We start from the raw sequence: 57,671 nt of genomic DNA, 5'->3' as shown, positions 1-57,671 counted from the left end.
CCGCAGCCATACACAATGCAGAAACTGGCATAATAAACATCCCAATTGTCATGGATAGAAGTGCAGTGCGTTTTGCCATAATCTGAGTAATTAAGCCAACGGATAAAACCACTATCAATGGGTTTACGTTAGCATACCATGATGGAGATGCTCCTTCACCTGCCATACGCAACACGTATTTAGGCATGGTTGCATACAATTGATGCTGCACCATCCAGAATCCTGTAACAATAAGAATTAATGCTACCAAACGACCATTCGCAATTACTCTTGTTAATGCTTGCCAAATTTCGTTTAATGATTTTCCTTCACCCTCAGTTTTAGAACTTTTAAAGAAGAAGAATACTGCAAAAACAGCGATTAAAGTCATTGCTGCCGAGAAGAAGTTTAGATTTACCAATCCTTCGTTCCCCATGGCTTCACGCAATGGTTTTACAATGGTTTTTCCCGAGAATGAACCGATATTTACCATCATATAAAAAATAGAAAATCCCCTTGCACGATTCGATTCTGTTGTTTCTTTAGCAACAGTTCCTGTAATTACTGACTTAATAAACGATCCTCCAACCATTATCACAATAACAATTGGTACAATCATCCATTTCCAACCTGTTTTCTCCAATCCAGTAAATTTGGTTACCTCGGTATACTCAACCAAACCAGCAGCTTCCAACATGGTTGGTAAAATTGCTAAACCTGCATAACCAATACTTAGTAATGTGAAAGCCAACAACAAGGCTTTTCTAAAACCCATTTTATCTGCTAAGGCGCCACTAAATGTTGGTAGTAGATACAAACCTGCTGAAAACAGACCTGAAATCATTGCTGCTTCAATATCAGTAAAGCCTAATATTCTTGAAAGGTATATTGTTATTACAATGAAAACTCCATAGTATGCTGCTCTTTCCAAAAGCTCAACAGAGTTGGCCACCCAAAAGGCTCTTGAGAACTTTTCTTTTCCCGTACTCACTTGTTCTGCACTCATTTTATTCTTTGTTTAGTTTATTTAAGGTATCGTTGTCCGCAATTTTGGTGGTAAAAATAGATTGCCACGTTGAATTTCACAAGTAGGGATTCTCCTATTTTTTCTCACACCACACCTGTATATCCTGATAAATTTCAAACCAATAGTGATACAAAAAAGATGCCGCAATCAATGGATCAAACTAATCCAATAATTGCGGCATTAACCTAACTTAAAAATAAAATATTTTGCTCTGCTAATCGTTTATTTTTGCCATAGTTTCATTGTTGCTTCAACATCTATCGCCTCTGCTAAAATAGATATTGGATGCTGAACTTTGCTAGAAGTTGACATTTCTATTTGCCATTTACAAGTTTCACAATCTGTGGCTACAAAATCAACCTTAGAGTTTTCTATCTGATCGAATAAAGGTTTACCAACTTCTTGAGAGGTTTGATAATTTTCTTTCTTAAATCCATAAGTTCCTGCAATTCCGCAACATTGCGATTCAAGATTAACCAATTCAACACCTGGTATCATTCTAAGAAGCGAAGTTGAATAAATAGACCAGCCTAATTTTTCCATATGACAAGGGGTGTGATACGCTATTCTCTTTTTGTAGTCCTTCTTGAACACTAACTTTAGCTTTCCTTCATCAATTAAACGAAATAAGAAACGGGTTGCCAATTCACTCTCATCCCTTATTTCTTCATTTTTAACACCCAATAAATGAGGATATTCATCGCGAATGGTAAATATACAAGTTGAAGATGTTGAAATTACTGGCATCTTTTTATCTACAATTGATTTTTTAAATGCCTCAACATTGTGTTTGGCTTGTTTGGTTGCCTGTTTAATTAATCCATTAGAAATTAATGCAACACCACAACATTTTTCCTTTTCCAAAAGGTGCACACCATAACCCGCAGCATTCATTAACTTAATCAAGTCTTTACCTTGCTGAGGAAAATTATAATTCACATAACAGCCGTGGAAATAACTAACGTGCTTTTTGAAACCCTGCTGTTTCTTTTCAGCATATCTGCGATACCAAGTTTCAAAACGCAAACCTGTATACTTTGGAAACATACGATGATGATCGATCTTTAGCACACTATCCATTACTTTACGGACTGGCTTAAGCGCAACTGCAGTATTCACAATTGGGGCAAATGTACTTGCATGGTTCCTACAATATCGGTATTCGCAAGAATCATATCGCGAAGCTTTGGCTTGCTTTTACTATACTTTATGCGAGCAGATTGGATTATATCGCCAATTTTAACTCCCGATGGACAGGCAACTTCGCAACGCTTACAATTTAAACACAACTTCAAGGCCTCATCATAAAACACAGGATCTTTTAATCGCATTCGTTCGCCATCTGGGCCAGATTGCTTTGGGCCTGGATAATCAGGATTTACTTCCAACACCGGACAATAAACGGTACAGATTGTACATTTGACACATTGCTCAAAGTTATTCTCACTAACGTTATATGGTTCAAATATTTCCTTTTTCATTGTCCTGCTATTTTAAAATTTGTTCAGCCGCATGAAGAGATGTAAGTAAACTTATACCTGCTCCACTTCCTTCTTTAAGAGGATTTGCTCCTCCCAACACTGAACCTGCCACATATAAATTTTCTACAGGTTCACCATTCATCAACGCTCTAAAATTCTGATCGGTTTTTACACCATAATGCATAAATGCCTGATCGTTAAATATCTTTTCATCAAACCATTTTTCACGATTGCTGTCGCCATCGATATCTAAACCAAAAATTGGTTCATATAATTTATCGTGAGTTGCCACAATTCCTTTGCTATAAAAACTTCCGCTTGCCAAAATGAATTGGTCTGCCTCAAATTTTATATCTCCATGATTAATGGTTCTGATTTCCAACAATCTGCCATTTTCAAAAACTCCCCCTTCAACATTGTCTCCCAACAAGTATGTTCCTCCTAATTCCTGAAATCTTTCACGCAATGTAATCTGTGTGCGAATACCAGGAACTGACGGAGGTATGGCTGGTAACAAAAGAACTGGCTTTTCAATTTTCTCTTTTAGCTTATCTGCAATTGTCTTATTAAACAATCCAAATACAGCAGGAAGAATCACTACATCAAATCCATCACTTAGAACATTTGCTTTTTTGGCAAATTCATCAATGGCATTTTCCTTATCAAATTCTTTGGCAATATTGGTTGAACGCATTTCGCTAGGATTTCTACGAATTGCTTCAAACTGTTTCATCGAAACATTCTTGATTTGCGCATGAACATCGAACTTTTTTAACCCATCTTTAATGAACAAAGTGTGAAAATCAAGAAATCCGCTAAAGTTTAGGATTACTGCTTTTTTCCAAGGAAAACTGTCCTTATGATCGAAACAGGTAAAATCACTTAGGGTCAACCAAGTTGGTTTCATTATACCCATTGGCGTTAAGGTAAAATGATTTCTATCGGCTTGACCAGTAAAATTTAGACCTGCACGTACCAACAAATGCAAAGCATCATTTGTTAATCGTTCTATTTTATCCAAACCTACCCTTTTATAAGGATGAGTCTCAGATAAGGTTTTCATGCTTTCCAAAGGATTTGCAACCTCTTCACCATTTACCTTACCCAATAGATCGAAGGAACCCGAAAAGAAATGAATTGCACTTTGACCAGATGAAACAATCGCACATTTTTTTCCCTGCTCCGCCAATTTAATTCCACATGTGAGTCCGCTTAACCCACCACCTATTATAATGTTATCGAATTTCATACTCTTGCTTAATTGTTTTCTGGTTTCAATCCATATATCCCTTCGTAAATCCAAGATGTAAATTGAATTTCATTAATCGTTTCACCCCAAGCAATTGGCGACATTCCTTTCCATCTCTCCTGAAGAAAGTTGGCCAAATCATCTTTTGCTTTTCCTGGTTCTTCCATCGATTCACAAAGCAAACCAGCTGCACGACAAGCACACAACTCGCCTTGACAAGTTCCCATTCCAACACGAGTTCTACGGCGCAAATCGATCAGGTTATTTACATGCAATTCATTAATCGCATACTTTACTTCACCAATTGAAACTCCTTCGCATTCACAAACCATTGAATCTTCATTTTCATCACCTTTTGCAATTTTATGAGCCAATGATCCATGTCTATCCTTTGCTGATTTTTGAGTTATACCACTTCCTGAATAAACTTTCTGACTTACATTATTTAAGGTTTCATCGCTTTTTTCAGATCCAGGTAATGGAATGTTGGCCGTTTCACATTTTTTATCGAAATCTAATTTTTTACAGATTAAATCTGTTGCTTCTTCAGCCATCAATCGATAGGTCATCAACTTACCACCTGTAATTGTGATAAATCCTTCCAAACCATCTCGTTCCTTGTGATCCAACAATACAATTCCACGACTAATGCTTCGTCCACTTGGATCATTATCGGCTGCCACCAATGGGCGAACTCCTGCATAAGCACGAAGAATACGAGTCGTTGCCAAGGATGGTGAAAGCTTTACTCCTTCTCTTATCAGCACATCCACATCATCCTTTGAAACATACATATTGTCTATCTCTTCAATTGGAATTCGCTCCGAAGTAGTTCCAATCAAACAAATGGTATCTCCAGGAACAAGTATATCTGCATTGGCAGGTTTTCTACACCTGTTCAAAACCATTTTGTTTACACGATGACCAAAAATCAGAAGAGAACCTTTTGCAGGAAACATATTGATGTTTACTCCTGCAAACTTGGCAATATTATGTCCCCATATACCAGCTGCATTGCAAACAATTTTCCCGTAATATTTTACTTTCTCCTTTTTCGCATGATCGAATAATTCTACACCATTTACACGATCTTGATCTTTAAGTATATCAATAACTTCATGTTGAGTTAAAATATCTGCACCATGCAGTTTGGCATCCAATGCATTTGACATGGTCAAACGAAAAGGATCAACAGACCCATCAGGTACTTTTACAGCTCCAATTAAGTTCGGATTTGCCGATGGTTCCATGCGAAGTGCTAATTTGGGATCAATAATTTCCGTTGAAATCCCAGCACTTGTACAAGCATCTACAAATTGAGATTGAAATGCAATGTCATCTTCTGGTAGAGTAAGAAATAGTCCATTGTTCTCTTCGATGCAATGGTTTGCAATTTTTCGGAGAATCATGTTTTCCTCAATGCACTCAGCAGCCGATTCATGATCGGTTACTGCATATCTGGCTCCACTATGTAATAAACCATGATTTCTTCCTGTTGCACCAGTTGCAAAATCATGACGTTCTACTAGCAATACACTTAATCCTCTCATCGCACAATCCCGCGCTGTCCCTGCACCTGTTGCTCCCCCTCCGATGATTATTACATCATATTCCTTGGATCTATTCTTATTCATGATGAGTCTTCTTATTTCAATATCTTTTTATTCAGCTTAACGAAGATTTTAATAAATCTTAGAATACAAAGATATACATCATACATAGCATTGCAAAGTATGTCTTTAAAAAATATATTTTGCATTATCTATTCTTTAGCTTAAGAATGTATTCTTTGATTGAATTATCATATCTAAAACACTTACCAAATTAAACACTAAAAACCGCTATAATGTCAACATTTACAACGCATCCAAACTTTGCTATCATATCGAATTTTGAGAAAGTAAATTGGAATAAAAACAGATTAGGTAGATTGCATCTAAATAAAAAAATTAAACATTTTCAGACAAAATCAATATAAAAAATAAGCCAAATCATTAAAATGATTTGGCTATTTACTATGACACAGGCATTAAATCTGACAAAAATACCTGCCAACATTCACTTTGTAAAAAGTAATTTTATATAGGTGTTAATAGTTACAATTTTTAATTCTCATTCAATAACCAATGTCTTCCATTTTCAGGAGTAGAAAATACCTTTAACTGATAACGATCACAAGAATTGCATTGAACACGAATCATTCCAAATGCTGTATCAAGAGGGTTTCTTCTAATCAAAGCATGCCGAACCATTAATTGTTGTCCCAATTCAGATTCTATAATCGATCCCAAACTTTCAGCATCATCAATATCATATAGTAGTTCCGCCGAACTTGCATCTTCTAAAATTCTAACACAATTGGGTGTAGTTATTCCCTTTAAAAGGTTTAAACAATACTCCTTCATCTGAGCAAATTGTATCTTGCCAGTCAACACCACATCCAATAAATCACTTTCTGGTCTGTATTCTACATTTATCATGACAATCTCTCCCTCTTTTTCACTTCTACCTTATAGACAATTAATTGAGGAAATCGGGTGAAAGAAAAGCAAAAAAAAAAGAGCCATTTGTAAAAAATGACTCTTTCTGTTTAAATTTTCTTATCAATTTTTAATTCACTGATACACACTTAACAATTCCCTTTTCAGCTGAAGCAAGATAAAGATTATCCTTACCATCAACGATCATTGGAATGTATGAACATCCTTTCACCAATTCTTCGATACCCGCAATTTGTTTTGCTCCTTCTTTGCTATAGATTTTGATACGAGTTGGATCTTTTTCTACAGTAACGATAGCACCATTAGATAAACTTGTTACACTAACAGGATTACAACAACCGTGGAAATCATTCACTGTTTTTCCTCTTTGTCCAAACGAAAGAATTTTCTTTCCTGTAAAATCAAAACCTTGAACACGGAATGCTCCAAGATTAGCAACCAAGATCTCTTTTTTAGCATTTACGTTAAAATCCAGAATTCCACAACATGGACGCATATCTTTCATTACAGCTCCAGCTGCTCCTGTTTCCTTATTAAACATTGCCAATTTAGCGTTTCTGTAGTCTGCAACAACCAAATTGTTATCAACAACTCTTGCTCCAGTAGCAGTAATTACATCATTAAGCATGTATTTTTTCATTTCTTTTCCATTTCCATCAAGAACTACACACTCAACTGCTTTAGGCATCATCCTTTTTATTTTTCTACCTCTAACTTTTTTCTCTACTTCTTCCTGAATGCTACATAACAAATAAATGTTATCATCTCCATCAACAGCTAAAGCCGAAGCCTGACCGCTTAAATTGGCTTTAAACTCCTTAGCAACTTCTCCCTTGGCATTAATTACCTGAACTGTTCCATCTTTCTTTAAAGCACATAGATTTCCATTCTTAAATGCTCCCAGGTAAATAATATCTTTTAATTCCTTACCTGCATATTTTGTATCAACTTTGTAAGAAACATTCTTTACATTGGCCATTAACTCATCAATGGTAACGTCTTGCTCACTTTTTTTAGCCATTTCTGCAAGGGTACTCACAATCGTAGGATTCTTCTGAAGTTGAGTATCCATTGCAGCAACCATTTTCTGAGCTTCCTTATAATTCTTACCAGAAAGTTCTCTTACTACAAGGCTAGCAGCATGAGCAGAGGCTGGATATTCCTTAATGAACTTCTCATTTAAGGCTTCCATTTCTTTTTGCTGAGGCTCTAATTTCTTCATTAATTCATCAGCTTGCTCTTTAGTGTTACCAGGCTTATAAAGCTGAGCCATAATATCCTTGTATTTTTCACGGATCAGGTTGCTTTCCTTCTGATAAATTGCATAAGTATCATGCTCTTTACTACCTGTAACTTTCATGTTAGCAAAATCCTTAACATCGGCAGTAACGGTAATTGGAGCATTTTCCACATAGATTTGTGCATAATTATTTGTTTCTGCAATTGCAAAGTAACACAAGGTTGGAATTGGGTAATCTCCTTTGATTTCAAACTTACCTTCTTTGATAATGGCAGTATCTTTTTGCATTCCCCCCTCAGTATAATGTGCAAGTTCCAGTTTTGTACCATCGGTAACACCAACAATAGTTCCAGATAAAGTCATTCCTGATTTTTCTTCTTTTGCGTTATTACATGCAAAAACACCCAGCATAGCAGCCAGGACAACTAGTAGGTTTAATTTAAATTTCATCCGTTTAGAGTTTCGTTTTTTTGTCGGATGTAAGCCACAAGATCAAAATAATCATTGTTGTATGTATTTAATAATTATTTTAATCATGCTCGTTTCATCAGATCAGTTTATAAATTTGTTTTTTTGATTGGGTAAAGTGGTTTGACTTCCTATAAAGAATTGTCAAACCACACATTAAGTTGTTAAATATAATCAATAAATTATTGACTAATTACATTTTTTCGATTTCTTCTTTTAATGCCATTACACGCTTGTCGTTCTTACCACCTTTTTCTGCATTTTTAGAAATAAATGCATTGATGTTTTCCAATGCTTTCTCTTTGTTATTTGATTTCTTATACAAACTTGCCAAGCAATAGTAACCTGCTAACATTTCACTATCCTCTTTCAGGTAATCTTCTACTGCTGTAATTGCTTTTCCATAAAGACCAGAACCTTCAAATGCAGGATCCATAGCAATTCGGTAAGTGGTATTAATTAAAATACCAGATCCCATTCTCTTGTCTGTTTTCAAGCTTTCCTTCGCCGAGGAGATCTTTTTGTTAAACCATGTATCATACTCTTTGTGCGCCAAATAGTAGGTAGAATACCAATTGTCTTCCATCATTTTTTGTTGAGGAGTTGTGAAGTCTTTCTTAGTTGCTTCAATTGCAGATTTTAATTCTTCAATTGTTCCTGTTGTAGCAATACCTGATACATATTTGTTCACTGCAGCTCCAACAACACCATCATAATCTTCCTGACCAATTCCCTCAATAGCAATAAGTTTGTCGTGATTTGCAATAATGTATTTGTAAGCTTCACTTCCAAATTCCAATGCCTCCGAATAGCCAATTACAGTAAAGGCATCAACATTAGCTAGTTTTTCTTTCGGACAATTTGTAATAAAATCTTTCCCAACAGCTCGCATCTCATCTTGCTTGTAAGCCGAATACAAGGCCTTTATATACTGTGCAACAAATTTAGGTTCACGATTGCCTTTAGCATATTTTTTCTCTAATGCTCCAATTTGTCTTGAAGGATCACCTGCAATCTTTGCCTCTTCGATTAAACCAGCAGCATCTGATCCACCAACTTTGGTATGCAGAACTTTACCATTTGCATCCATAAACAAAAGAGTTGGGTATGCTTTTACTCCATATTTCTTTTGAAGTTCAATACCTTCTCCTTTTTCCATGTCCATTTTAACATTTACAAAATGTGCATTAAAATAATCTCCTACCTCTTTCTGAGGAAAAATATTCTTTGCCAACATTTTACATGGACCACACCAAGTTGTGTAACAATCCATGAAAACCATTTTGTTTTCTTTCTTTGCTTTTGCCAAAGCTTCAGCAAAAGTTCCGTGCTCGAATTCAATTCCTTGAGCAAAAATGCTACTGGTCATAAATACAGCTAGCATTACTCCTAATAACTTCTTCATTTTGAGTTAATTTTTGTGGTAATTACCAATATTAATTTTCAATTTATACTCTTAGGACATGCCAAAAGGTAAAACGTGTGAATGGAGGATTGAATTTTTAACCTTAATTAACGTTCTGTAATCAGAATCGTTTAATCAACGGCATAAAAAATGCCAGCAGTTTTCACTGCCAGCATTCAGTCCCAAATCATAAAACAAATCCGATTTTACTCACCAAATATATTCTGAAACATTTTATCCATTGCTTCATCACTATCACCATCAGCGCCAAATCGACCGATGATTTTACCTTCCGGATCAATTAAAATTTTTGTAGGTAAGGTATGAATTGCGTACAAGTCACCAATATCATTTCCCGTTTCTTTGGTTCCGCTTAAAATATGACGCCAGATTCCAATTTGATCTTTTTTAACCGCTTTGTGCCAAGCTGGAATATTATGGTCATCGCTGGCAACACCAATAAATTCAACTCCTTTTCGATGATATTTATTATACAGTGAAATCAGATGTGGATTTCCTTTACGGCATGGACCACACCAAGATGCCCAAAAATCAAGCAACACATACTGACCTTTGAATTCTTCCAAACCAATCTCCTTGTCATTGATATCCAGCTTGCGAAAACCTGCAGCCATATTGCCAGGCGTACCAGATAGATTTTTTTCAATTTCTGATTTGATCTCTTTTCCCAAAATGCTATTCTTAATCTCATCAGAAAACAAATCATATTTTGCTTGGGCTTCTTCAGGTTTCATATGCGACATTGACCATATTAAAATGTTGGCTGTTACAAATGAATTCTGATGATCCTCCATATATTTCCGATTCACCGCATTCATTCTCGATGAAAATGGCTTTAATGCATCGTAAGCCAATTGAGCTTTGCTTTTAAGCACCAATAATTCCTCTTCGGGCAATTTCGCTTCATTCCTTTTATATAGGCCATGTTTGCTTCATTATAATCCAATGCATAAGGTTTCTGTTCTTCTCGAATGGGCTGCAACAAAGCTTCATAAACCTGCCTTTCCAACTCTATTTTCCCTCCTTCAATTTCAACCGGTAATGTTTTTCCTCCCCATTGGTCTGCTCTTGCTTTTTTCATATCACCTTTCACAGTGATTTGAGCATTTTCCATCCATAGTGAAAAACTTGCATTGCCCGGGGTAATCATAACATTCAATTCCTGAGGATAGTCCATTTTCCCTTTCAATTCAAATTCCCCCTTCTTAATGATGGCTGTCTCGAAGGTTACAGATTTTTTTTGTCCCCTGTCGTAATAACTCAAAACAATTTTCCCATCAGCTATTCCCTTTATTTCTCCTGAGAGCACATAACCATCATGTTTTTCTGCTCCACAGCTCATCATCACTGAGGTTATTAGTATTATTAGAATTGATCTCATTGTCATTTAATTAAAATCCAAAAATCTCTTTCAACTTTTTATCTAGCTCATCACCATGTAGTAATTTGGCAATAATGACTCCCTCTCTATCGATCAATACGGTTGATGGCAAATAATCCATCCCATATTCACTAATTACCCTTGCAGGACTATAATTCACAGGAAACTCATCCGCCACATTTACCCATGGAAGCTCATCATCTTTGATTGCCTTTTTCCAGGCTTTGTGGTTGCTGTCATTGGTTACTCCTAAAATCTCAAACCCTTTCTTTTGGTATTTCTGATACAATTCCTTCATGTGAAGGAAAGAGGCACGACAAGGCTTACACCAGGAAGCCCAAAAGTCAACTAATACTACCTTACCTTTCAGATCAGAAAGGCTGATCTCTTTTCCTTCAGGTGTTTTCAAGGTAAAATCCGGAGCAACTTTTCCAGGTTGTATTCTCTCTTTGGCTTTTACATCCTCCATAATATCAAGGACATTCCTGTTCTTTTGGAAAGACTCAGGAAGTTGTGCATAAAGCTCCTTTATTTGCTCAATAGAAGCTATACTTTTCAAAAAAGGAAATACTTGAGTCACAAAATACTTGTCCTTGTTTTTCTGAACAAGTTCCAATTGGGCGGTTTTCACCTCCTCTTCTAAATGAGGAGCAAGTCGACTAAGCTCTTCATTTAATTCCACGTACTCATCATGATCTTTGGCACGCTTAAGTTTTTCTGCCACATTTCTGCAGTTTGCATATTTCTCCTGTTTCAGTAGTTCACTCTTCATGTCATGAAACTGATTGACCAGCTCTTGGTTTTGAGCTCCTTTTAATGAAACTTTCTGAATATACCCTCTGTGGTCATCTTTACGATCTGCTTCCAAATTAAGGTTTCCATTTTCAAGAATTACGCCTAGGCTAATCTTAGCATCTAACAACTGCAGGATATAAGTCCCAACTTTCAAAGAGGGTTTTTCAATGGTAAATCTACCATCCACAACATTTACTGTATCAATTCCCTGAACAGATCCAACACCTCTGTCATAGGTTCCCAAAACAATCTTGTCGTTCTTTACTCCTTTGATGTGTCCATGCAATACGAACTGATTTTTTTCGCCACAAGAAAACAATGTAGTAACAAGTACTAATGCAACCAATATTCTCATTATATAGTATTTTAAGGTACAGATGTACCGATTAATTTTAATTCGATTAAGAGTGTATCATTCCGGCTCATGCATTAAGGCATGAAGAGAGTTGTTATTAAAAATGTGCGAGGATGGGTATTTTGTTGATAAGTATAACTACCAACTAAAAGAGTTAAAATTGCGCACGGTAATATACCGTACGCAAATAAAATATTAATAGGTATTTTGCTCAATCACTCCATTACTAGAGATAACTTCACTTTCAGGAATAGGGGCAGCATATCTTCTGTCATTCTTTTCCAAAGTATAAGTTTTAATCGGCTGATCATCCAAAATATTCAAATCACTATATGGATAGAAAGTTTTTGAAACAACTACATCATCACCAGAATAGTCATTGTTATTCAACCTTCTTAGATCATACCATCTAATAACAATAGGCATTTCTCTTCTTCTTTCATCCAATATTTTACCGATTGCTTCATCTTGAGAACTAGCTACCAAGTTAACGTCACCAGTAGGGTCAATTCTTTTTTCCCTTAAAACATTAACCGTATTTATAGCTTCCTGCCATTGTCCTTGACGAGCCTGACATTCCGCTTTAATCAATAACATTTCTGGGACATTTGTTCCTCCATAAGTGGAATATGTATCATGCATGAAAGCTGGATAATCATATGTAGAACCTACCTTGTAGGAATAATGCTCTACATAGAAATATTTCCATCGCAAATCTTTATCCTTACTACCATCCTTGTCATATACATCCATCAAAGATTGGCTTGGAAATCTCCATGTGGTTGCACCTCCAAAACCTGAACCTACTGTAGAATTAAAATATTCCTCACTCCAAGAATTTGGATCCCAATTTTGATAAGTAGCAGGATAATTCAATTCATAATCCACTACTACACCGTCGATTGTAATACTTCTTGGTTCAGGAGAGTTCCACGAATATCCAAAACTGTTCAAGTCCTTTATGTTTTCAATCCCATAACCACTCAAAGCCTCCTCTGCATATTCCAACGCTTTGGCATAGTCGTGTTTTACCAAATAGAACCTTGCTGCAAAGGCATTCACTGCAGGAGTCGTTACTCGACTAGGACTATTAAAACCAATCGCATCTGTTAAAGCCACATCTAATTTTAAAGCATCCGTTACATCTTGCTCAATCATCTCAAACACCTCTCCAATGGTAGCTCTTTTTACAGACTCATCAAAAGCTGTTGATTTTTTTAAAGGAACACCAGGTTCATTTAAATTGGCACTACTATAAGGCAAGGCATATAAATTAACCAATGAGAAATAATTATATGCTCTTTTAAATTTAGCCTGAGCTTCCAACCTAGACTTTTCAGAGTCCGTTGCATCTGCATTCGGTAGTATATTTAAGACCATATTCGATCTAAAAATATTCTGATATCTGTATAACCAGAAATAATCTTTGTAATTAACTGCAGAAACTTGTCTTTCCCAGGTAGCAGCATGAATATCCTGTATAGGATACAAGGTTTTCATTCCCTTATAAAGGTTCACATTTGGCTCTACATCATCTGATGAAAACATTAAGTAATGAGAAATCTCATCTTCTCGGTAAGCTCCTGCTAAAATTAATTCTAAATCTTCAACAGTTTCAGGCACAACACCTTGTGATTTAGATGGTCTTTCTTCCAAAAAATCATCACAACCAGTCATCGCAAAAGATGAAATAAGAAGTGATCCCAGTATAATATTTTTAAATAGCTTCATAATTCAACTTTGTTTTAGAAATTAAACTTACATCCGAACGTATAGCTTACCCCAGGTTTAATTGATCCTTTAGGGTAAACAGGATCCTGGTTGTATTTATTAAATGTGATAACCCCAACATTATTGGCCTGTGCATAAAGGCTTAATCCTTTTAAACCTATTTTATTCAACATCTTTTTAGGCATATTATAAGTAAGGTTTATTTCCTCAATTCTAATGTTATCAGCATTTACAGTTAAATAATCCAAAATTCCAACATAATACCCATATCTTCTATAATTAGATGAACCTTCTGCAGGTACTGGTACAATCTCATTTGGATCTCCATTTATAACTTCTTTATAAAACTCATTGATATTTCCCTTTCCAGCACTCATACTAGGATAATTAAATGAGGTTCTTCTGAAAATGTGTCCAAAATACCCAGTCATAATAAAAGACAAATCAAAATCATGAATCTTGAAATGGTTAGTGAATCCCATTGTTACTGGTGGGTTATATGTTCCTTCATTCGTAACAAAATCTTTATTCACAAAAGATGTTGGTCCATAGCCTGAAAAGTCAACATACTTTTTTCCATCTCTTGAAACAATTGATGGTCTCATATCAGGATTTTCTGCAGTACCAAAATTATGCATTCCTCCATATTTCATTCCCCACACTGTGTGGGCATTATATCCTTCTACAAATTCCCAACCAGAACCATTTCCGTACATTCTGTAATTAAGCGTCGCATCATCTTTGTACAATGAGGTTATCTTGTTCTTATTGTAGGCAAAGTTTAAGTTACCTGTCCATATTATTTGATTGCCTTTGATTGGCAATTTAGTTCCAACACTAATCTCAATACCACGGTTATACATCTCTACCGCATTAATAGATTGAGAATCGTCACCATTAACAGCTGGAATAGAAACCATAGAAATTAGATCCTCTCCTTTCTTGTTGTAGACATCAATTTTCCCAAACAGTCTTCCTCTAAATAAGCTAAAGTCAAAGCCTAAATCGAAAGTTCCTGTCTTTTCCCAACTTAAAGATGGATTTCCATAGTTTGAGATAATACCCATTGCAGTCCCTGTGTATGAGTTATACCCCCAGTACGAAATTAACGGATCAACTGATGTTTCTTTGTTTACATTACCATTAAAACCATAAGTTGCACGAAGTGTCAAACGATCAACAAAATCTAAATCTTTCATAAAATCTTCTTTACTCAATTGCCAACCTGCTCCGATTGACCAGAATGGAGAATAACGCGACTTTGGATCTGAAGAAATTAAATTTGAAGCATCTGTTCTGTAACTTCCAGAAAGGGTATACTTATCATTGTAGGTATAGGCTAAATTCCCATAAACTGAAAAATACTTGTCAATACCATCACTAATACGATTCTCTGCAAATGGCATATCTCTTAGTGTTTGCCCTAGCATATCCTTCAATGGATTCATTGGATCCGAAGAACCATGAGGCCATGAAGTATATGTCAATCTCTTTTCGTTGAAACCATATTTTCTGCCATAAGTTGTCCCATCAATTGTTCTTTTGGTAATTTCAGTACCTGCAATAAAATTGATGGCATGCTGTTTATAAGTACGAGCAAAATTGATCTGGTTTCGAATATTATACGCTTTTGTCTCTGAAGTACTTTCGTCAACTATTGAACCCTTAGGTAAATTAGGATCTACTGTAGCAGGATTTCCAATTGTCCAGGCAGTAGCTTTGTTTACATTGTATCTTACCTCGTAAGAATCTTCAGAATAGATACTCTTGGAATCATTCTTAAAAATCTCATACTGAAACTTTGTATCAAATGTCAATCCTTCTAAAAGTTTCACTTTTAATCCAGCCTGAACTCTAGAGTTAATAGACTTGAAGTTTTTATCTCTATTTCTTCTCTCTTGAATGGGATTGTATCCCCAGTTTTCATAAGGAAATTCTGAACCAGTATCCTTTACAAATCGATTAATTAATGGCATATACAAACCACGTTGAACATCTGCATAAGAACCATCCTCATTCAATAACATATCATATGGTGACATTGCCTGAATATCACTCAAACTTACACCATTATTATTTCTATCATTATATTGAAACATTCCTGAAAAGTTGAAATCCAACCAATCAGCTAACTTCACTTTATTTCTATAGTTAATATTGTACTTCTTTCTGTCATTTCCTTTGAAATAATCATTACCACTTTCGAACAATAAAGAAAGAGTGTTGGAAAGATTTTCAGAACCACCAGAAATGATAACATTATGCTGCTGAGTAAATGGTGAAGCCAACAAATTATCTTTTATTTGCTTCTTGTTGTTTTGACTCTTCAACTTCGCTAATGTAGCATTCATATCTGCATCAGATAAGAATCCTAAGCGGTTTTCATTCATTGCAATCACTGCTGATGAATAATACTGATCCGTATTATATGAGTCCAATACTTGATTAAAATCATTTTCAATTGGCTTCGAGCTGCCTCCAAAAAAACCTGTATTAAATCCCATCTTTTCATACTCCACCACTTCAGCACTCGAGGCCAGTGGATTTGCATAATCCAAATCCATTTTAGACTCGAACTTTACCCATGATGAAACTTCTACTTTTACATCTCCTTTCTTGGCTTTCTTAGTAGTGATTACGATAACACCATTTGCCGAACGAGCACCCCAAATTGAAGCTGCTGCTGCATCCTTTAACACTGTTACACTTTCAATATCATTTGGATTAATTGACTCCAAGTCTCCCTCGATAGCGAAACCATCAACAACAATAAGTGGACTTGAATTCGCACCTAAACTTGTTACACCTCTAATCTGGAGCCCACCTTCATCGTCATACTGTGTTCCTAATCTCTTATGTAGACCTACAACTGTACCGACCAGTCGATCTGCAACACTTGAACTAGGTTTATTGATCTGAACTTTATCAACTTTATCGTAAGATCCTGTTGCCCTTTCTTTAGCAATGGTTTGATATCCTGTAACAACTACTTCAGCCATTTGTTCCGTATCAGCAAAAAGAGTAACATTTACCACCTCCTGACCTGTAAAGGCAATTTCCTGTGAAACCATTCCAATAAAAGAAAACACCAAAGTTTTCTGACCTTCTTCCAATCTTAAGGTGTAATTTCCGTCTACATCTGTTGCGGTTCCAATTGATGTTCCCTTTACTAAAATTGATACACCAGGAAGTGCTGCTCCGGTTTCATCAGTTACCTTTCCTTTTACTGTTTTTTCTTGATCAACAGGAGTAGTTTCAACTACTGGAGCAACAAATTTTCTTTCTGAAATAATGATTACATTATCGTCTAGCTGGTAATCCAGATCGCGCTCATGCAAAACATCTTCCAATAATTCTTTTAAATCTTCATGATTCACTTCAAGACTTACCGTTTTTTTGCTGAGAACCAAATCATAATTGTAAAGAAATTCATAATCGGTCTGATCAGCGATCTCCGAAAAGAACTCGATTAAGTTAGCATTATGCATACTCATGTTTACCATCGCATTCTGCCCTTTCACATTTGCCGATAGTTGTAAAACACCAACCAGCATCAACATCGTAAGCAACTTCATACGCATTAAAGTTTTCTTCCACCTTCTTTTCTCAAAAAAGGAGGTGATTCCAAATGAATTTTTCATAAATTTGTAAGGATTACAGTTACACATATGTATTCATCTATTGATTCCATTCACTGATGAATACGGTAATTATTATCATTTCGGGTTTGTTGGTAGCAAACCCGTTTTTTGTTTCATATATATTGGGTTTTGTTAGTAACTAGTCATTAGCCACTAGCAATTCATCATTTTGGTTTAATTGTAATTATTTTCCTTCTAAACACCCCTCTAAATCTCCCCTAAAAGGGAGACTTTCTGGTTGGTATAAGTTCGAAAACATCCTACTTTATTCGTCATTGTTAATTCGTAATTCCTAATTGATTTAGTATTGTTTCTGAACGATTATGGTATTGTCCTTGAAGAAAAACTTCACTTCATTGGTTTTCTCCAACATTCCTAATAATCGATCCAGACTTTCGTATCGTTTTAAAGTTCCTGTAAAGTTGATATCTCCAGCTGTATTATTTTGGTAGAATACTTTCACATCGTACCAACGAGAAACCTTGTTCATAATGTCATACAAGCTGGATTGCTCGAATACAAACTTTCCATCTTTCCATGATGTATATAAATCCACATTCACTTTTTTGTTTTCCAATTCCCTATCCCCTTTAGAGAATACAGCCTGATACCCTGGGTCTAGTATAAGGTTCGTACCTGGGTTTTTACTGTCCATTACTGCCACGCTACCTTCAACCAAAGTGGTTTGAATCGCTTTATCATCAGCATAAGAAGAGATATTGAATTGAGTTCCCAAAACTCTCACATCAATTCCTTGCGTTTTCACGATAAATGGTCGATTCTTGTCTTTGCTTACCTCAAAATATGCTTCTCCTTCTAACAACACCACTCTCTCTCCATTCGGAAACTTGGTTGGATATCTCAATCTGGTTTCCGAATTCACCCATACCTTGGTTCCATCTTCCAGTTCCAACTGAAACTCTCCCCCACGAGGCACCACCAAGCTGTTGTAACTTATTAACTCGTTTGCCTTGTTGCTGGCATCGTAAACCAAACCTGTACCTGTATTATTGATCACAGTTCCATCATTCTCCTTGATTGTACTCTTTTTACGGTCAGCATCCAAGTCCAGAACTTTACCATCGGCTAAAACCAGCTCAGCTTTATTCGAACCTGGCTCCATGGCTGTTAACCATTGTTCCTCTTTAGAAATACCAGCCTCTTCATGTCCCAGGTACATCATCACCGAAAACAAGCCAATCATCAATAAAATGGATGCAGCATAAGGCAGTACTTTTCTGAAAGTTTTTATGCGTAACTCTTTTCGAGTTTCTCTCATTTTGCCAAGATGCTTCTCAAAAGCTCTGTCCACATTTGCTTCACGGGCCATTAATGACTTTTTGGCTTCGGATGAAAATTGCCTTAAACCTTGGTAGAATCGTTTATTTCCATTATTGCTCAACCATGCTTCCAGCTCCTTATTCTCTTCGCTGGTAACTGGCTGCCCTCCAATTGATCTGGAAATAATATCAATAATTCTTTCTTCCATTTGTAATTTTTTTCAATCTATAGATATCATGTATACAACCTTAGGACAAAGCAGTTTTGAAATGATGTGAAAGCTTTTTCATTTTTTTCACTTTTTTTGAAAAAGTCTTTACTGAAAAGATACAATATTCTAAGTTTATGGAAGGTATAATGAAGTCCTGAAAAAGTCTAGAACAAGTCAAAAGAGTATTGAAGAATTGAAACAATCTTGGGAACTTGAAAGCTTGTGGTTTGAAGCTAACTGCTATTTATGAAAGAAAAGCATGTAGAACAAATGCGGAGATTTTAGTTTTTCGCGCAACATCTTAAATGCACGAACCATATGAGTTCTGACGGTATTCATTGATACATTCAATTCCTCGGCTGCCTCGTTATAAGTATATCCACTTACACAGCAAAGCATAAACACCTCTCTGCACTTTTCAGGAAGTTCATTAATAGCAGAATAAATTTGCTGAGAATTCTCTATACTTTGCTCATTGGCTTTGGGAGCTGATTCTTTTTCCTCTAAATGCTCTATGTCGTGAATCAATTTCTTTTCGCGTTGCAAATAATTCAAGCACGAATTTTTAACGGCACGATAGATGTATGATTGTAAGTTTGAAGTGACGGATTTGTATCGTTTCTTTTCCCAAAAACTGATAAAAAAATCCTGAACCACATCCTCTGCAGCCTCACTATCCTTTAGTATGCTATTGGCCCACAAGAACAGATCCTGGTAGTAATGTTTAAAGAATGCCTCGTACGCTTTACGACTTCCGCTACGCAACAGTTCATCCAAAATGTATTTTGACTCAGGCATGTGGTTATTTAGAATAGTGGGTTAATGCAAGCAAAAATAGAAGTTTTTTTTGAAGAAGGAAATGGATTTGTATACAAGGAAACTCTTAAAATTACGCAACCTGAGATATTAAGATAATCAGAAGTTATATCTTTGAATACAGAAAATATCTACAACTCAAACAAAAATCTAATCCAAGCAAAAGTAAAATGAGAATCATCCAAATTATAATTCTTAGTATTGTTTTTTACTCTTGTAGCAACAATAAAAATCAAAATAACTCCAATTCTGAAGTTGCTGAAAGTAAACAATCAGCGGAAAGTCCGGAAGCATTCGCACAGTACCGCGATATCACAGGTTTAGAGTAGATGCAGAAGAATTTTATCGATTGATACAAACTTGCGATAGTGCTAAAATTTACGACATCCGTCCAAGAGAAGTATACATTTCGGAACCCAGAATTAAGGGAGCCAAATTAATTTACGATTTCAGCTATTTCAAAGAAGCACTTCAAAATTTACACCGCGATCATCAAATCATGGTATACTGCGGTAAAGAACTTCGAAGTCCTGCTGCTGTTAACGCTTTGGTAAAATTGGGCTTTAACAATGTATACGAATTGCAAGGTGGATTGGCAGCGTGGAAAAACAAAAGGCTTCCTTTGGTAGATACGGATGGAAATGAGTACAAATATTCATCCATGAAATAATTTTCTTGTTCATGTGTAAACCACAATAAACAACTATCAAATTGTTACTTAAATAAGGCAATCTACTTTCAAAAAATAAAATTAAAGGTTTTTTAACAAATAAATTCTTCTTTTCGTTCACCCATTTCTAACAATCGACTGTTATTGTATTGTAATTATTAAAAATAAATAATCAGCTTAATCGCTAAGGGGGAAAAATGAAGAAGAGAGAGATTGCCGCACCAAAAAGTGCAATGGGTTTTAAAGGCAACAATGAGAAAGCTAGAAAAAGCAGCAAAACAAGTATTAAAAGACTTGCTGTTGTATTTATTCTATTAGCCTTTTGTATGCCAATAAGCAAAAATGTGCTGGCAAATAAGGAAGAAAAAATTAAACCTGGAAAGAAACAAGCTACACTGATTCTATCAGATGGCAGTAAGTTAATTCTGGGTGCAAGTACCGATACCATTGTAAGTTCGAAAACAACCGGTATTCGTATCATTGTAGATTCTACTGGAATCAATTACATCTCGATTGATAGTTTGAAGAAAATTCATAAAACCCACAAAGTGGATTCAGTAAAAACACAAAAGCCTCAAAAAAAATAGGCAATTGAATTGACAATAAATCATTTTGTGTTTGAATTAAAAAGGAAAGATCTACCACAGAGAGGTCTTTCCTTTTTTTATGCCTTCTTTTTAACTATTCGCTGGGATAAGCGCAAATGGCTTACGTGTAAAGTTGCATAATCTATTGGTGCACAAAAAAAGCAGCCACTCCCAAATGTGGCTGCTCCATTTACTAATCAACATATCTATTTCATCTAGTTCCTCAGAATGATTTCGAGTAAAATTTAATAATTCATAAGTAACCGATAACACAGATAAAAGCCCTTATTATTACAATTTGTCAATTGCTTCCTTTAAACGGGTAACAGAAGGATGTGTATTGTTACCACCAGCTTTGCCATTTTCGATGATGAAAATATCAAAAGCGCTCGCAGCTTTCTCCTTATCCTTCTTGTGCAGATAAAGTTTTGCCAACATCATATTTCCCATGATGATTCCATTTTCTCTGTCAGCGGCAAATGTTTGAGCAATCTTGATAAAATCATCTACTATTTCTTTTTGGGCGGCCAGTTTTTCCGTTCTTAAAATCTCATCACATATGTTGTAATAAGTAAAAACATTTCCTTTATTGCCTTTTGATGCTTCTGCCTCCTTGATTTTAAGATCGTACCATGTTTGCAATTGATTGTTTGCTATGTAATAGGTATACTTTAAACTTTTCTTTGTATGCTCTAAATTATCATTTGGAAATTCCCTATGACATCTATCGGTTTCATCATTCAGTTCTTTTAAGCTTTTACACTCTTTGGCATACTGTTCCAAATGCGCATAATAAGCAGAACCAAATAATGTTGCATATTCATATGGCTCAGTAATTTCTTTTAGCTTGTCCTTATTCGCCAATAAGCAGTTGAATTCTTTTGAGCCGTACGGAAATTTAGCAGATGAAATCACATAGAACTGTTCTTTATTTAAGTATTTTTCCAAAGAGGTTCTATTGATGATTTCTTTAGCAACAATGGACATTGTTTCCTTGTCATACAGGGCTTTTACTGCATTCAGATAAGTCATTAAAAATTCCAAATCTCGGTTCCCGCTCTGGTACTTGGTTCGAAGGGTTCCAATACGCAATTCCGGGTTCAAAGCTGCCTTTGCGCCTTTGATTAAATCTTCAGCCGGCATCCCTCCAACTAACTTGTGAACTACCTTACCGTGGGCATCGATAAATAGCAAGCTAGGATAAGAAGTTATACCATATTTCTTGTTTAAGGCAATCCCCTCTCCTTTTTCCATATCCATTTTTACATTCACAAAATTCTTATTGAAGTAATCTCCAACTTCCTTTTGTGGAAAAATGTCTTTTGCCAAATACTTGCACGGACCACACCAACTGGTATAGCAGTCCATAAAAACCAACTTATTTTCTTTTTTTGCTTTTGCCAAAGCTTCTTTAAAAGTTCCATGTTCAAACTCAATGCCTTGAGCAAACAAGCCACTACAGATAAATGTAGCTACTATAAGTACTAAAACCTTTTTCATTACCATTAAATAATTTATTACAAGAATTCCGAGACAAATGAACTCAACTCATTTATTCTTAATTAAAGTCAAAATTTTCTTAGGCTGGTAGGGTGTAGAGAATTAGCCCCGAAATTAATCGGGGCTACTATGGTTACCTACTAACGAGGGTTTTGTTCTATTTCAGGATTCTTTAAGATGTACTTTCTTGCTATTGGCTGAGCCCACTTATTATCTCCCGGCGATAAAATATGCGACTCTCCCGCTACACTGTGATCGATGGAAATATTTGCATCATCATATGCATTGTAACGCTTAATGTCAAACCATCTTGATCCCTTAAAGGCAAGCTCTCTTCTTCTCTCCTGCTTTACTTTTTGTAGAGCATCTGCAGCATCCGTAGCTATTAGTTCAGTATAAGCTTCTGTCTTAATTCTGTTTTGACGAATCAAATTCACATCCGACATTGCATCACTAATATTTCCATTTCTTGCATTACATTCAGCTCTGGTCAATATCATTTCAGGTACAGATAATCCACACGTTCTTCCTACCAAATACTCTTGCAAATATATCTTGTCGGCATAAGGAGGGAACCACTCCGTTTCGAACATACCTGTAAATCTTAAATCATTGTCCAAATCATATACAGCTTTCAATTGTTGACTTGGATAGATCAATTCATACGAATTTTGTGGTTCTTTCCACAAAATTTGTTCTTTGTTTTCGTAGTTATTCGGTAAATCAATCATATTTGCATACCAAGCATTCTTTGGCAATTCATTGTAGTTATACATGAAATTATAGTATGATAAAGATTCATCCGCATTCGAAAGTGCTTTGTTAAAATCACCCATCAACAAGTATGTTCTCGCCAAAAGTGCACTGGCCGAAGCCTTTGAAGGACGATAAGATTGCTCCTGAACATTAGGCAAATCATTATACACTGCATCTAAGTCGCTTAAAATTAAATCATATACTTCCTTTACTGTAGATCGCTCCAAACTTCCTTCAATAACAGGTTCAATAAGCAAGGGAACTCCTAAATCGGTTGCGGCAGTAGATGGATTATAGTGCTTTCCATATAAATTTACCAGATTTAAGTAGGCAAAAGCTCTGTGTACAATTGCCTCTGCATACAATTGGTTCTTTTCGTCCTCGCCTCCTGTTGCGGATTTTACTTCGGCAATAACAATATTGCACATGTAAATCTGATTGTAAATTGTTGACCAATCAGGATCTTCCTGCTCTTCCAGATAGATATGATCCTCAAAAGTGTATGCATTTCTTGTGCTCTCACCATATTTACTTTCGAATCGATCATCGGTAATTACAACATCATCACTCAAAAACAAATCTCCTCCGTAACTCTCAACAACACCAACAGATTCTCCTCGCGAATAGGCTTGATCCATCAGTAATCGATAATCCTCTACTTTTTGAGGTATAATTTTCCCTTTGGGTTTGATATCCAACCAATCATCACATGACGTAAATAGCATCAGTAATGCGACTATATATATGTATGTTCTCATTTTTTTCTATTTTAAAAGATCGATTATATTGATCTCTTGATTATCAATTTAAATCAGTTAAAATGTTGCTTTCAAGCTAAAGGTATATTCAGGCTTTAAAGGTATACCTGATAAAGTTTGATTATTCCTAACACGAGGTACATATTCAGGATCCAAGCCAGAATCATTAAATGTTAGAACACCTAAATTTCTTACCTGTACGCCCACATTCAGAGCTCTTAATTTCAAAGGCTCTACAAACTTCTTAGGCAAATCATAGTTTAAAATCACTTCTTTGAATCTAATGTGTGAAGCACTTTCTACTCTATTGTCTGATAATCTGCTATAACTTCCAAAGTAACTACCTATTTGACTAAAATCTGTTGGCAGAACAGGAATATCTGTATGAGCCTCGTCTCCTGGTTTTTGCCATCTTTTTACATAGTCCTCATGCACGTAATTCCTACTCAAAGAAGTGTTTAAGTCTGAATAGTTAATGGTAGGCACTCTAAACTTGTGACCAAACTTATAGGTAAACAATGTACTTAATGAAAAACCTTTATAACGAATCACATTTGACCAACTACCATAAAACTTCGGAATCAGGTTTCCTTCATATTTTAAGGCTTTAGGATCTTCCAACTGGGTTTCATGATCAATAATTTCACCCTTTTCATTGTAAATTTGAGGCAATCCTTCATTCGATAATCCTGCCCAACGATAACTATACATGTAATGCAATGGTTTTCCTACCCTGGCTACTCCTCCAATATAACTTGACACGGTTTCATCAGGCATTTCAACCTTTTCAACTCGGTTCTTATTGTAACTGAAATTCAGAATACTGTTCCATTTCACTCCTTTGTTTAAAACACCTACGTTCACACTTGCATCAATCCCCTTATTGGTCATTTCAGCGAAATTCATCAGGGCACTGGAGAAACCATAAGTAGAGTTTAATGATACATTACCCAATAAGTCGGTACTGTTTTTAGAATAATACTCTATCGATCCGGATAGTCTATTCGAAAACAATGAGTAATCAACCCCGACGTTTACCACTGCAGTTTTCTCCCATCGAAGATTCGGATTTTTCGGATTCTTCAAATAGGCATATTGATGCTGATCCCTGTAATCCTTGGTAACTTCAGCAATTAAATACGGACTTGTATTTTTATCAACATTACCATTGGTACCATAGGTTAATCTAAGATTCAATCGATTCACAAAGTCCAGATTTATAAAATCTTCTTTATGCATCTGCCAGTTCAAACCCGTTGACCAAAGCGGAACGTTACGATATTTAGAATCTGCACCAAATAGGTTCGAATCATCCAAACGTGCACTTGCCGTTAAGGTATATTTATCGTTGTAGGTATAGGCCATATTCCCGTAATAAGACACAAAACGGTCTTCCAAATGACCAAAGGAAGTATTGTCCCCAATATTTCTTTTTTGTCCACTGATAGCTGTTGTATATCTCTCATTGTGATTTACACTGATATACTGCAAACTTTGAGGATCATACCCATATTTACTGTAAGAAGAACTTTCACTTTCATATTTTCTGACCTCCATACCTGCAAGAGCATTTAACTGATGCTTGTTATCATCAAATGCACGATTAAAATTCAATTGCCCTCTGGTAGTAAAAGTTCTATACTTTGCAAAAGACTGATTGAAAATATGACCTTTGGGGAAATTGCTGATGATCTTTCCATCTTCAATATAGGTGAATGTATTTACACGACTTCGAACCGTATAAGTCTCTTCATTATACAAACTTTCACCTTCCTTATTTCCCCACTCATACTGATATCTTCCTTCAAAATCAAGTCCATCAACAAGCTTCACATTAACACCAACATTCATACGAATATCCGTGTTCTTTATGGTATTGTCTTTATTCTGAAATTCCTGATACAAGTTGTAATCCCAATTGTAAGGATAACCTTGTTCAACCAAACTTTCCTTTGTTGGTTGATAGTAAGATTGTGGCTGCGGAATGTAGTTCCCGTCAGCATCTAATATGGTTTGATATTGTGGAACTCCAAGAATACTTTGGATTCCAATTCCGTTGTTATACTGATTTCTAAGTGTAGTAGAAATTCCAGCATTCACATTGATGCGATCAGTAATTTTGGTATTGATTTTTAAATTCGCAATCAAACGATCATTTTGATTCTCCTTAGAAGATGATTTGTTATCATCGTAACTCAATGAGAGACGATAGTCACTATTATCACTGGCTCCACTAATTGCAATATTGTATTGTTGACGAACAGATTTTCTTAAAAACAGATCTGCAAATTCGTCTCTTACATCAACTTTTTTAAACTGATTAATGATAGCATCTGCTTCAGCTTGATCGATTTGTCCATCATTTAGTTTTAAAAAGGCATCCATACCCTGGGTAATCGGATATTGATTTGCACCCGATGGTAAATTTTGCCATCCATTGTCGGCAAGAAATTTCTCCACCTCTAAAAACTTCTCAGTAGAAGCAAATGGCAACTCGTATAAATCAGGATGATCAGCAATGGATAAAGTTGAAGAAAACTCAACAATTGGTTTTCCTTTCTTCGCATGTTTTTTCGAAACAATTACAATAACACCATTGGCAGCACGAGCACCCCAAATTGATGCTGCAGCTGCATCTTTCAAAACAGTCATACTTTCAACGTCGTTAGGATTTAAGGTTTCCAAATCTCCCTCGATAGGAAATCCATCAACAACATATAAAGGTTTGCTGTTTCCTTTCATTGTACTAATTCCTCGGATAGTAATATTTCCATCACTGTCAAATAATACACCTGCAGCCTGTCCTTCCAGCTTATCTACCACATTTAAAGTTGATTTTTGATCCAAAACCTCTGAATCTACCTTTTCGAATGCACCTGAAGCTCTTTCTCTTGAAATAGATTGGTAACCGGTTACAACCACCTCAGCCATTTGTTCTGTATCAGCTGTCAGGCTTACATTTTGAACAGGTTGGCCTTTATAGGCAATCTCTTGTGGTAGCATTCCCACAAATGAGAATACCAATACTGCGTTATTGCTGTCAATTTCCAACACATAATTTCCATCAATATCTGTAGCAACACCAACTGAAGTTCCTTTAATTACGACAGATACTCCGGGAAGAGGCACACCTTGATCGTCGGTTACCTTTCCTTTGATTTCCTTCTTTTCCTGCTCAACAGGTTGCTCGTACACAGGAGCTTTTTTGCGAATTACCACAACATTATTCTCTATGTAGTATTCCAAATCAGTTCCTTCCAAGCAAGATGTCAAGGCATCCTCTACACTTACATCCTTTAAATTGATTTCGTCAATCTTTACATCTGCCACCATACCTTCGCTATACACAAAAGTATAGTCTGAGAGAGATTTTAGTTCTCTGAAGACTTCTTTTAAACTCGCATCTTCCATTTTCATGGAAACCCTTGTTCCTTGACTATATCCTTCTGCCGAAACGGTAAATATTGCCAGAAAGAATAAAATGGCTGTTAATTTCATAACCCTTAAGGTTTTTCTCCAGGCATTACTCAAGCAATGCCCGAAATCATGATTTTTTTTCATAAATTTGGGTTGTTAGTTACTATTTAGCGCATTCGCACTGCGCTTGATTTAATTAATTGGGGATGTTAGCGCATCCCCTTTTTTTATTTTATTTTATCAGGACGCAAAGCCTTGCGTCTCTGCTATTCTACCGTGATCACCTTTCCTTTTATCGTAAACTTGGCATCGCCAGTTCCTTCAATCAGCGAAAGAACATCTTCAATCTGTCCGTATCTCTGAACGTCAACCGAAAAGATCTTGTCCTTTACAGTTGAGTTGGCAAAAAATACTTTGATATCATACCAACGAGCCAAATCGTACATGATGTTTTCCAATCTTCGACTATCAAAAATAAACTGACCGTTCTTCCAGGCTGTAACCTCCTCGATATTTGCCACTACACTCTTTAACGAATTTGTACCTTTATCAATTACGGCTTGATGCCCTGGGCTTAATAAAATCTGCTCTCCCCTGGTGTTGTTCACTTTCACACTTCCCTCAACCAAAGTTGATAGAATTTCGGCCTCATCATCGTAAGCTCGCACATTAAATTCTGTTCCCAATACTTTCAATTCCATTCCATTGGTCTCTACAACAAAAGGCCAATCCTTATTGCTCTTTACATCAAAATACAACTCCCCTTTAGCAATTACCTTTCTTTCCTTACCAGAAAATTTCGAAGGAAATTCCAAATAAGAATCTGCATTCATCCATACTTTGGTTCCATCGGGTAAATTCACTTGAAATTCTCCTCCTATGGGAGTCACAATACGGTTCATTTTATAAGCTTCACCAGCCAGCAATTCCTCATCATTAATTTTTAACTGATTGCTATCTCGCTCTACCAAAAGATTCTCCTTCGATCGAATCACTCCTGAAGTATCCTTCGATAAGTCGACCACCTCTCCATTCGAAAAATAGATGACTGCATTACTGCTTCCCGGCTCAATTTTCTGCACATCGGCCAAACCAACTTCATATTCCGGAGTTTTGTGTAGCAACAAGAATCCAATTGCCATAGGAATCAATAGAACTGCAGCATAAGCCAGCCATTTCTTATAATCCAGACTCGACTTGATTTGTTTCTCTAATTTGTTCCAGGCAGCTTCCTGATTAAATTCATCGTATGCAAAACTTTTCTTTAGGATTCTTTCTTTCGAAACAATGCTATCGAAAAGCTCTTGCTTGCCTGAATCTTGCAGCCAGTCTTGCAGTTCCTTTTCTTGTTCTGCATTCAATTGGCCTTTTAAATGACGAACAATTAAATCTGATATATTATTCTCTGAAATATGCATATTCTTTCTTGGTTTGTTACTAAGAAACGGATGAGTAAAAAGTGGGTGACAGTATCATTTTTTTTTCTCAATTTAAAAAAAGAAAGTCAAAAAGTCTGGAAAGGATTAAAAGTTGAGAAAAGTCTAGAAAAGCCAAACAGTCTAACCGTCAGAAAGGATCATGAGTAATGAGTAATGAGTAATGAGTAATGAGTAATGAGTAATGAGTAATGAGTAATGAGTATGTAAAGTTCGGAACTCATATCTACTTCCGCAACTTTATACTTTATACTTTATACTTTTTATCCTTATCCTCGAGACCTACAGAGCTGGCTTAAGCCGTAAAGCTTGCAGATACCCACTGATAAATATCTGCTATGCTAATAGCAACAACAGTACCCAATGAATTCCCTTTAATTTCCCACGCAGAAATTCATAAGCTCGTTTTTTCAATGTTTTTACCGTGTTCACGGAAACATTTAATTCCTCAGCCATCTCAGGGTTTGTCAAACCATTCATAGTCATCAGAATAATCTTACGAGATTGAGGAGAGAGTTCTTTTATGGCTTCATAGATTTGAGAGTGTACCTCTTCTTCAACAATGGATTCTTCGGCATACCAATCGGATGATAAAGCTTTGATATCCTCCTGCGATTTTTGTTTTACATCTTGATGACGAAGGTAATTTAAACAGGCATTGCGAACCGATGAATACAAGTAACTTTTAATGGCAGTATAACTTTCTATATCGCTGCGCTTGTTCCATAATCCTAAAAAAGATTCCTGAACCAAATCATCACATACTTCTGCATCGGGAATAAAATTTCTGGAAAATCCACATAGAGGACGATAGTATTCCTCAAAAATCTTTTTGAAAACTACCCGATTCCCTTGTGACAATTGTTTTAACAGTAATTGATTTTCCATTAAAAGTCAAAAATAGAAATAGATATTGGAAATACAAATTGGTAGCTTTTTGAAATCCCATTAGCAATAAAGACAATTCCACAAGTACATCTCAACAAACTACATTTCAATAATCATTATGAGTAATTACTTATCCTATCAACTGTTAAACAAAGTTAAATTAGCTGAGTTTAAAAAACTTGACACATTTGACAGGTGGAATTGTCATAACATTTATTTAACTTGGGTGGAAATTTTGGAGAAGACAACCCACCGGCTGGTCATCAAACAGGTAAAACTTGGCCGTCGCACTTGCAAGAGGAGGCCGATGGGCTCGCTCCAAAAATAAACTAAAAATTTATTTAATCATGGATTATCAAACTGATTTTGATGCATGGAAAGAACAAATTGAGAATTACCCTAACAATGAGGTTAAATTGCCAAATCAACCCATTGATGAATTTGCTGCTAACGCAGAAACTTTAGCCATTGAAGCTGTGAAAGACAAAGAAGTTCTGCAAAAAGCAGGATTGGATGTTACTTTAATTGACGATCTGAATCCTTTGGCTGGTGCTTTACGGTTTTGCCAGGCACAATGGATGAGCGAATACCGTGCCCGACAAGAAGCACAAAAAGAATGGTTGGAACAATCTCCAGCTGCTTATAACTTGAGAGATGAGTTGCTGCATCATTTTAGTTTCGCTTTTCGCAATACTCCTGATCTTAAAAAGAAGGTCATGAGAATACGCGAAGGTGGTGGACACTCCGATATGATTCAAGATTTGGTTGAGCTGGCAGTTTTAGGTGAGAAAAACTCTAATGAATTAACCAATATTGGTTTTGATGTGGCAAGTTTACAAACTGCCAGAACAACCTCTCATAATATGTCGGAATTATTGGCTGCTTCAAATGGTTCCAAAGATGAAAGTAGTGCCAATAAAGTATTACGCGATAAAGCCTACTCTCTTCTTGTTGAGAGAGTAAGTCGAATTCGTGAGTATGGTCGTTATGTTTTTTGGAAAAATGAAGAACGTAGAGAAAAATACTTAAACGATTAAATCCTGAAACCCTTAATTTTATTAGTCCCGAGGCAGCTAACACCCTCCCATCGGGACTTTTTTGTATCCCACTGGCAACTTGTACCATTTAATTGGCAGTCTGATGCATTCCTCAGGCAACAATTGGCAGCCAATTGGCAATTTGACAACTTCCCGAGGCAATAAGTGCTAGCCAATTGGCAATCTGAACAATACCATTGGTAATAATTCTTATTCAATTGGGAAATTTCCCTGTCCGTCAGCTTTTCCATTTTCTCTGTCAGTGGCAAATGTTTGAGTAATCTTGTAAATTTTAATTTGCTTCCAATGGATTAAATCTCCTCCTTTTATAAACTGTATTTTTCTTAGTATTAACTCTTCAAAGTCATAAGGAAAAACAATTTATAGTATCTATTAAAAAAAGGAACAAGTACTTTAGGCACCTGCTCCTTTAAAATAATTCAATAAACACCGTTAGGAGTGTTCGTTTTTTGACGGCATTACTGAATAAATTTAATTTCTAAAACACATTACAAACAATTACAATACTATGTATTAATTCATTCTAACAATTCAATTGCATTTCTATTAAGAATTAAAACATGTATACTTAGAAGCTGAATACTTTTAATTTAGTTCAATTTACATTGTAAAATATTTCTAACCCAAAAGGGTAAAATACAATCTAAACTTAATCTTATGGCTTATCTGAAAAGTTCTTCCAGTTTTTTCTCTAAAGACTCTCCACGAAGTTTATCATCCATTACTTTTCCGGTTGATGCATCTACAAGGAAAATAGCTGGAATTGTTTTTACAAAATAAAGGTCATCCACGCCTTTTTCATTCAGTAGATTGGGCCAAGCCATATTTTCTTTGTCCAATGCTTTTTCCCATGCTTTCTTATCTTCATCTTTTGAAATACTAATGATTTGCAGCCCTTTCGATGCATACAATTCATACATGTGTTTCAGATTTGGTATCTCTCTTCGGCAAGGACCACACCACGAAGCCCAAAAATCAATCAGGACGTATTTTTTACCTTCCATTAATTCTAGAGAGTTAAAGTATTTTCCTTCTCGATTAGCCAATGTAAATTCAGGAACTGTTTTGTTTACCAATCTTTCTGGGAAAAGCTCTTTTTTCACCAATTGTCCGTAGTAAGAATTTTTAGCTGCCTCCGAAAATTGTTCGTATAAGGGAATTTGCTCATCGGTAAAATAACTCATCGACTCCAACATTACCAAAGGTCCCCACCAAGAATCTTTGTTTGCCAAAATCGTCTCATTGGTCGTTTTCTCTACATTAGTAAAAAAGTCTTTTTCAGCTTGGGCAAAAGCTTTGTAATCATCTGTATTCCTTAACGAATCTGCAACAGCTTTACTTTTAGCATTCCTTACAGCTGCTAAAATCGCATCATGATCTTTGTAATATTTTTCATGTTGTACCCCAAATTTATCTTTAAATGTCAATTTCTCCTTGTAAAGATCATTTGTGTTTGAACCACTTACCTGAACATCAGAAAAATCAACAAAAGCCCTATTATTACTTTCCCGAAAAACAGCCTTTGCTTTTAAGCTGATCTCTGAATCTTCAAGCATTATTCTAAGAACTCCAAAGTAATCAGCTACTTTAAGGTAAAATAAACGAGGTTCTTCCAGTTTACCTGAAAATTCAAATTTTCCGTTGGTCACAATTGCACTGGCAACAGGCTCTTCTTGTTTATGTGTTGCCCCGGGAATCAATTCTAATTTTGTTCCCTCTTTCAAGCCATTTATTTCGCCTGTTAATGTATAGCTAACATCGGTTTGTGCACATGCTGTGGCTATTAAAGCACACAACATAATAGTCACTCCTAAAATACTTCTTTTCATTTGTTTTATTTAGATTTTTAAATACTTAACCTGAAGCAGATGATCAGTTTCGAAAAGCATTACAAATTATCGATGATCTGTAAGCTTTATCAGACATCTAATTCTAAGTCTGTTGTTTTAAGATTTTGAAATTTATTATCAATGATTTTTTTAATAGTAAGCACAATCGTAGCCTAACAAAACAGTGGTTTCGTTCATGAAAACTTTGATGTTCTCCTGTTCCTGTTTCCTGAGGGAGCCGAAAAGCAATGTATCATTCGGAAGAATCCTATTGAGCGAAGCTGAAGCATTTGTTAACGAGGTAAACAAATTCTTCGATAAACTCAGAATGACAAGCTGCTTTTCGGACAGCCTCAGGTTAAGATACTATTTGTTTAACGAGGAGTGTTTTGTGTCAAAGTACCATTTCCCGGGTTACTTGTGGCTCCCATCGGGAAAGGCATCACCCAGAGGTGTGAATCTGGAGCTAATTCTAAACTTTGGTTGTTGAAAATTTTAGTTAGAGTCTGTGCATAATTCACATCCTTGTTAAAACGTTTGGCATCCCAAAAAGGAATGGCAGTTTGCACGTATTCATTTGCTTTTTCTTTGCGAATGTAAGCAATTGCCTCTTCGGTACTAGTAGCTGCAAGATCGATATAATCAGCATCAAAAATTCGTGTCTTTCGAACCGTATTTAAGCTTAGCATGGCTTCATCCAAATTAGCTTGTCCGCCTTTTCGTGCCAAACATTCTGCTTTGATGTAATACATTTCGGGTGTGGTAATTCCCCCGGCATTAAATTTATCGGATCGTATGCCATAGTAAATACTATCTGGAGCCTGATACTTTTTCTTCCATTTAGAGGCAAAACGGGCATCTCCTTCTTCAAATTGAGCTGCTCTCGACAATGTAAGTGCCGCATTGGTTCCCGATTGTCCAGAATTTTTATACGAACTTGAACCATAACGAAAAATGTAATTCTCAGGACTGGTCATGGTTTTGGAAGGGTAGCTTGTTGACCAATCGTTCTCCTTTTCAATCTGCTCTTGGTTCTCTGCGTAGTATTCTTTCCAATTAAACAATTGGCTGTTCTGATCTAAGGCATTCTGAGCATAAAGCAAGGCATTGGTGTAATCTCCCATTTGCAAATAAACCCTTGCCAGCATTGCATACCCACAAGCTAAATTCGGGTGCAGTACAGTTGCACTCTCAATAGGTAGATTTGGAATTGCATCTGTCAAATCTGTAAGAATGAATTCATACATTTTTGCAATGCTAACCTGTTCCGAAGTTGCTCCCATATCGGCACTTGTAATTAAGGGTACTGATAATTTAGTAGCAGCCGTTGCTTCATCGTACTGTTCAGCATAATAATTAGTCAGGTGAAAGTAATTCATCGCTCGCAACACCTTAGCCTGAGCAATCAATTCCAGCTTTTCGGCATCGGTAGCATCGGTAGCATTTGGCACATTGTTAATCATTAAATTCCAATACGAAATGGCGGCGTAAGAATAGTAGTAAGCTTGTTCATCTGAATTGTTTTGAATAATTCGATCCTCATTTCCCATCCAATTGTAATTGATGGAGGTTAGGGAAATGTAACTCAAAGTACTTGGACTTTTGTACACATCATTCAACAGATTAATGGCTTGTGCTGCATCATTTAAATGATTGTATTCGTTACGAATAAAAGCTTCATAATCGGCTAAACTTGTGGGTATTTTTTCTCCTTTAGGCAACACATCCAGGTAATTGTCGCAAGAGAGAACAACATGGCTGCCATAAGGCTGATCGTTGCGATATATGATATTTTGTATTTCATAATTCTCTTGTATTAACGGTTAAAAACTTAGATATACTCCACCAACAAATGTAGGTCTCTCCTTAGCTCCCAACATGTATTCCGCTTTTTTCTCGAAGGCAAAAGTCTTTAGGTTTTCTACATTAAATTGAACTCTTGCACTGCCTAATTTTAATTTATTGCACCATTCTGAAGGCAAATGATAAGCCAATGATATGTTGTGAATCTTCACATAAGAGGCATCCAACACGTGAATATCGGAGTAATTGTACATTGATTCACGGTAATAGTTGTATTCCATATGGTTGCCAGAGAAAAGTAATCGGGGAACATTGGTACTGTTTTCATCCCCCGCCTGCTTCCATCTGTTTCGGATGTCTTTACTAGTTGCATTTATAATCCCTGAACCATATGGATCGGCCATATTAATTTTAGGAATGTTGGTATTACGGACTTTATGACCTCCTGCATACAGCAACAAAACTGACAGATCAAAATTCTTGTACGAAAAACCATTCATGATGGAGCCACTATACTTAGGAACTGTGGTTCCACTGAAATGAATGTTATCCATATTCGTGTAATCCGTAGAAGTTTTATTCCCATCAACATCATAAATCTGAGGTTCTCCCTGATCATTCAATCCAGCCCACTTGTAGGAATAAATTCCATTAAATGCATTATTCACCCTAGGAAATGCTTGTGGATAATCAAATTGTAAGACATAAAAAGGTGCTTCCACATTAATTTTGGTCACATTATTTTTATTGTATCCCAAAAGGAAACCTGCATTCCAGTTAAAATCTTTTCCTTGTATGATATCTCCCTGTAAATTTACTTCGAATCCCTTATTCTCCATTGATCCATTATTAAATGCAAGGGTATTATATCCAAATCCTTCAGTTGGTGTACCTTGCTGATTGGCTAACAAATCCACACTCTTCTTTTTATAAACATCAACAGAACCTGATAGGCGGTTGTTTAACAACGAAAAATCAGCCCCTGCATTTATTGTTGTTGTTTTCTCCCATCGTAAATTTGGGTTTGGCGGGGAGGAAATGCTGCCATAAACTCCTCCGACCAAAGAACTAGTGCGGTAACTTGCCGTTAAGTAGGGAGCGGCATCCTTGGCAATGTTCCCTCCAATACCATACGAGGTTCTTACTTTCAGCATGTTTACCCACTCTACATCAAAGAAATCTTCTTTGTTTACGTTCCAGTTTGCTCCAACCGACCATAATGGTTTGTTCTGGTACTTGGAGTTGGTTCCCCAAAGATTGGAACGATCCCAACGAATACTTCCCGATAAGGTGTACTTGTTGTTGTAGCTGTAGGCTGCGTTCGAATAAAAAGAAACAAAACGATTCACCAATTCACTTTGACTTGCTAAATCTGTGGAAGATAACGAAGCCCATGAATTCATCAAACCGGAAAAGCCACCTGTTAGTAAGGGTTGGTTTAAATACTGAGAACTTAGCATATCTGAATCATAACCATAACGGGTTTGATCACTATATTCCAGTTTGCTGTGTCTTGTCTCCGATCCTACAATCCATGTAATTTGATGTTGCTCTTGAAAAGTTTTGTTCAAATTCAATTGTTGTCTGAAATTGTATGAATTTGAGAAATGATTCTGATCGTAGTAAATGTCTCCTTTGGGAAGGTTATAAACAGCAGTTCCATTAGAATTGCTTGCAAATTTATTAATGGTTGTACGAGTTGAATAGGATTCCAATTCATTTAAACGATGGTAACGATTTACGCCATATTCGTACTGAAACATCGTGTTATAACTTAACCAAGGTGTTAATTTCACATCTAATTTGGCGTAGGTTCTGTTGCTAAATTCTTTTCGTTTTCCAAGATTTCGATCCAATTCATCAAGTGGAGTAAGGTCTAAACTGTATAACCCGTAATTCGAAACATTATCGCGAACAGTTTTCTTCACTTGCGAAGCTACTGTTGCAAGATTTCCATTTTCATCAACCAAACGGTCATAAGGGGAAGCTGTGAATCCGGCCGAATAAGATGATAATAAATCATAAGTTTGTTCTGTTGCCTTTTTGTAATTAACATAAACACCAACATCTGCTTTCAGCCATGGAGTAATTTGCAAAGAATTCATGATGTTTAATCCCAGCTGATCACTTTTGGAATAAATATCCTCTTCTCTGTTCTTTTTATAAGTTGCCGAAAGTTTAAAATTATTCTTTTCTGTAGCTTTACCTACACTTAAGTTGTATTGCTGATATAATAAATCACGTTTGGCATATTTGGCAACATCGTCGTATAATTGATATTCTCTAGAAGCGAGTTCAGTTAACTTTGCATTGGCTTCATCTTCCGAAATTACACCAGAATACTGGTCTAATAAAACATCAATACCAGCACTCGGCCATTTGTAATTATTACGACGATTGTCAGCTTCTGCCTGAGCACGATCCAAACCATTATTTAATTCCGGATTAGTGGCTGCCCACTCTTTTTCCAACTCAATAATATCAGCTGAATTAGTTAAGTTTCCTGTATAATAATCGTATGGTTTCCATGTTAATGTACTTGAAAAATCAACTTTAACTTTTCCTTTTTGAGCCTTTTTGGTTACAATAACCACTACTCCATTGGCAGCTCTGGCTCCATAAATAGAAGCAGCAGCAGCATCCTTCAAAATGGTAATGCTCTCAATATCTTCCATATTAAGCTCTGGAGCATTTTCAGTAATACGTCCATAATTATCAATACTTGTATTCTCAACAGGAAAACCATCAATTACATACAAAGGAGAAGCCATTGCGTTCATCGTTGAAACACCTCGAATAATTCCATCGGAATAACCTGCAACCTGTCCTTCCAATACGTCTGAAATACTGCTTAACCTACGGGATTCCATCGTTTTACTGCTCACCTTTGAAAATGATCCTGTAGAGCGCTCTTTTGAAATTGTCTGATAACCAGTCACAACTACTTCAGCCATTTGTTTTGCATCGGTAATAAGAGTTACATTTTGCAGTTCTTGTCCTCTATAAGCAATTTCCTGAGAAATCATCCCCACAAAAGAAAATACCAAAACCGCATTCTCGTCTTCCAACTCTAAAATATAATTGCCATCAATATCAGTAGCAACACCTGTGTTGGTTCCTTTGATTACAACAGATACCCCAGGAAGTGGCATTCCATCTTTATCCGTCACCTTTCCTTTAATTTCTTTCTCTTGTTGTTCTACTTCAATATCTGGCTCTGTTTTTTTGTCTACAACCATAATCACATTTTCTTCGAAGCGACATTCTAAACTACTTTTGCCAAAGATTTCATTTAAAACTTCTTCCACAGTTTTACCAGCGGCATCGACGCTTACACGATCTAATTCCTGAATTTTTTCTTCACTGTAAATAAAACTCAAACCTGTTTGATACTTGATTTCATTTAGCACTTCCAATATCGTAGCATCTTCAAATTCGAAACTAACTCGCTGGTTTTGCGAGTAGACTCCTGCCGTTGCACTTAGAGATAGTGCCAATGTTAAAAAGAGTACTAGTTTCATTTCCAATAGGATTTTCAGCCATTTCCGTTTCGGGAAATGAACCAACAAATGATTTTTTTTCATAATTTTGTATTGAAATGAGTTAACATTTGAATAGAAACCACCAAGTATCTATTCGATTATTGATTTCAAAACGGGAGGATCTGCAAATCCTTCCGTTTTTATTTATACCGATTTGTTTCTAAAATGCTGAATTGCTTCATTTCTATCGCATTTCGCCATTAGAAATCTATCGGCATAATACGTACAGCATTATAAGATCAAAATCGTATTAGGTTCTATTTTGCCATCACTACTATGGTATTTTTGTTGATTTCAAATTTTGCATTTGAGGTTTCCTGTATAAAATACAACAAACTTCTCACGTCAGCATATCTTTCCATATCCCCTGAAAATCGATAATTTTTACATTCTTCATTCATGTAAAATATCTTCACATTGTACCATCGTTCCAATCGAAGCATGATATTTTCCAAGGATTCATTCTCAAAAACAAAGTCGCCATCTTTCCAGGCAATATATGGTCGTACATTTACTTTTTTGATATCTATTTTACCTGATTGCATGTCTGTCAAACCCAATTCGCCAGGCTTTAATTTTGATTCTTCCCCTCTTGGATTCGCTCTTACACCAACCGATCCTTCAACCAAAACTGTTTTTATCTCATCCTTATTGTAGGCATTGATACAAAACTCCGTACCATACACTTTAACTTCCTGATTGTAAGAATTTACAACAAACGCCTTCTTTTCATTATGAGCTACATCGAAATACGCTTCTCCCTTTAGATACACTTTTCGAATATTACCCGTAAATTGAACTGGATATCTTAATTCCGAATCAGCATTCAGCCACACTTTGGTTCCATCTGCCAATTGCATATTAAACTCGTTTCCGCGTTCAGTTTTTAATGTATTGTAGATTAGTTTATCTGATTTTGTAGCGCTCTCGGTGTATTCAAGCCCTGTTTCAGAATCCAATTGAATTAAGGAACCATCCTCTTCTTTGATCTTTTTGCTTTGATCCTCGATATCAACTTGCCTTCCTGTAGACAAAATCAATTGAGCACCTTTCTTTCCAGGTTGAATAACTTGATTTGCCACAATCATTTCCTGATTTTCCTGGTATTGATTCCATAAGTAAGGGATGGAAAGGCTTAAAATAAGAATTACACTGGCTGCAGCTGCAATCCAGGTAATGTAACGAACACTAGAGTTAATTCGATTCTCAAACTTCTTCAGTTCTTTGTTGGTATCAATTTGTTTAGATTTTAAGCTCCAACGCACAAACAAAGATTTTTTCAGAATCTTCTCATAGATCTTTTGGTTCTCTTCAGAAGAATGAATCCATGTTTCCATAGATTTCTTCTCTTCTCCATTGAGTTCACCTGAAATGTAATCTACAATTTCCTGGTATTTCTGATCACTAATGTTCATTTTCTTTCCTGTATATGTGTACTTTCACTACAAGTACAGGAAAAAATCAAAAACGGTTGACAAGAATTTCTATTTTTTTAAGAAAAAGTATAGAAGAAAGAAATCTCCAAGTTTCTCGGAACTAGCTCTAAGTGTTTTAAGTGATCGTACCAAATGGGTTTTTACTGTTTGAATTGAAACATTCAACTCATCAGCAGCTTCCTGGTATTTCATTCCTTTTAAATAAATACATTTTACCACCTCACGTCCACCAGCAGGCAATTTTTCAACTTCCTCTAGAATTTTGGCTATTATTTCTTCTTTATTGGATTCAAACTCATCATAGATTTTATCAAAACTCTCAATATCAGTAGTATTTTTGAGAATATCTACTTTTTTAATTTTATTAAAACAGGCATTTTTAACCGCTACATGCAGGTAGGAAGCTAATTTGTCAGGATTCCAATTGTGGTAAGTTTTTTTTCTCCAAATACCCACAAAAAGATCTTGCACCAAGTCTTGAGATTCATCCATATCATTTAAAAAAGTATCGGCCCAAATCACTAAGGATTCAAAATACTTTTTAAATAGTAGATTCATTCCCTGCTTATTATCAGCAGCTAACAATTTACATATGTACTTATCGGTGGTTCTCATGGTTGAATATGGTGCCTCAAAGCTTGCAATTTTTTTTGTTTTGTGCAAACTGTAATTTTTCAATACCTGGAAACCATTCCTCAACTTGTTTCAGGACCAGGAAAAGAATAAATGCCCAATTCCTTATATAAAATTTGTGCATTGCGGCAGTTGATGAATATTAGTCCAAAATAAAAAAGCAGCCACTCCCAAATGTGGCTGCTCCATCTACTAATCAACATATCTATTTCATCTATCCCTCAGAATGATTTCGAGTAAGTTTTTAAAAATTTACTAGTAATAGACAACATAGATAAAAACTTCTATTATTACGACTTTAAAATCGCATTAGGCTATGAAATAAAGTCTATTTTAGTTCTTCATTTAAATAGCTTACAGACCACAAGGTTTTCCTATCTTCTTCGCTAGCAAGTGCTATTGATTTTGCTGCAACTTGCTTTGCCTCTTCACTTCGACCTGCTTTATGGAGTAACTGAGCATAGACATCGGTGTTAAAAAATTTGGTTTCCAACTCCACCGAACGCTTGATGATAGTGATCGCTTTGTTTAATAAATCTTCGCTTACCTTTTGTTGAGACATTACAACACCCACAGCATTCATATACAAAATCATCCAACTGTTCATTTCATATTCTAATGCATAATCAACTGAAGCAACCATATACTTTTGCCGATCACCCAATTCTCTTACTTTTGCCAGTTCCATCCTTGCAAGAATTTTCGCTCCCAAATAAGAGTCCAATTCTACTATTTCCTTTTCCTTTAGAGCCAGTTCTTCTGCTGTTCCTTTGCGTGACACAACAGTTAACTCATTCATCAGAACTGTTTCGATATACTGATCTACAATTACTTTATCTACTACAGCATAAAATTCTTTTTTGTTTTTCAAAATAAAATGAAAAACAGGACTAGAGCTGGTCTTAGCTACTGATGTGATCAAATTATAATCATCTGCATTAATCAATTCTTCTGGTTTACATTGATTAAAGATTTGTTCGGTAGCTTCTTTTGCATCGGCTCCTGCTTTTGATGCCTGTGCAAGATACTTTCGAAGGAAAGTTAAACTGCGGTCACCATCTTCATAGCGTTGGGCAATTGCATTCCAATTGTTTGTTGAGTCCATAGCCAAAACTGCGGCATCGAGTATCTTTTTAGCCTTTCCTCCACCTACTACCCGGTGTTGCATCCTCCCTTTGGAGTCCAACCACAGAAGAGTTGGGAATGCTTTAACCTGATATTTTTTTAGTAAGTTTTTCCCCTCATCCGATTCCATATCCATCTTTAGGTTTATAAAATGATCATTGTAAAAACTGCCAACCTCTTCTAAGGTGAAAATATCGTTTGCTAATCTTTTACAAGGGCCACACCAAGTTGTGTAACAATCCATGAAAACCATTTTATTTTCCTGTTTTGCTTTTGCCAAAGCTTCGTCAAATGTTGTTTTTTCAAAATTGATTCCCTGGGAAAAAACACTACTACCATAAAATAGAATAAGGACTGATATGAGTATCTGTTTCATTTGTTATTTCTTTAGTATTACGCAACGCGTATTAAAACAGGGCAAACCTATTTTTTAAAATACATTTGCCCTGGCTGTAAATCATTTGTATCGTAACTGTGTTAAATAAAGACATAATAAAAAAATTATGCCTTTGGTGTTTAAATGGAATTCTTATACACAATATCAACTATTTTCCCACAAATATTTTCATATGATTTGGTAACCTTACCTGTTCGATCCAAATAATATAGAGAAGCATTTTTATCGGAACCAGAATTATCATAAACTCCAACTTCAAGCCTTTCGCCTTCTGAATCATATCCATGCTTAAAGTACGATATTTGAGATCCTGCTGGATATTCGTAAAACTTAACAGGCTTAGCTGTTACATCATCATAATTGTATCTGTAAATAACATTATCCTTGGTAAAAAATAGATATTTTTCTGTGTTCGAAGCTGAAAACAAGGTGTTCTCATCAACCAATTCCGGAGCAATAAATTCATTCTCAGATGCAAGATCATATACAAACATATATTTAGAACCATTAAAGCCATAACTACAGCCATATTCTGTTATAGACGTTCCATTTAGGACATAAAATCTAGCCTTATCTTCAGACCACATACTTCCTCCGGGTTCCGACATCATGTATAACATTTTCCCTGGCATTACAAGCTTACGTCCTCCGGAAGAAAAATCTACATTGATTCCCCAAACACCAGAAGAGTACAATTGTCCCGTTTCTGCTCCATGTAGAATATTTAAACCTGCTTCACCAATATAGTCCACATCTTCCTCAAAATCCGGTAAATTATATTCAAAGTAAGGTCTGTATTTATCACCCATCATTAAATTCAAATAAAAATACCTGTTGTTAACAAGGGAATAAAAACCTGTCCCATCCGATTCCATGTACTGAAAATCAGCATCCTTAGGAATCTCACCAAAAAAACATACCGATGCCGGAAACAAATACTCAAACGTACTGAAATCAAATATTGCCCCATAATCGGGATATTGATCGGTGTAAATATTCAAAAGCTCATCCGATTGGGATAAAAATGGCACATTTGTTTTGGCTTTCCTGCCAAAATTTTACCTCCTGTTACAATTCCAAAAACATCTTCTACAATTTCCTCATTTTCTTTTATCAAACAGAGTTCTGAGTTATTTCCTTTTTGATGTAAAATAAAACTACCATAGCTATAGCTGTTTTTCACAGTCAAAAATGTTGATTCTTTAAAGACAACTCCTGTTCCTTTTGATGTTACCTCGAATACACACATCATCTTTTTAATAGGCACATTAGCACCTGCGGTAAATCTTAAATCCTTATCTGTAGAGATATAAATCGTGTCATGCTTTATATTACTTAACTTTTTATCCAGATAGTAATCTACCAAATACCATCTGTAATCATAGTCATCTTTATTAAAATCGGAATTCCCTATAGTTAGCTCAGGTGTAACTACAAGTTCCTCCTCGAATTGATAAATACTATAGGCTTCATCAATCCCTTTTATTTCCTGTACATAGGCCAAGTTTTCATACTCATAATTTCCTTCATCCTTTAAACAAGAAACCATAAAGAACGAAGCAATAATTATTACGATATATATTTTATTCTTCATTTGTTTATTTTTTAGTATCAAGTAATTATTTACTCCTTCAATAGCTTTATTCTCACTATTGAAAATTCCAACTCCAAAATATTGCAGATATTCTGAAGTTAATTTGCCTCAAACAATAACCTCTTTCCATTCTCATCATAAGTAGGATTTTCTTCAAACCAAATCTTGGTTCTTTTAACATAGACCAAAAGTTCTAGATTACTTTCCGGGCTCCATTTTTCATCAGTTACCCCTGAGATTTCGATAAATTTCTTGCATTTTAACGGATGATAAGCACCTGCATGATTATTCAACCCTTGTCGCTCCCAGAAATAAGGAGGTTCATTAAGGTTGTTCAAAATCTTTATCTTAAACTCCTGATCGCCTTCTAATCCCACTTTAAAATCTTTAGATTCTTTAAGTCTAAGTGCCAATTCTGCAACTCGATCTTTAAGAGCATCTGTTTTTATGACATTTACAACTAAATACGATGTAAATGTGTTTTTATCAAACACATATTCCGATTGCAATTTCTCAAAATCCACACCTTCTATAGCCGTGGTATTTGCTGTATCTATCTCTACCTGGTAGTACCTATCATAATCAGTTGCCTGTCCTGTTAGAGTTAATCTAATTTCAACAGGATGGACCACTACATCATCCTTTAAAAACATAAAGTTAACGGAAGTACTATCCCAAGTTGGCATATTCAATGCACTATATTCTATATCGTATAATAATTTATCGTTCTTTTCACATCCAATAAACTGAAGTACAAGAATTAAAAAAAACAAGTATTGTAATCTATATCTATTCATAACATGCATATTTGATTATTACTTTCTTCCTCCGAATTGAATTTCATCTTTGGGAAGTGGGAAAATGTATTTTGATTCATCCATAGCTATTACTGACCCTGAAAAATTTGTCATCCTATCTAAGGCTAAACGTTTGTACATGTAAAAGGTCTGTCCTTCACTCAAAAATTCAAGATGATACTCTTTCTTTATCATTTCTAATAATTCAGCACTATTGGCTACATTTTCCACAATCGGAGAAACGCGTTCAGATTTTAATTTATTCAGATATGTTAAAGCTTCAGCGGTATTTGTTTCAGACAAACACTCTGCTGCAATTAGGTACATTTCAGATATTTTAATAAGGGGGACATTAGGATCTGAGTATTCTTCAGCTTCTTCTTCTTTTTCTGGCCGTTCATATTTTGTCATAAAGTATCTATTAATCTCATAAATATCTTTCTTTTGAGTTAACCAATATTTGAACCTAACATCATCACTCGTAAACATTTTTTCTACAGGTGAACTAATGAATAATTGATCATTTCCTTTAGGACTAAAATAATAATCCGAGTTGTCTTTCAACTTATAAGTGTATATTGAAAAAATATGCTCATTGTTAAAAGCGTAATCTTTGTTGTTAATAATATTTCCAGGATTAATAAAAGTGTAATGTTCTGAATCGATTACTTCCTTTGCATAGCTTAATGCCATCTCTTTATCACCTACATACAATGAAACCCTTGCCATCAATGCTTTTATGGCATACAAATTCATTCGGTTATGTCTGTCGATTAAAAATGGATTTGAAGAGTGATTTTCATCGTCATCAATTAAAATTGGATCTATTCCCTCCAATAAAGTGATTGCTTTAGATAAATCAGCATTGATATGCGCAATTGTTTCCTTTGAACTCAATTGCTTAGACACTTCTTTAGAAAATATCGTTACATAAGGAATTCCTACATAATCAGGATTTGAAACATATGGGGCATTAAACATTCGTAGCAAATCAAAATGAATATAAGCTCTTAAACCCAATGCTTCAGCATAAATCAAATTGTAATTGTCTTCTGTAAATGATTCCTTCGACATTAGTTCAATATGCTCAATTATAGTATTACAATTTGCAATAACGTTATACATATCACCCCAAATCTGGTTAATACGCCCCTCTGGTAATTCCTGCACATAATCAAATTTAGCAAGATCAGTAAGTGAAGGACTAAACCTCACATTATAGTTTTGAGCCAAAACATCCAAAGTTCCCATGGTTAAATTACCCCCATAGACGCCTCTTGCCGACATTAGACTATACACTCCTACAAGTGCATCTTTATAGCCAGATTCTGATTCAAACATATCCTCTTCAACAACCTCTGACTCGGGCTTAATATCTAACCAATCAGAACAAGAAGAAAAAAGAAATAAAAAGCAGATTACTATATAAAATTTACTCATAATGCTACAAATTAAAAGTTTACTTTAAGTGAGAAACTGTATTTTCTTGCGAAAGGATAATAGATCCCTCGTTCTATTTCAACAGATGACAATCGGAACACATCTGTTAGATGTACACCTAATTTCACTCTGGACAGCGACATACTATTTGCAAAACGATCCGGCAACTGGTAGGATAAATTCACGTTGGTAAGAGAAAGCGAATTGTCATCCTCTACAAATCGAGAACTTGCTCTTGTAACCTTCTTATTTGTAATGTCTTTATAAGGTGTGTGATCTCCTGATCGGGCCCATCTTTGTTCTAAGACACGTTTATCGGCATTCTCAAAAGTATCAGCATTTTCAACCCTATCGATAACTGTTTGGTTAAAAATTTGGCCTCCCAATCGGTAGTTAAAAGTATAGTTCAAGCTAAATCCTTTATAGTCGAAAGCTCCACCAAAAAAACCTTCAAATTTAGGTGCAGCTTCTCCAACCACTACCAAATCTTCCGGACTCCATACATCTGTTAAACTTCCATCTTTTTTAATAAGAATTTCTTTTCCTGTAGTAGGATCAATGCCCATGGACCTTACAGCATATATCGCATTTAACGACTGTCCTTCCTTAAATTGCAAAATGCTTTCTGTGGTTGCTCTATCATCGAGTGCAACATCATTGGTTCTATCATCATCATTATCCAATTCAATCTCTTTTCGCATATTCTCAATTACTTTATCGTTATATGCCTTTAAAGAGTTAGAGATTTTTTTAATGGTATTTTTGTTGTGACGAAGATTTGCAAAAAAGCTCAACATCATTCCATTTTCTTTGTTTCGAATAGGGAATGCTTGCACACGTAGCTCATATCCTTCATTATCCACATCGCCCATGTTTGCATTAAAACTTCTAAATCCTAATGATGGAGCAACGGAAATATTCGTTAACAAATCATGTGTTGTATTCAAATAATAGTTTCCAACAACTTTAAGTCGTTCATCCAATAATCCTACTTCAATACCAAGATTTCGACTTAATGTACTTTGCCATTTTAAATCCTCATTCCCTAAAGATTTTAATACAGCCCCTGTTAGCAAACCATATCTTACATCACTTAGGTAATGGTATGTTGTTATGGCTTGATATGCATCAAAATTCTGATTTCCTGAGGTTCCCAAATTGGCTGTTAGCTTTAACGACGACAAAAAGAAATTATCTTTCATAAATTCCTCATTGTGCAAATTCCAACCTGTACCAAGCGACCAAAAAGGAGCTGTTTGCTGTAGCTTCCCAAACTTTGAGGATCCATCAATACGACTTGAAGCATCAAACAAATATCTGTTGTCGTAACTATAGTTAAAAGAAAGGAAAGAACCGGCCAACCTACTTTTAGAGTCATAACCAGTAGGTTTAGAATTGGGGCGAAATTGATTTGCAAAATTGATATGACTCAATTTATCATTCAAAAATCCAACGGCTGTATATCCCTCGTTAAAATTGTGATTACTTTGAATTTCACCACCAAGAACAGCATTGATTACATGATTGTTAAAATTCTTAAAATAAGAAAGAACCACATTTGCATCCAGATTCGTTGTTTTAGTATCTGAAATGGTATAGGAACCTCTTTGGAAAAAATCCTTTTCTTCAAAACCAATAAACTGAACTGATCCTGGAGAAACAAAAGATTCGGCATTCGCAAACTTTTTTGATATCGAAGCATTCCCTTTCAAACGCAACTCCGGGGTAATTTTCCAATCTACAGATAAATTGTTTCTTACATCGATGTATTCGTTTCGATCAAAACTATCAAAATTTTCTACTTCGTAAAGAGGATTGTATTGCTGAATCTGACTTCCTATTTCACCTTCACCAAGCTTAAATACCATATTCCCTTTATCATCAGTTGGTCTATAGTATGGATTTAAGCGAACATATTGGCTAAAATTGCCATAAGGACTATTTTTAGCCTTTACATAAGTAATATCAAGCTTATTTTTAAATACGATATTCTTTGTGTTGTATTGTAAATAAACTCCAGTATTATAACGATCTCTTCCAGACCCCTTCATTACACCAACATTTTTGTTGTAACTCATTTCGAGTCCATATCGCATAAACTCATCTCCTCCTTCAAGGAAAAGTGAATGCATTTGTCCTACTGAAGTTTGCAAGGGTTTTGCTAACCAATATGTATCTACACCCGATTTTACAGCCAACAATCTCTTGTTGTAAAGAGCATCCAACTCCATTTGGTTCGCCATTCCATTAAAATCACCATTCCATGTATCGTATACGCCTGCCAATTTTTCTGCTTCAAGCTTCTCCTTTGCATTTAAAAGGTTGTAATCCGATAAGTCGGGCAAAGAAATGTCTATGCTTGAATTGTAGGTAACCTGCATTTTCCCGGCTAAAGGTTTCTTTGTTTCGATCACAACAACTCCATTTGCCGCTCTCGATCCGTATATAGCGGTTGCAGAAGCATCTTTCAAGATTGTAATACTCGCGATACGATTTTTGTCGATATCAAAAACTTTTTGGGCGCTTACCTCGAATCCATCTAAAATAAACGTAGGCATATTGGTATTTCCTTTTAGCTCTGTTTCTGATATTCCCGGAAAATTTGCCTGTCCCCTGATTTGAATGTTTGGCATAGAGTTAGGGTCGGACCCCATTAAATCATTCTCTACAATTTTAAAAGAGGCATCAAAACTTTGAATCGCAGTAAAGACATCAACATTTCCAAGTTTTTCCAATTCTTCAGAACTTACAGCAACTGTTGTTCCCGTGAAACTTTCTTTGGCTTTATTAAAATAACCGGTAACAACCACTTCAGACATTACCTCCGTATCTGGCTCTAATTTTACTTTAAAATCAAGCTTGTCACCAACTTTAATCTCCTTTGTCTTGTAGCCAATAGAGGAGATAAGAATGATCACTTTACCATTGTTTGGAATTTTGAGTTTAAATTCCCCGTCCAAATTCGTACTCACGCCTATTGTTGTCTCTTTAACAACAACTGAAGCTCCTGGCAAAGGCTCTCCCTTTTCATCAGTCACCTTTCCTCTTACCTCCTTTTTTTCTTCTTGCTTTTGTTCTATTACTCGAGGTCCTTTGGTAATCAGAACATAGTCATCAATAATCTCATATTTTAAAGAAGTCTGTTTGCACACTACATCCAATGCTTCTTTCAAACTTACTTGTGAAAAGTTAGCATTCACCGTTAATGACTCATCTACCTCCTTTTCACTAAACATGAAATAGGTGCCTGTTTGTGCTTTTAATTCTTTAAAAACTTCTCTCACAGACATCTCTCCAGACTGCAGGCTTACTTGCTGTCCAAGCATAACACTTGCTGAGAGTTGTAATGTACACACCAGAACTAAGAATACACTTATTTTCATCACACGTACAATTTTTCGAATGGAAGGTGGCAAAACCCTCCAATTTCCAATGATTTTCATAAATTTGTATTGAGGTTATTAAATTTCCATTGCGCCAACAATGGAGTTAATTATCACTGAACGGGGAATACGCCAATATTTCCCGTTTTTTCTTTATCCGCCAAAGCATATATCTTATAATTATTCTCTTCCTACAACAACAAGCTTCCCTTTGATTGCAAAATCAACATCGGCCACACGTTCAATTAAATTCAAGGCATATTCAAAAGAATTCTCTTTCTCAAATGCACCTGTAAATTTGATGTGTTTAAAACTTTCCTCTGTGAAGAAAAATTTCACATCATACCATCTTCCCAATTGCGTCATTATGTACTCCAATTCCATATTTTCAAACTCATACACTCCATTCACCCATGAGGTATACAAGTGGGTATCCACTTCCTGAATCTCAATTTTATCTCTTCCCCTAATGATTATAGATTGATATCCTGGTTTTAATAATTTCTCATTCCCTAAATTATTGATCTGTACAGCCCCTTCCACAAGCGTGGTTGCAATGAATTCCTGATCTTCATATGCAGAAACATTAAAACTGGTTCCTAAAACCTTCACCTTGGCATCGTGAGAGTGAACTACAAAAGGAGCTTGCTTGTTATGAGCCACTTCAAAATAAGCTTCTCCAGTGAGATAAACCTCTCTCTTACTACTGGAAAATTTTACTGGATATCGAAATTTAGTATCAGCATTTAACCACACCTTTGTTCCGTCTGAGAGCGTTAAAGAAAACTCGCCCCCTCTTGGCACATCAATTGCATTAAAAAGTAATTTTTCATTCGAAGTTGCCTTAGGAGTATAGATAATATTATTCAAAGAATCTTTGGCAATCTGAGTTCCATCTTTTTCAGAAATCAACTGCGTCTCTTTTTCTTCAAGCTTTATTCGAGAACCATCAGCCAAAGTGATTGTTGCACATATATCACCTTGTTGAGCTAACTGTTCGAAATTATAATCTTTACTAAAGTCAAATTCACTGCTATGCTCTTTGATTAAAATGGTGCTCACAATCGCAATAATGGCAACAGCAGCAGCATACGGAAGCCACAAATGCAGTTTTCGTATTTTTGATTTGCTTAATCTGGATTGAATCTGTTTCCATGCTTTTTCCTCATTCAATTGATTCAAAAAGCCAACTGAACGACCATTTGCATACAAACGACGATAGTGATTAAACAGTGCTTTGTTTTCACTGCTTTCATTCAGGAAACTTTCAAGCTCTTTCTTAGAATTCTCACTCAACTCCCCACGGGAATAATCACGAACCCAACTGATAATATTTTCTTCCTTACTTTCCATTTCTTTTTGAACCGATCGATTTTATAACAAAATAGGTGTGCACTTTCAATAATATGATTTAGGATTTCTAAAATGGGTGACAAATTTTTTATTTTTTTTTGCACCCCTATATATATGTATCGGCAATCATCTGTAAAACCTATAGAAGTGGACATAGAAAGGCCATCCGTTAAAAGCTAACAGTGATGCAAGGCAATGATCTCATTGATCGTCTCAAACAAAAATTGCCTGAATTAAGATAACATGATGAGAATAATGATATCAAGGGAAGACCTCAACTGCTTTAAGGCTCTTGAAAAATGTGTTTTGATCGTGTTTAGGGAAACATCCAATTCTTCTGCCACTTCCTTGTATTTCATATTATCAAACACAATGGCTTCAAAAACTTTACGACTCTGTTCCGACAATTGATCCAATTCTCTGAAGAGTTTGGCTTTTTTTTGTTCCAAAACATCAGTATCTACCTCTTCCATTAAAATGTCAAATTCGTCGTCTAATTCTTCAATTCGGTACCTATTGGTCTTACGGATGTAATTCAATGCATTATTCTTTACTGCTGTAAAGAGGTAAGATTTAAGAGAGGAATTTAAAGAATGAATTCGCTTGTTTTCCCAAAAATTTATGAAGACCTCCTGAACTAAATCTTCTGCCACATCAAAAGCATCTAGATATCTCATTGCAAAAATGCATAGTGGAGAATAATATAGATCAAACATATGGCGCAATCCAGATTCGCCGCCATTCTTCATTTTTTCGATAATGATTTGTTCCTGATGTTTCATAATGGGCTCTCAAAAATAGAAAATATATTTTATTGAAATAACAATGCATCCATTAAAAAAAGTCCCTACTCTTTTTAAGATTAGTTCTAGCTACCCAAAACGAATCCGACAATTCGGCAAATCATGTACAATAATGTTTATAAAGAATAAATGTTTTAAGAGTTCGTTATACTTAAGCTTGCCAAAAGTTCTTTTTATCACATTTAATTTCTTTATAATAACTATTTTTCATTTGATCTAAATACAACTAAAAAACTACACTATATTCAAATTATTGGCAAAATCACAAAATGTAATTTACTGTATATAACAAAATTGAATCATTATAAACCTGATTAACTTGATTACAAAACCTAGTTACAAAAAACACGACTACACACCTCATATTAAATGATTTAAACACAATAAAAGTGCAAGCTGTTTGGCTTGCACTTTCATTGTGTTCTATTCTTGGTTTATTTCAAATAATTTATTCAAACTTATATTTCCTATAAAGTTCTTTCTATCGATATTTTATAGTTGTTCTTCTATATTTTTGAAGCATTTATTTCTCGATCGATGATTCATCTTTCAAACATCTATCTATCATTTCACTCAGCCTATTATCTGAAGGACGTGGTGCAAAAACGTCTACAATTAATCCATCCTTATCAATTACCATAAAGCGAGGTATCCCATGAATTCTGTATGCACTAAATTCTGTACGATTGGTAATATACTGCTTCGTTTTTTTAGTGTGCTTTTCCAAATATTTCTCCCATCCTGCTTTGTTGGAATCTATACTAATGGCAATAAATTCTATGTTCTGATTTTTGTATTTATCCGCCAACTTCTCGAAGTAAGGAGATTCCTGCACACAAGGTCCACACCATGTTGCCCAAATATCTATAACAAGGTTTTTTCCTTTAAAATCGGATAATTTAAACTCTTTTACATCTTTATTTCTAAATACAAGTTGGGGTGCTGGTTGCCCTGCGAGCAATGGCTTATATTTTTCGAAAGCCTTATTCAGGATTTCTTTATACTCATCACTTTTTAACTCACCAAGTAATTTGCTTTTTCTTTCTTTCACCTCCTCAACAGGACCTTTACTTGCCAGATAATAAATCAATTCATTTGATTTAATGTATTCGAGTACTTCTTCATCAACATTCTCTGTTCCTATGAATTCAATAGCCGAGGAACAAATGTCCCTGTAAACATCCAGATTTAAATAGCACGCATCACCACCACCTTTTAAATACTCTTGGATATCTTTTTGGAAATAAATTTTAGCCTCTTTAGCCATTTTAGCAGCTTCTTCACTTGTCAGTTTTTTTATCCATGAGGCATAACCTGCATAAGAAAACAATGTATTTACTGCTCCAAACTTAATTCTCCCTTTTTCAAGCTTCTTAAAATTTTCACTAAGATTAGGAGTTTCTTCCAATTCTTTGAAGCGTTTTTCTATTTTATCTTTCAGGCGTTTTTGTATTGTTTGCAAATCTGGATCATCTTTAATCATTTCTCCTGCATTAAGAAACGAACCTCCTTTCGGGAATGGTTTAGCACAAAGATAAAAACATGCATCGGCACCCTTACCAGAAAATTTTGCAGCCTTTGGATCATTATAATCACACTCTATATATATGTCATCCCCAGGTGATAGATAAAGAGTATTTCTTCCTAACCGAAAATAACTTGGTTTATCCAATTCAAAAGTGATTTCAAAAAGCTTATTGGCTTCCGGCCTTATGGTAATACCATCCTTCAAGAGTACCCCTTCTGGTGTACCTTTAGACATGAATACTTCTGTACCAAAATTTCTTAGTTCTCCTCGTAATCGAACCGTTTTTTGCTTTAAATCACAAGACCATATCATAATTGATAAGAACAATGCGATTACTATTTTTGACATTCTAAAATACATACAACTTGTTAAAATTTACAGATTAGTTCTTTCTTCTACTTGATCAATTAGATTAAATACAGCTTGAATCGGAATAATATCTTTCATCACCATTTGAATGTGTTTATCGCTTGAATAAATTGATATGGTGGATTCTACCACACCAATTACATTCCCATTTTGATCAAATACCGGTCCTCCACTTGAACCTTGTGCATAATCTGCTGAAATACTGTAACGTGGAGAGTTGATACCTGCAGCAAGATGTTTTCTTGTTAGAATACCCTCGGAGTAGGCATAAAATTTTCGTTTTGGATGAGATATAACTTTAACCTTATCGCCTACAGAAACTTTTCGATTCAACGGCAAAGGACTTAACTTATCACCTTGTGTATCAATTTTAAAAATGAGCACGTCATCTTTTTTATTGGCTGCTAAAACTTCCTTAATTTTGTATACTTTACCTTCGAAATTGGTTACTCCCAAGCCCATTACCATTGCTTTTTGCTCAGATAAAACATCGAAAACATGGTAATTTGAAACACATAAACCATCTTCGGAGATAACAAAAGCTGAAGCTGATGAGATGTGTCCAGCCGGACAGTTTTTGCATTTGTACAATTCTCCAATGGCCAGCACACTATGCTTTAAATCATTATAACTAAATGAGCTTGTAGATTTTTCAGTTTCAAGCTGAATCCTACATTTCGTTCTTTTTAATTGACTTACAATGGTTTCTACAGACACAGTACTACTATCAGAAGCAAATTCTGCAATCTTTAGTTTTAAACTGTTAATGTAAAAATTGTCATTTATAAATTCTTTTTCAATTACATTTCTTTTGGTAGTGTGCTCATGCAAATTGTCTGCTATGCATATGCCATTACAAACTATTAATAGTATTATTACGGTTATATGTTTCATATTATAATAAAAAAAGCAGTAGCCTGATGACTACTGCTATAAAATTTAGTCACTTAAAAATTTGGTTTCTTGACTGACACCAATCTTTATTTTCTTACCAATACACAAATTCGAATGTATTAATGGTCTTCAACTTGATTATTTTGGTCTTTAATAGAATTTAACCCTTCTATAATTTTATCCAACTTCCTGCCAATTGCATGTGTATTATGAATAAGCGCAAGCAATATAACGATTACTATTATTATCATATTTCTATATTTTTTAAAGAAGGCTATTTATGAAAGCTGTAAATAAAAATTGGTATTTCTTTTTATTTACTATTCCAAACACTCAACAATTTTATCCTCCAATTCTTTTCCATGCATGTTTTTGGCTACAATAATTCCATCTTTATTAATCAAAATTGTTGTTGGTACGCCATTCACTGCATAATCGGTTTTTGCTTGTGTATCCCAACCTTTTAAATCAGAAACATGAATCCATGATAGCTCGTGTTTGTTTATGGCTTTCACCCAATTTTCTTTTTTACTATCAATGGATACGGCATAGATTTCAAACCCTTGGTCTTTATATTTTTCATATACTTCTTTCATTTCAGGCAAAGATGCAATACATGGACTGCACCATGAGGCCCAAAAATCGATTAGTACACATTTGTTTTTTGCCACTACTTCTTTCAGAGATACCACCTTTCCCTCTGGGGATTTTTGCGCAATATTAATATAAGGCTGTCCTTCTGCCGATTTTCTATGAGCCTCAATTTCAACCATCAACTGCTTAGCAATTTTGTTATTTTTTGCTTCCACTGACATTGTTTGTAGGATGGAATCCAATTGTTCGTGAGAAAAATAATTCTTTAAATAATTGGCTAATATTGCTGATGCATATGGCTTTTCTTTATTGCTCTCGAATGTTTGTTTGCCCAAGTTGATTTGTCTTTTTCCATAATTTTGAAGAATCGCCAACAAAGAGTCACGACGCCCCTGCTCTTTTTCGGCATAATACTTCTTCCTTTCTTCCGACTGCTTTTTTACCAATTCGTTCATCTTATTTGTAAAACCCTGGTATTCTATATTCAATTGCGACTTTGTGATCTTGCTAAAATATGGATGCTCATCAGAAACATTTATTTCTATCTCCTCATTCGATAGGAAAAATCCAAAAGCACCCTTTTTCTTCTCAAAAGTTAAAAAGTACTGCTCACAATTTTCAGTACTACCTGTAAAAACAAATTCTCCCATTTCTATATTAACAGAATCAATGGGAATTAGCTTATAGCCTTTGGTTTCGTTCAGGTATACTTTACCTGAATAGCTTGTTTTTCCTGTTATTTTATATTCTTCCGAACCCTTTAGTGAGCACGAATACAACAGCACCAAAAGCACTATTGAAAAAAACTTAATATGATTCATGTAGGTATTTTTATTTACTAGATGTTACCATTTAATAGGACACAATTAAACTCTATTGTTAACTAACAATATTAAAGTCAGTAAATTCTTACTAATTTTAACTAAAAGTCAGATTGGCCTACCTTTCAAAACTTTATGCTTTGAAAGGCAGGCTATTTACTTGATACTATTATTAATTGAAAGGTTAGGGTAATTTATGCTCATCTCTCAATTGAGCATATTTATTACCTGTTGCCTGAATGTCCCATCCCAGGTCATTAAAGTACTTTATAACTTCAGCATACTTTTTAGTTCTGGTTGGACTGTCATCTAAATATTCAGCCTTAACCTCTTCATATGAGTTTAAAACAAGTACTTCAATCCATTCTTTAATATCATTTGCAAAAGATTTTGAACCTGTTGCAGAAATAAAACCACCTTCTCTGGCCAACTCTTCAAGAGCATCCTGCTTTTCCTGACTTCCCCTTTCATACTCTTTTTCAATCTTATTGGTTGCTTCCTCTCCATAAGCCCAACCAGCAGCTTCAATTTCTTCTGAAGATTCAAGTAACAAAGAATTAATTCCTGCCAGGACATTCCAGACTACAGAAGCTAATACTACATCCTGATAGTAATGATAATCATAGTCCTCCAAATTAACATCCAAGACTTTTCTTCCCCTATTGTCATCATATGTATTAGGCCACTGTAATATTAATCTTGATCGCCCAAGGGATTTTGCATTAGTTGGAGCCCACCACATTCCATATTCCTTTACTATAAAAAAATCGATAGGAAAAAATCTCTTTACAAATCCTTCTGGAATGTCACTTAATAAAGTTTCAATGTATTTATAAGCACTTGCTCTGTACTCATCATCAATTTTAGTAACATTTCCCCTGTTATAGGTATCCTTATACAACATGGCATTCTCAACTTCAGAAGGATCTTCGAAATCCATTCTCACCCATAAATTGTACTTTTCATAGATCTCTTTCTCTTTTCCTGAAATACCAGGCCCTGGAAGAAAATTCTCCTTTATTCCGATCTCCTCAGACGAAACTAGGTCATCCTCTTTATCACAAGATGTAAGAAACAAACAGCATCCTGCAATTATTGTCGCACATATTATTTTATATTTCATTTTCGTATTTTTTAAATTCTTAATATCGGCAAGGAACTCTGAAAATTCAGTGTTCCTGCTTTACTCAATTAAGACAGACTTAACTACCTTGGATTCAATACCATGTTAGGACTATGCATCTGCTCCGAGATCGGAATTTGCAACACATAGCGAAGGTCACCTTTTTTCAGTTCAAATACATTGCCTTCCTTATCAACATGAGTTAAAGCTGGTTTTCCCAGTCTTCTCAAGTCGAACCATCTCAACCCACCATCAAAGGCGGTTTCTTTACGTCTTTCTTTTAATACTCGAGCCAATACATCTGTCTCTGCATCAACCATTGCTTCGTAATCAGGGAAGTGATCTGTCTGAATGCGCTTCTTCATTAAAAGTTTCACATCATCAATCGCTTTGGCATTTAATTGCTTACGAGCATAAGCTTCGGCTCTAATAAGAATAACTTCTCCCAACTTAATGCCTATATAAGGATGTTGTGGCCCCTGATATGAATACATATTGTAAACCGTTTTTCCTGTTTGTTTACCATAATAAGTCTCAGTATCAGCAAAAGATTCAAAAATAAACCTTCTATAATCATAAATGGTATCATTCTCTATTCCCTTTTCAATGAAACAGTTGAAAAGATCATCCGATGGTTTTTTTAATCCTCTTGAATAATAATAAATATTTCCACCTGCTCCTTTTCTACCACCATTTGTACACATAGAAAACAATACATCTTCCTGGTATCCGGTATCCATAACACCTCTCTCTCCAGTAAATAAGTATTCGAGTGGTTCATTTTCACTTTCTATAATATCCTGAATATTATTCATATCCCAAGGTTTAAAAGTAGTAATAACCTTACTTGAAGAGCTAATCGCAGCATCTAAATTATCCATATACAAATAAACTCTGGCTCGTAAAGCTTCTACAGAATGATAGTTAAAGCGTACTTTTGTATTCGGACGTTTTCCTGCAAGTAATTTTGATGCTTCTTCCAAATCTGCAACAATCAAATTCCAAACCACTTCAACAGACTCACGAGTATTATTCTGTGTCCTTTCATGCAAATCTTCAGTAGTGATACTAAAAGGTACACAAGCTTTGGCTAAATTCTCACTAGAATAAGGCTCGGCATACAAGTTAGCCAAATAGAAATATGACAATGCACGTATGGCATGCGCCTCTCCCTTTATTGTTTCGAATAGCTCTTGATCCTCAGGCAATACTTCCTTTTCTTCAAAATCATCTATGATTGTATTCGCATAAAAAATTGATCGATACAACTCTCCCCAGTAATAATCATATTCTTGTCCATCGGTTTGATGTGAGTCCGCCCATGTATACCATGGAACATAATCTCTTTGCATATCACCATATCCATCCGGATTAACAGCAACATTGTCCGTCATCATCTCCGTTTTCATAAAGAATTCATTATCCGGGTAAGCTCCCAAAAGAACAGCTTCATAATCCTCAACACTTTTGGGGATCATACTGTTTACAGGATCAATATCAAGCAATCGTTACAGGAAGAGAGCGAAATCAAAACCATTCCTCCTAATATTATATT

At 35.4% G+C, this 57,671-nt stretch carries 42 protein-coding genes (1 of these 42 running past the window's edge); 4 read left to right on the top strand and 38 right to left on the bottom strand.

The features are described 5' to 3' along the window. From JCM15579_RS13395 to JCM15579_RS13330, 15 genes are all read right to left on the bottom strand, one after another. Nucleotides 1-985 carry the 5' portion of an MFS transporter gene (locus JCM15579_RS13395; protein ID WP_054720959.1) on the bottom strand. 416 nt of this gene lie to the left of the window's left edge, so only the first 985 of its 1,401 coding nucleotides appear in the window; it begins with the start codon at nt 983-985; the stop codon falls past the left edge of the window. Between the two features lie 243 nt (nt 986-1,228). After that, nucleotides 1,229-2,125 carry an anaerobic glycerol-3-phosphate dehydrogenase subunit GlpC gene (gene glpC, locus JCM15579_RS13390; protein WP_218186171.1) on the bottom strand — a complete coding sequence of 299 codons (897 nt, stop codon included), beginning with the start codon at nt 2,123-2,125 and terminating at the stop codon, nt 1,229-1,231. Further along, entirely contained in the window at nt 2,122-2,487 is a 366-nt protein-coding gene (locus JCM15579_RS20885) for a 4Fe-4S dicluster domain-containing protein (RefSeq protein ID WP_218186170.1), read from the bottom strand. The genes glpC and JCM15579_RS20885 overlap by 4 nt, the downstream gene beginning before the upstream one ends. 7 nt (nt 2,488-2,494) lie before the next feature. Then, nucleotides 2,495-3,736, bottom strand: coding sequence for a glycerol-3-phosphate dehydrogenase subunit GlpB (gene glpB, locus JCM15579_RS13385; RefSeq protein ID WP_054720957.1), 1,242 nt, complete (start codon nt 3,734-3,736; stop codon nt 2,495-2,497). A gap of 8 nt (nt 3,737-3,744) precedes the next feature. Beyond that, nucleotides 3,745-5,370 (bottom strand): anaerobic glycerol-3-phosphate dehydrogenase subunit A, encoded by a 1,626-nt coding sequence (gene glpA, locus JCM15579_RS13380; protein ID WP_054720955.1) that lies wholly within the window; start codon nt 5,368-5,370, stop codon nt 3,745-3,747. Nucleotides 5,371-5,841: 471 nt separating this feature from the next. Further along, nucleotides 5,842-6,216, bottom strand: a complete 375-nt coding sequence (locus JCM15579_RS13375; protein WP_054720953.1) for a hypothetical protein — start codon at nt 6,214-6,216, stop codon at nt 5,842-5,844. 130 nt (nt 6,217-6,346) lie between these two features. Continuing rightward, the gene (locus tag JCM15579_RS13370; protein WP_054720952.1) at nt 6,347-7,927 is read right to left on the bottom strand and encodes a DUF4369 domain-containing protein; all 1,581 of its coding nucleotides are present in this window, start codon (nt 7,925-7,927) and stop codon (nt 6,347-6,349) included. A 211-nt stretch (nt 7,928-8,138) separates the two neighbouring features. Then, nucleotides 8,139-9,350 carry a thioredoxin family protein gene (locus JCM15579_RS13365; RefSeq protein WP_054720949.1) on the bottom strand — a complete coding sequence of 404 codons (1,212 nt, stop codon included), beginning with the start codon at nt 9,348-9,350 and terminating at the stop codon, nt 8,139-8,141. Nucleotides 9,351-9,556: 206 nt separating this feature from the next. Then, complete coding sequence (locus tag JCM15579_RS13360; RefSeq protein WP_172677434.1) at nt 9,557-10,267, bottom strand: TlpA family protein disulfide reductase; 711 nt, start codon at nt 10,265-10,267, stop codon at nt 9,557-9,559. Beyond that, nucleotides 10,207-10,752, bottom strand: a complete 546-nt coding sequence (locus JCM15579_RS13355; RefSeq protein ID WP_172677433.1) for a DUF4369 domain-containing protein — start codon at nt 10,750-10,752, stop codon at nt 10,207-10,209. Before JCM15579_RS13355 ends, JCM15579_RS13360 begins: the two co-directional genes overlap by 61 nt. A 10-nt stretch (nt 10,753-10,762) precedes the next feature. Then, nucleotides 10,763-11,902, bottom strand: a complete 1,140-nt coding sequence (locus tag JCM15579_RS13350) for a TlpA disulfide reductase family protein (protein ID WP_054720942.1) — start codon at nt 11,900-11,902, stop codon at nt 10,763-10,765. Nucleotides 11,903-12,097: 195 nt separating this feature from the next. Then, a complete protein-coding gene (locus tag JCM15579_RS13345) occupies nt 12,098-13,633 on the bottom strand; it encodes a RagB/SusD family nutrient uptake outer membrane protein (RefSeq protein WP_054720940.1) in 1,536 nt (511 codons plus the stop codon). Between the two features lie 14 nt (nt 13,634-13,647). Next, nucleotides 13,648-17,274, bottom strand: coding sequence for a SusC/RagA family TonB-linked outer membrane protein (locus JCM15579_RS13340; RefSeq protein WP_054720938.1), 3,627 nt, complete (start codon nt 17,272-17,274; stop codon nt 13,648-13,650). A 301-nt stretch (nt 17,275-17,575) separates the two neighbouring features. Beyond that, nucleotides 17,576-18,763, bottom strand: coding sequence for a FecR family protein (locus tag JCM15579_RS13335; RefSeq protein ID WP_054720936.1), 1,188 nt, complete (start codon nt 18,761-18,763; stop codon nt 17,576-17,578). Between the two features lie 243 nt (nt 18,764-19,006). Continuing rightward, nucleotides 19,007-19,564: an RNA polymerase sigma factor gene (locus JCM15579_RS13330; RefSeq protein WP_054720935.1), complete on the bottom strand. Its 558-nt coding sequence runs from the start codon at nt 19,562-19,564 to the stop codon at nt 19,007-19,009. A 188-nt stretch (nt 19,565-19,752) separates the two neighbouring features. On the opposite strand from JCM15579_RS13330, the gene JCM15579_RS20285 reads away from it, so the two are divergent. From JCM15579_RS20285 to JCM15579_RS13320, 3 genes are all read left to right on the top strand, one after another. Continuing rightward, nucleotides 19,753-19,911 (top strand): hypothetical protein, encoded by a 159-nt coding sequence (locus tag JCM15579_RS20285; protein ID WP_157471476.1) that lies wholly within the window; start codon nt 19,753-19,755, stop codon nt 19,909-19,911. After that, a complete protein-coding gene (locus tag JCM15579_RS13325) occupies nt 19,854-20,252 on the top strand; it encodes a rhodanese-like domain-containing protein (protein ID WP_083464683.1) in 399 nt (132 codons plus the stop codon). Before JCM15579_RS20285 ends, JCM15579_RS13325 begins: the two co-directional genes overlap by 58 nt. A 197-nt stretch (nt 20,253-20,449) precedes the next feature. Continuing rightward, nucleotides 20,450-20,839 carry a hypothetical protein gene (locus JCM15579_RS13320; protein WP_054720931.1) on the top strand — a complete coding sequence of 130 codons (390 nt, stop codon included), beginning with the start codon at nt 20,450-20,452 and terminating at the stop codon, nt 20,837-20,839. Nucleotides 20,840-21,130: 291 nt separating this feature from the next. On the opposite strand, the gene JCM15579_RS13315 is transcribed toward JCM15579_RS13320, so the two are convergent. The 5 genes from JCM15579_RS13315 to JCM15579_RS13295 form a co-directional block, all read right to left on the bottom strand. Then, entirely contained in the window at nt 21,131-22,339 is a 1,209-nt protein-coding gene (locus JCM15579_RS13315; protein ID WP_157471475.1) for a thioredoxin family protein, read from the bottom strand. Between the two features lie 140 nt (nt 22,340-22,479). Further along, the gene (locus tag JCM15579_RS13310) at nt 22,480-23,853 is read right to left on the bottom strand and encodes a RagB/SusD family nutrient uptake outer membrane protein (RefSeq protein ID WP_083464682.1); all 1,374 of its coding nucleotides are present in this window, start codon (nt 23,851-23,853) and stop codon (nt 22,480-22,482) included. 57 nt (nt 23,854-23,910) lie between these two features. Next, nucleotides 23,911-27,414 carry a SusC/RagA family TonB-linked outer membrane protein gene (locus JCM15579_RS13305; protein WP_054720925.1) on the bottom strand — a complete coding sequence of 1,168 codons (3,504 nt, stop codon included), beginning with the start codon at nt 27,412-27,414 and terminating at the stop codon, nt 23,911-23,913. 122 nt (nt 27,415-27,536) lie between these two features. Then, nucleotides 27,537-28,688, bottom strand: coding sequence for a FecR family protein (locus JCM15579_RS13300; protein ID WP_054720923.1), 1,152 nt, complete (start codon nt 28,686-28,688; stop codon nt 27,537-27,539). A 354-nt stretch (nt 28,689-29,042) separates the two neighbouring features. Beyond that, a complete protein-coding gene (locus tag JCM15579_RS13295; RefSeq protein ID WP_054720921.1) occupies nt 29,043-29,594 on the bottom strand; it encodes an RNA polymerase sigma-70 factor in 552 nt (183 codons plus the stop codon). 347 nt (nt 29,595-29,941) lie between these two features. Here JCM15579_RS13295 and JCM15579_RS13290 point away from each other — a divergent pair, with 347 nt between their 5' ends. Then, nucleotides 29,942-30,631 (top strand): hypothetical protein, encoded by a 690-nt coding sequence (locus JCM15579_RS13290; protein ID WP_054720919.1) that lies wholly within the window; start codon nt 29,942-29,944, stop codon nt 30,629-30,631. A 683-nt stretch (nt 30,632-31,314) separates the two neighbouring features. On the opposite strand, the gene JCM15579_RS13285 is transcribed toward JCM15579_RS13290, so the two are convergent. The 18 genes from JCM15579_RS13285 to JCM15579_RS13200 all read right to left on the bottom strand — a co-directional run bounded on the left by JCM15579_RS13285 (nt 31,315) and on the right by JCM15579_RS13200 (nt 57,594). Next, the gene (locus JCM15579_RS13285) at nt 31,315-32,481 is read right to left on the bottom strand and encodes a TlpA disulfide reductase family protein (protein ID WP_054720917.1); all 1,167 of its coding nucleotides are present in this window, start codon (nt 32,479-32,481) and stop codon (nt 31,315-31,317) included. Between the two features lie 374 nt (nt 32,482-32,855). Continuing rightward, nucleotides 32,856-34,205, bottom strand: coding sequence for a RagB/SusD family nutrient uptake outer membrane protein (locus tag JCM15579_RS13280; protein WP_218186169.1), 1,350 nt, complete (start codon nt 34,203-34,205; stop codon nt 32,856-32,858). 99 nt (nt 34,206-34,304) lie between these two features. Next, on the bottom strand, nt 34,305-37,868 hold the full coding sequence (locus JCM15579_RS13275; protein ID WP_054720913.1) for a SusC/RagA family TonB-linked outer membrane protein: 3,564 nt from the start codon (nt 37,866-37,868) through the stop codon (nt 34,305-34,307). Between the two features lie 215 nt (nt 37,869-38,083). Further along, entirely contained in the window at nt 38,084-39,241 is a 1,158-nt protein-coding gene (locus JCM15579_RS13270) for a FecR family protein (protein WP_054720911.1), read from the bottom strand. Nucleotides 39,242-39,310: 69 nt separating this feature from the next. Further along, complete coding sequence (locus JCM15579_RS13265; protein WP_157471474.1) at nt 39,311-39,925, bottom strand: sigma-70 family RNA polymerase sigma factor; 615 nt, start codon at nt 39,923-39,925, stop codon at nt 39,311-39,313. 298 nt (nt 39,926-40,223) lie between these two features. Then, nucleotides 40,224-41,396, bottom strand: a complete 1,173-nt coding sequence (locus JCM15579_RS13260) for a thioredoxin family protein (RefSeq protein ID WP_054720909.1) — start codon at nt 41,394-41,396, stop codon at nt 40,224-40,226. 140 nt (nt 41,397-41,536) lie between these two features. After that, complete coding sequence (locus tag JCM15579_RS13255; protein ID WP_157471473.1) at nt 41,537-42,448, bottom strand: hypothetical protein; 912 nt, start codon at nt 42,446-42,448, stop codon at nt 41,537-41,539. After that, complete coding sequence (locus JCM15579_RS13250; protein WP_054720905.1) at nt 42,415-43,011, bottom strand: PKD-like family lipoprotein; 597 nt, start codon at nt 43,009-43,011, stop codon at nt 42,415-42,417. Before JCM15579_RS13250 ends, JCM15579_RS13255 begins: the two co-directional genes overlap by 34 nt. Nucleotides 43,012-43,109: 98 nt before the next feature. After that, nucleotides 43,110-43,808, bottom strand: a complete 699-nt coding sequence (locus JCM15579_RS13245; RefSeq protein WP_054720903.1) for a DUF4843 domain-containing protein — start codon at nt 43,806-43,808, stop codon at nt 43,110-43,112. An 18-nt stretch (nt 43,809-43,826) separates the two neighbouring features. Further along, nucleotides 43,827-45,248: a RagB/SusD family nutrient uptake outer membrane protein gene (locus JCM15579_RS13240; RefSeq protein WP_054720901.1), complete on the bottom strand. Its 1,422-nt coding sequence runs from the start codon at nt 45,246-45,248 to the stop codon at nt 43,827-43,829. 11 nt (nt 45,249-45,259) lie between these two features. Continuing rightward, on the bottom strand, nt 45,260-48,691 hold the full coding sequence (locus JCM15579_RS13235) for a SusC/RagA family TonB-linked outer membrane protein (protein WP_054720899.1): 3,432 nt from the start codon (nt 48,689-48,691) through the stop codon (nt 45,260-45,262). Nucleotides 48,692-48,811: 120 nt separating this feature from the next. After that, complete coding sequence (locus tag JCM15579_RS13230; RefSeq protein ID WP_054720897.1) at nt 48,812-49,984, bottom strand: FecR family protein; 1,173 nt, start codon at nt 49,982-49,984, stop codon at nt 48,812-48,814. A 233-nt stretch (nt 49,985-50,217) separates the two neighbouring features. After that, nucleotides 50,218-50,766 carry an RNA polymerase sigma factor gene (locus tag JCM15579_RS13225; RefSeq protein WP_054720895.1) on the bottom strand — a complete coding sequence of 183 codons (549 nt, stop codon included), beginning with the start codon at nt 50,764-50,766 and terminating at the stop codon, nt 50,218-50,220. A gap of 544 nt (nt 50,767-51,310) precedes the next feature. Continuing rightward, the gene (locus JCM15579_RS13220) at nt 51,311-52,663 is read right to left on the bottom strand and encodes a TlpA family protein disulfide reductase (protein ID WP_172677432.1); all 1,353 of its coding nucleotides are present in this window, start codon (nt 52,661-52,663) and stop codon (nt 51,311-51,313) included. Nucleotides 52,664-52,690: 27 nt separating this feature from the next. Next, nucleotides 52,691-53,578, bottom strand: coding sequence for a S1 family peptidase (locus JCM15579_RS13215; RefSeq protein WP_083464677.1), 888 nt, complete (start codon nt 53,576-53,578; stop codon nt 52,691-52,693). Nucleotides 53,579-53,898: 320 nt separating this feature from the next. Then, nucleotides 53,899-54,993: a TlpA disulfide reductase family protein gene (locus tag JCM15579_RS13210; RefSeq protein WP_054720889.1), complete on the bottom strand. Its 1,095-nt coding sequence runs from the start codon at nt 54,991-54,993 to the stop codon at nt 53,899-53,901. A gap of 184 nt (nt 54,994-55,177) precedes the next feature. Continuing rightward, nucleotides 55,178-56,116, bottom strand: a complete 939-nt coding sequence (locus tag JCM15579_RS13205) for a hypothetical protein (protein ID WP_054720887.1) — start codon at nt 56,114-56,116, stop codon at nt 55,178-55,180. 83 nt (nt 56,117-56,199) lie between these two features. Next, entirely contained in the window at nt 56,200-57,594 is a 1,395-nt protein-coding gene (locus tag JCM15579_RS13200) for a RagB/SusD family nutrient uptake outer membrane protein (RefSeq protein WP_054720885.1), read from the bottom strand. Between the last annotated feature and the right edge of the window lie 77 nt (nt 57,595-57,671).

The sequence above is a fragment of the Marinifilum fragile JCM 15579 genome, assembly GCF_001310955.1.
In the GTDB taxonomy this organism is placed as follows: Bacteria; Bacteroidota; Bacteroidia; order Bacteroidales; family Marinifilaceae; genus Marinifilum; species Marinifilum fragile.
This window is presented reverse-complemented; position numbering and strand designations above follow the sequence as displayed.

Coding starts and splice junctions, on each gene's coding strand:
- JCM15579_RS20885 (WP_218186170.1), bottom strand. CDS start 2,487: ATGAAAAAGGAAATATTTGAACCATATAACGTTAGTGAGAATAACTTT.
- glpB (WP_054720957.1), bottom strand. CDS start 3,736: ATGAAATTCGATAACATTATAATAGGTGGTGGGTTAAGCGGACTCACA.
- glpA (WP_054720955.1), bottom strand. CDS start 5,370: ATGAATAAGAATAGATCCAAGGAATATGATGTAATAATCATCGGAGGG.
- JCM15579_RS13375 (WP_054720953.1), bottom strand. CDS start 6,216: ATGATAAATGTAGAATACAGACCAGAAAGTGATTTATTGGATGTGGTG.
- JCM15579_RS13370 (WP_054720952.1), bottom strand. CDS start 7,927: ATGAAATTTAAATTAAACCTACTAGTTGTCCTGGCTGCTATGCTGGGT.
- JCM15579_RS13365 (WP_054720949.1), bottom strand. CDS start 9,350: ATGAAGAAGTTATTAGGAGTAATGCTAGCTGTATTTATGACCAGTAGC.
- JCM15579_RS13355 (WP_172677433.1), bottom strand. CDS start 10,752: ATGAGATCAATTCTAATAATACTAATAACCTCAGTGATGATGAGCTGT.
- JCM15579_RS13350 (WP_054720942.1), bottom strand. CDS start 11,902: ATGAGAATATTGGTTGCATTAGTACTTGTTACTACATTGTTTTCTTGT.
- JCM15579_RS13345 (WP_054720940.1), bottom strand. CDS start 13,633: ATGAAGCTATTTAAAAATATTATACTGGGATCACTTCTTATTTCATCT.
- JCM15579_RS13340 (WP_054720938.1), bottom strand. CDS start 17,274: ATGAAAAATTCATTTGGAATCACCTCCTTTTTTGAGAAAAGAAGGTGG.
- JCM15579_RS13335 (WP_054720936.1), bottom strand. CDS start 18,763: ATGGAAGAAAGAATTATTGATATTATTTCCAGATCAATTGGAGGGCAG.
- JCM15579_RS13330 (WP_054720935.1), bottom strand. CDS start 19,564: ATGCCTGAGTCAAAATACATTTTGGATGAACTGTTGCGTAGCGGAAGT.
- JCM15579_RS20285 (WP_157471476.1), top strand. CDS start 19,753: ATGAGAATCATCCAAATTATAATTCTTAGTATTGTTTTTTACTCTTGT.
- JCM15579_RS13320 (WP_054720931.1), top strand. CDS start 20,450: ATGAAGAAGAGAGAGATTGCCGCACCAAAAAGTGCAATGGGTTTTAAA.
- JCM15579_RS13315 (WP_157471475.1), bottom strand. CDS start 22,339: ATGAAAAAGGTTTTAGTACTTATAGTAGCTACATTTATCTGTAGTGGC.
- JCM15579_RS13310 (WP_083464682.1), bottom strand. CDS start 23,853: ATGAGAACATACATATATATAGTCGCATTACTGATGCTATTTACGTCA.
- JCM15579_RS13305 (WP_054720925.1), bottom strand. CDS start 27,414: ATGAAAAAAAATCATGATTTCGGGCATTGCTTGAGTAATGCCTGGAGA.
- JCM15579_RS13300 (WP_054720923.1), bottom strand. CDS start 28,688: ATGCATATTTCAGAGAATAATATATCAGATTTAATTGTTCGTCATTTA.
- JCM15579_RS13295 (WP_054720921.1), bottom strand. CDS start 29,594: ATGGAAAATCAATTACTGTTAAAACAATTGTCACAAGGGAATCGGGTA.
- JCM15579_RS13290 (WP_054720919.1), top strand. CDS start 29,942: ATGGATTATCAAACTGATTTTGATGCATGGAAAGAACAAATTGAGAAT.
- JCM15579_RS13285 (WP_054720917.1), bottom strand. CDS start 32,481: ATGAAAAGAAGTATTTTAGGAGTGACTATTATGTTGTGTGCTTTAATA.
- JCM15579_RS13275 (WP_054720913.1), bottom strand. CDS start 37,868: ATGAAAAAAAATCATTTGTTGGTTCATTTCCCGAAACGGAAATGGCTG.
- JCM15579_RS13270 (WP_054720911.1), bottom strand. CDS start 39,241: ATGAACATTAGTGATCAGAAATACCAGGAAATTGTAGATTACATTTCA.
- JCM15579_RS13260 (WP_054720909.1), bottom strand. CDS start 41,396: ATGAAACAGATACTCATATCAGTCCTTATTCTATTTTATGGTAGTAGT.
- JCM15579_RS13250 (WP_054720905.1), bottom strand. CDS start 43,011: ATGAAGAATAAAATATATATCGTAATAATTATTGCTTCGTTCTTTATG.
- JCM15579_RS13245 (WP_054720903.1), bottom strand. CDS start 43,808: ATGAATAGATATAGATTACAATACTTGTTTTTTTTAATTCTTGTACTT.
- JCM15579_RS13240 (WP_054720901.1), bottom strand. CDS start 45,248: ATGAGTAAATTTTATATAGTAATCTGCTTTTTATTTCTTTTTTCTTCT.
- JCM15579_RS13235 (WP_054720899.1), bottom strand. CDS start 48,691: ATGAAAATCATTGGAAATTGGAGGGTTTTGCCACCTTCCATTCGAAAA.
- JCM15579_RS13230 (WP_054720897.1), bottom strand. CDS start 49,984: ATGGAAAGTAAGGAAGAAAATATTATCAGTTGGGTTCGTGATTATTCC.
- JCM15579_RS13225 (WP_054720895.1), bottom strand. CDS start 50,766: ATGAAACATCAGGAACAAATCATTATCGAAAAAATGAAGAATGGCGGC.
- JCM15579_RS13220 (WP_172677432.1), bottom strand. CDS start 52,663: ATGTCAAAAATAGTAATCGCATTGTTCTTATCAATTATGATATGGTCT.
- JCM15579_RS13215 (WP_083464677.1), bottom strand. CDS start 53,578: ATGAAACATATAACCGTAATAATACTATTAATAGTTTGTAATGGCATA.
- JCM15579_RS13210 (WP_054720889.1), bottom strand. CDS start 54,993: ATGAATCATATTAAGTTTTTTTCAATAGTGCTTTTGGTGCTGTTGTAT.
- JCM15579_RS13205 (WP_054720887.1), bottom strand. CDS start 56,116: ATGAAATATAAAATAATATGTGCGACAATAATTGCAGGATGCTGTTTG.
- JCM15579_RS13200 (WP_054720885.1), bottom strand. CDS start 57,594: ATGATCCCCAAAAGTGTTGAGGATTATGAAGCTGTTCTTTTGGGAGCT.